The organism is Streptomyces sp. NPDC102259 (assembly GCF_044766465.1).
Lineage (GTDB): Bacteria > Actinomycetota > Actinomycetes > Streptomycetales > Streptomycetaceae > Streptomyces.
The window spans coordinates 56,155-111,041 of record NZ_JBIWMA010000015.1; the positions used below are offsets into that span (position 1 = coordinate 56,155).

Annotated in this window: 56 protein-coding genes and 2 pseudogenes (2 of these 58 only partly in view); 31 read left to right on the top strand and 27 right to left on the bottom strand. The window is 70.6% G+C overall.

The features are described from left to right. Nucleotides 1-220 carry the 3' end of an NADP-specific glutamate dehydrogenase gene (gdhA, locus tag ACIRPU_RS29475; protein ID WP_403872537.1) on the top strand. It extends 1,127 nt beyond the left edge of the window, so the window shows 220 of its 1,347 coding nt (coding positions 1,128-1,347); its start codon lies off the left edge, out of view; its stop codon occupies nucleotides 218-220. Nucleotides 221-951: 731 nt separating this feature from the next. Next, the gene (locus tag ACIRPU_RS29480) at nucleotides 952-1,149 is read left to right on the top strand and encodes a DUF397 domain-containing protein (protein WP_403872775.1); all 198 of its coding nucleotides are present in this window, start codon (nucleotides 952-954) and stop codon (nucleotides 1,147-1,149) included. 267 nt (nucleotides 1,150-1,416) lie between these two features. Here the strand turns inward: ACIRPU_RS29480 and ACIRPU_RS29485 are convergent, their stop codons facing one another. Both ACIRPU_RS29485 and ACIRPU_RS29490 read right to left on the bottom strand, forming a co-directional pair. Continuing rightward, nucleotides 1,417-1,932: a hypothetical protein gene (locus ACIRPU_RS29485; RefSeq protein ID WP_403872539.1), complete on the bottom strand. Its 516-nt coding sequence runs from the start codon at nucleotides 1,930-1,932 to the stop codon at nucleotides 1,417-1,419. Nucleotides 1,933-1,980: 48 nt separating this feature from the next. Continuing rightward, nucleotides 1,981-2,841, bottom strand: coding sequence for a helix-turn-helix domain-containing protein (locus tag ACIRPU_RS29490; RefSeq protein WP_403872541.1), 861 nt, complete (start codon nucleotides 2,839-2,841; stop codon nucleotides 1,981-1,983). Nucleotides 2,842-3,444: 603 nt separating this feature from the next. On the opposite strand from ACIRPU_RS29490, the gene ACIRPU_RS29495 reads away from it, so the two are divergent. Genes ACIRPU_RS29495 through ACIRPU_RS29515 form a run of 5 tightly spaced genes read left to right on the top strand, consistent with a single transcriptional unit; the run spans nucleotide 3,445 to nucleotide 7,637 of the window. Further along, on the top strand, nucleotides 3,445-4,005 hold the full coding sequence (locus tag ACIRPU_RS29495) for an RNA polymerase sigma factor (RefSeq protein ID WP_403872543.1): 561 nt from the start codon (nucleotides 3,445-3,447) through the stop codon (nucleotides 4,003-4,005). After that, on the top strand, nucleotides 4,002-4,820 hold the full coding sequence (locus tag ACIRPU_RS29500) for a zf-HC2 domain-containing protein (protein ID WP_403872544.1): 819 nt from the start codon (nucleotides 4,002-4,004) through the stop codon (nucleotides 4,818-4,820). Before ACIRPU_RS29495 ends, ACIRPU_RS29500 begins: the two co-directional genes overlap by 4 nt. Beyond that, complete coding sequence (locus tag ACIRPU_RS29505) at nucleotides 4,817-5,650, top strand: ABC transporter ATP-binding protein (RefSeq protein ID WP_403872546.1); 834 nt, start codon at nucleotides 4,817-4,819, stop codon at nucleotides 5,648-5,650. Before ACIRPU_RS29500 ends, ACIRPU_RS29505 begins: the two co-directional genes overlap by 4 nt. 5 nt (nucleotides 5,651-5,655) lie before the next feature. Then, on the top strand, nucleotides 5,656-7,053 hold the full coding sequence (locus tag ACIRPU_RS29510) for a hypothetical protein (RefSeq protein WP_403872777.1): 1,398 nt from the start codon (nucleotides 5,656-5,658) through the stop codon (nucleotides 7,051-7,053). Further along, on the top strand, nucleotides 7,050-7,637 hold the full coding sequence (locus ACIRPU_RS29515) for a hypothetical protein (RefSeq protein WP_403872779.1): 588 nt from the start codon (nucleotides 7,050-7,052) through the stop codon (nucleotides 7,635-7,637). Before ACIRPU_RS29510 ends, ACIRPU_RS29515 begins: the two co-directional genes overlap by 4 nt. Nucleotides 7,638-7,844: 207 nt before the next feature. On the opposite strand, the gene ACIRPU_RS29520 is transcribed toward ACIRPU_RS29515, so the two are convergent. Both ACIRPU_RS29520 and ACIRPU_RS29525 read right to left on the bottom strand, forming a co-directional pair. Continuing rightward, nucleotides 7,845-8,294: a spore-associated protein gene (locus ACIRPU_RS29520; RefSeq protein WP_403872548.1), complete on the bottom strand. Its 450-nt coding sequence runs from the start codon at nucleotides 8,292-8,294 to the stop codon at nucleotides 7,845-7,847. A 289-nt stretch (nucleotides 8,295-8,583) separates the two neighbouring features. Beyond that, nucleotides 8,584-8,694, bottom strand: a pseudogene (locus ACIRPU_RS29525) (AraC family transcriptional regulator); the annotation flags it as partial. On the opposite strand from ACIRPU_RS29525, the gene ACIRPU_RS29530 reads away from it, so the two are divergent. After that, the gene (locus ACIRPU_RS29530) at nucleotides 8,647-9,204 is read left to right on the top strand and encodes an MBL fold metallo-hydrolase (protein ID WP_403872781.1); all 558 of its coding nucleotides are present in this window, start codon (nucleotides 8,647-8,649) and stop codon (nucleotides 9,202-9,204) included. The pseudogene ACIRPU_RS29525 and the gene ACIRPU_RS29530 sit on opposite strands and share 48 nt — an antisense overlap. Nucleotides 9,205-9,446: 242 nt before the next feature. Here ACIRPU_RS29530 and cpt read toward each other — a convergent pair whose 3' ends face one another. Continuing rightward, entirely contained in the window at nucleotides 9,447-9,977 is a 531-nt protein-coding gene (gene cpt / locus ACIRPU_RS29535; RefSeq protein ID WP_403872550.1) for a chloramphenicol phosphotransferase CPT, read from the bottom strand. Between the two features lie 335 nt (nucleotides 9,978-10,312). On the opposite strand from cpt, the gene ACIRPU_RS29540 reads away from it, so the two are divergent. Next, on the top strand, nucleotides 10,313-12,022 hold the full coding sequence (locus ACIRPU_RS29540) for a carboxylesterase/lipase family protein (protein ID WP_403872552.1): 1,710 nt from the start codon (nucleotides 10,313-10,315) through the stop codon (nucleotides 12,020-12,022). Nucleotides 12,023-12,479: 457 nt separating this feature from the next. Next, entirely contained in the window at nucleotides 12,480-12,848 is a 369-nt protein-coding gene (locus ACIRPU_RS29545; RefSeq protein WP_355704218.1) for a hypothetical protein, read from the top strand. Nucleotides 12,849-12,869: 21 nt separating this feature from the next. On the opposite strand, the gene ACIRPU_RS29550 is transcribed toward ACIRPU_RS29545, so the two are convergent. After that, nucleotides 12,870-13,271, bottom strand: a complete 402-nt coding sequence (locus tag ACIRPU_RS29550) for a winged helix-turn-helix transcriptional regulator (RefSeq protein ID WP_403872554.1) — start codon at nucleotides 13,269-13,271, stop codon at nucleotides 12,870-12,872. Between the two features lie 139 nt (nucleotides 13,272-13,410). On the opposite strand from ACIRPU_RS29550, the gene ACIRPU_RS29555 reads away from it, so the two are divergent. Next, complete coding sequence (locus ACIRPU_RS29555; protein WP_355704216.1) at nucleotides 13,411-13,818, top strand: RidA family protein; 408 nt, start codon at nucleotides 13,411-13,413, stop codon at nucleotides 13,816-13,818. A 225-nt stretch (nucleotides 13,819-14,043) separates the two neighbouring features. On the opposite strand, the pseudogene ACIRPU_RS29560 reads toward ACIRPU_RS29555, so the two are convergent. The 3 genes and pseudogenes from ACIRPU_RS29560 to ACIRPU_RS29570 all read right to left on the bottom strand — a co-directional run. Then, nucleotides 14,044-14,292 (bottom strand): annotated as a pseudogene (locus ACIRPU_RS29560) (transposase); the annotation flags it as partial. Between the two features lie 126 nt (nucleotides 14,293-14,418). Then, entirely contained in the window at nucleotides 14,419-15,021 is a 603-nt protein-coding gene (locus ACIRPU_RS29565; RefSeq protein WP_403872557.1) for a DUF4328 domain-containing protein, read from the bottom strand. A 294-nt stretch (nucleotides 15,022-15,315) separates the two neighbouring features. After that, on the bottom strand, nucleotides 15,316-15,927 hold the full coding sequence (locus tag ACIRPU_RS29570) for a helix-turn-helix domain-containing protein (protein WP_403872559.1): 612 nt from the start codon (nucleotides 15,925-15,927) through the stop codon (nucleotides 15,316-15,318). Nucleotides 15,928-16,067: 140 nt separating this feature from the next. On the opposite strand from ACIRPU_RS29570, the gene ACIRPU_RS29575 reads away from it, so the two are divergent. Beyond that, nucleotides 16,068-17,054, top strand: coding sequence for an alpha/beta fold hydrolase (locus tag ACIRPU_RS29575; protein WP_403872561.1), 987 nt, complete (start codon nucleotides 16,068-16,070; stop codon nucleotides 17,052-17,054). A 122-nt stretch (nucleotides 17,055-17,176) separates the two neighbouring features. On the opposite strand, the gene ACIRPU_RS29580 is transcribed toward ACIRPU_RS29575, so the two are convergent. Both ACIRPU_RS29580 and ACIRPU_RS29585 read right to left on the bottom strand, forming a co-directional pair. After that, nucleotides 17,177-17,599, bottom strand: coding sequence for a hypothetical protein (locus tag ACIRPU_RS29580; protein ID WP_403872563.1), 423 nt, complete (start codon nucleotides 17,597-17,599; stop codon nucleotides 17,177-17,179). 712 nt (nucleotides 17,600-18,311) lie between these two features. Next, a complete protein-coding gene (locus tag ACIRPU_RS29585) occupies nucleotides 18,312-18,860 on the bottom strand; it encodes a hypothetical protein (RefSeq protein ID WP_403872565.1) in 549 nt (182 codons plus the stop codon). Nucleotides 18,861-19,353: 493 nt separating this feature from the next. Between ACIRPU_RS29585 and ACIRPU_RS29590 the strand changes: the two genes are divergently transcribed. Beyond that, entirely contained in the window at nucleotides 19,354-19,968 is a 615-nt protein-coding gene (locus ACIRPU_RS29590; protein ID WP_403872567.1) for an enoyl-CoA hydratase/isomerase family protein, read from the top strand. A 250-nt stretch (nucleotides 19,969-20,218) separates the two neighbouring features. Here ACIRPU_RS29590 and ACIRPU_RS29595 read toward each other — a convergent pair whose 3' ends face one another. From ACIRPU_RS29595 to ACIRPU_RS29605, 3 genes are all read right to left on the bottom strand, one after another. Then, complete coding sequence (locus ACIRPU_RS29595) at nucleotides 20,219-20,737, bottom strand: hypothetical protein (protein WP_403872569.1); 519 nt, start codon at nucleotides 20,735-20,737, stop codon at nucleotides 20,219-20,221. A 142-nt stretch (nucleotides 20,738-20,879) separates the two neighbouring features. Continuing rightward, complete coding sequence (locus tag ACIRPU_RS29600) at nucleotides 20,880-21,296, bottom strand: hypothetical protein (RefSeq protein ID WP_403872570.1); 417 nt, start codon at nucleotides 21,294-21,296, stop codon at nucleotides 20,880-20,882. 426 nt (nucleotides 21,297-21,722) lie between these two features. After that, a complete protein-coding gene (locus tag ACIRPU_RS29605) occupies nucleotides 21,723-22,121 on the bottom strand; it encodes a 4-oxalocrotonate tautomerase family protein (protein ID WP_403872572.1) in 399 nt (132 codons plus the stop codon). A 99-nt stretch (nucleotides 22,122-22,220) separates the two neighbouring features. Here ACIRPU_RS29605 and ACIRPU_RS29610 point away from each other — a divergent pair, with 99 nt between their 5' ends. Next, complete coding sequence (locus ACIRPU_RS29610) at nucleotides 22,221-22,712, top strand: MarR family winged helix-turn-helix transcriptional regulator (RefSeq protein WP_403872574.1); 492 nt, start codon at nucleotides 22,221-22,223, stop codon at nucleotides 22,710-22,712. Between the two features lie 709 nt (nucleotides 22,713-23,421). Here the strand turns inward: ACIRPU_RS29610 and ACIRPU_RS29615 are convergent. The 3 genes from ACIRPU_RS29615 to ACIRPU_RS29625 form a co-directional block, all read right to left on the bottom strand. Next, on the bottom strand, nucleotides 23,422-24,273 hold the full coding sequence (locus ACIRPU_RS29615) for an aldo/keto reductase (protein ID WP_403872576.1): 852 nt from the start codon (nucleotides 24,271-24,273) through the stop codon (nucleotides 23,422-23,424). A gap of 77 nt (nucleotides 24,274-24,350) precedes the next feature. Further along, on the bottom strand, nucleotides 24,351-25,328 hold the full coding sequence (locus tag ACIRPU_RS29620; protein WP_403872578.1) for an aldo/keto reductase: 978 nt from the start codon (nucleotides 25,326-25,328) through the stop codon (nucleotides 24,351-24,353). A gap of 791 nt (nucleotides 25,329-26,119) precedes the next feature. Further along, nucleotides 26,120-26,695 carry a TetR/AcrR family transcriptional regulator gene (locus tag ACIRPU_RS29625; protein WP_403872580.1) on the bottom strand — a complete coding sequence of 192 codons (576 nt, stop codon included), beginning with the start codon at nucleotides 26,693-26,695 and terminating at the stop codon, nucleotides 26,120-26,122. A 233-nt stretch (nucleotides 26,696-26,928) separates the two neighbouring features. On the opposite strand from ACIRPU_RS29625, the gene ACIRPU_RS29630 reads away from it, so the two are divergent. After that, nucleotides 26,929-27,453, top strand: coding sequence for a cysteine hydrolase family protein (locus ACIRPU_RS29630; protein WP_403872582.1), 525 nt, complete (start codon nucleotides 26,929-26,931; stop codon nucleotides 27,451-27,453). A gap of 248 nt (nucleotides 27,454-27,701) precedes the next feature. Here the strand turns inward: ACIRPU_RS29630 and ACIRPU_RS29635 are convergent, their stop codons facing one another. Then, complete coding sequence (locus ACIRPU_RS29635; RefSeq protein WP_142270167.1) at nucleotides 27,702-28,412, bottom strand: TetR/AcrR family transcriptional regulator; 711 nt, start codon at nucleotides 28,410-28,412, stop codon at nucleotides 27,702-27,704. A gap of 438 nt (nucleotides 28,413-28,850) precedes the next feature. Here ACIRPU_RS29635 and ACIRPU_RS29640 point away from each other — a divergent pair, with 438 nt between their 5' ends. After that, on the top strand, nucleotides 28,851-29,675 hold the full coding sequence (locus tag ACIRPU_RS29640; protein WP_403872584.1) for an SDR family oxidoreductase: 825 nt from the start codon (nucleotides 28,851-28,853) through the stop codon (nucleotides 29,673-29,675). Nucleotides 29,676-29,679: 4 nt separating this feature from the next. After that, a complete protein-coding gene (locus ACIRPU_RS29645; RefSeq protein WP_403872586.1) occupies nucleotides 29,680-31,068 on the top strand; it encodes a CoA transferase in 1,389 nt (462 codons plus the stop codon). Here ACIRPU_RS29645 and ACIRPU_RS29650 read toward each other — a convergent pair. Both ACIRPU_RS29650 and ACIRPU_RS29655 read right to left on the bottom strand, forming a co-directional pair. Continuing rightward, nucleotides 31,025-32,425, bottom strand: coding sequence for an amidohydrolase family protein (locus ACIRPU_RS29650; RefSeq protein WP_403872588.1), 1,401 nt, complete (start codon nucleotides 32,423-32,425; stop codon nucleotides 31,025-31,027). The genes ACIRPU_RS29645 and ACIRPU_RS29650 overlap by 44 nt on opposite strands. After that, nucleotides 32,415-33,395, bottom strand: a complete 981-nt coding sequence (locus tag ACIRPU_RS29655) for an enoyl-CoA hydratase/isomerase family protein (protein ID WP_403872590.1) — start codon at nucleotides 33,393-33,395, stop codon at nucleotides 32,415-32,417. Before ACIRPU_RS29655 ends, ACIRPU_RS29650 begins: the two co-directional genes overlap by 11 nt. Before the next feature lie 564 nt (nucleotides 33,396-33,959). Between ACIRPU_RS29655 and mftR the strand changes: the two genes are divergently transcribed. Next, the gene (mftR, locus tag ACIRPU_RS29660) at nucleotides 33,960-34,592 is read left to right on the top strand and encodes a mycofactocin system transcriptional regulator (protein ID WP_403872592.1); all 633 of its coding nucleotides are present in this window, start codon (nucleotides 33,960-33,962) and stop codon (nucleotides 34,590-34,592) included. A 45-nt stretch (nucleotides 34,593-34,637) separates the two neighbouring features. Here the strand turns inward: mftR and mftG are convergent, their stop codons facing one another. Beyond that, a complete protein-coding gene (gene mftG / locus ACIRPU_RS29665; RefSeq protein WP_403872594.1) occupies nucleotides 34,638-36,212 on the bottom strand; it encodes a mycofactocin system GMC family oxidoreductase MftG in 1,575 nt (524 codons plus the stop codon). Between the two features lie 229 nt (nucleotides 36,213-36,441). Between mftG and mftA the strand changes: the two genes are divergently transcribed. The 9 genes from mftA to ACIRPU_RS29710 all read left to right on the top strand — a co-directional run bounded on the left by mftA (nucleotide 36,442) and on the right by ACIRPU_RS29710 (nucleotide 44,124). Beyond that, nucleotides 36,442-36,600: a mycofactocin precursor MftA gene (gene mftA / locus ACIRPU_RS29670; RefSeq protein WP_403872596.1), complete on the top strand. Its 159-nt coding sequence runs from the start codon at nucleotides 36,442-36,444 to the stop codon at nucleotides 36,598-36,600. 10 nt (nucleotides 36,601-36,610) lie between these two features. Further along, nucleotides 36,611-36,886: a mycofactocin biosynthesis chaperone MftB gene (gene mftB, locus ACIRPU_RS29675; RefSeq protein ID WP_267024171.1), complete on the top strand. Its 276-nt coding sequence runs from the start codon at nucleotides 36,611-36,613 to the stop codon at nucleotides 36,884-36,886. Then, nucleotides 36,883-38,127 carry a mycofactocin radical SAM maturase gene (gene mftC / locus ACIRPU_RS29680; RefSeq protein ID WP_403872599.1) on the top strand — a complete coding sequence of 415 codons (1,245 nt, stop codon included), beginning with the start codon at nucleotides 36,883-36,885 and terminating at the stop codon, nucleotides 38,125-38,127. The genes mftB and mftC overlap by 4 nt, the downstream gene beginning before the upstream one ends. Continuing rightward, a complete protein-coding gene (mftD, locus tag ACIRPU_RS29685; RefSeq protein WP_403872601.1) occupies nucleotides 38,120-39,331 on the top strand; it encodes a pre-mycofactocin synthase MftD in 1,212 nt (403 codons plus the stop codon). The genes mftC and mftD overlap by 8 nt, the downstream gene beginning before the upstream one ends. Nucleotides 39,332-39,333: 2 nt before the next feature. Further along, nucleotides 39,334-40,089: a mycofactocin biosynthesis peptidyl-dipeptidase MftE gene (mftE, locus tag ACIRPU_RS29690; protein ID WP_403872603.1), complete on the top strand. Its 756-nt coding sequence runs from the start codon at nucleotides 39,334-39,336 to the stop codon at nucleotides 40,087-40,089. Beyond that, on the top strand, nucleotides 40,086-41,471 hold the full coding sequence (gene mftF, locus ACIRPU_RS29695) for a mycofactocin biosynthesis glycosyltransferase MftF (protein ID WP_403872605.1): 1,386 nt from the start codon (nucleotides 40,086-40,088) through the stop codon (nucleotides 41,469-41,471). Before mftE ends, mftF begins: the two co-directional genes overlap by 4 nt. Nucleotides 41,472-41,597: 126 nt before the next feature. Beyond that, complete coding sequence (locus ACIRPU_RS29700) at nucleotides 41,598-42,779, top strand: hydroxylase (RefSeq protein ID WP_403872607.1); 1,182 nt, start codon at nucleotides 41,598-41,600, stop codon at nucleotides 42,777-42,779. Then, nucleotides 42,776-43,348 carry a flavin reductase family protein gene (locus ACIRPU_RS29705; RefSeq protein WP_362532746.1) on the top strand — a complete coding sequence of 191 codons (573 nt, stop codon included), beginning with the start codon at nucleotides 42,776-42,778 and terminating at the stop codon, nucleotides 43,346-43,348. The genes ACIRPU_RS29700 and ACIRPU_RS29705 overlap by 4 nt, the downstream gene beginning before the upstream one ends. Nucleotides 43,349-43,377: 29 nt before the next feature. Continuing rightward, a complete protein-coding gene (locus ACIRPU_RS29710; RefSeq protein WP_403872609.1) occupies nucleotides 43,378-44,124 on the top strand; it encodes a hypothetical protein in 747 nt (248 codons plus the stop codon). A gap of 212 nt (nucleotides 44,125-44,336) precedes the next feature. Here the strand turns inward: ACIRPU_RS29710 and ACIRPU_RS29715 are convergent, their stop codons facing one another. From ACIRPU_RS29715 to ACIRPU_RS29725, 3 genes are read right to left on the bottom strand one after another with little or no spacing between them, the layout of a single operon-like run. Next, complete coding sequence (locus tag ACIRPU_RS29715) at nucleotides 44,337-45,107, bottom strand: SDR family NAD(P)-dependent oxidoreductase (RefSeq protein ID WP_403872611.1); 771 nt, start codon at nucleotides 45,105-45,107, stop codon at nucleotides 44,337-44,339. Between the two features lie 8 nt (nucleotides 45,108-45,115). Continuing rightward, nucleotides 45,116-45,880, bottom strand: a complete 765-nt coding sequence (locus ACIRPU_RS29720; RefSeq protein ID WP_403872613.1) for an SDR family NAD(P)-dependent oxidoreductase — start codon at nucleotides 45,878-45,880, stop codon at nucleotides 45,116-45,118. Nucleotides 45,881-45,911: 31 nt separating this feature from the next. Beyond that, nucleotides 45,912-47,054, bottom strand: coding sequence for an acyl-CoA dehydrogenase family protein (locus ACIRPU_RS29725; RefSeq protein WP_403872615.1), 1,143 nt, complete (start codon nucleotides 47,052-47,054; stop codon nucleotides 45,912-45,914). A gap of 98 nt (nucleotides 47,055-47,152) precedes the next feature. Between ACIRPU_RS29725 and ACIRPU_RS29730 the strand changes: the two genes are divergently transcribed. After that, nucleotides 47,153-48,325, top strand: a complete 1,173-nt coding sequence (locus tag ACIRPU_RS29730; protein ID WP_403872617.1) for a thiolase family protein — start codon at nucleotides 47,153-47,155, stop codon at nucleotides 48,323-48,325. 119 nt (nucleotides 48,326-48,444) lie between these two features. Here the strand turns inward: ACIRPU_RS29730 and ACIRPU_RS29735 are convergent, their stop codons facing one another. Then, entirely contained in the window at nucleotides 48,445-49,923 is a 1,479-nt protein-coding gene (locus ACIRPU_RS29735; RefSeq protein WP_403872619.1) for an aldehyde dehydrogenase family protein, read from the bottom strand. 254 nt (nucleotides 49,924-50,177) lie between these two features. On the opposite strand from ACIRPU_RS29735, the gene ACIRPU_RS29740 reads away from it, so the two are divergent. Beyond that, complete coding sequence (locus ACIRPU_RS29740; RefSeq protein WP_403872621.1) at nucleotides 50,178-51,437, top strand: amidohydrolase family protein; 1,260 nt, start codon at nucleotides 50,178-50,180, stop codon at nucleotides 51,435-51,437. A 149-nt stretch (nucleotides 51,438-51,586) separates the two neighbouring features. Here ACIRPU_RS29740 and ACIRPU_RS29745 read toward each other — a convergent pair whose 3' ends face one another. After that, the gene (locus ACIRPU_RS29745) at nucleotides 51,587-52,597 is read right to left on the bottom strand and encodes an LLM class flavin-dependent oxidoreductase (protein ID WP_403872623.1); all 1,011 of its coding nucleotides are present in this window, start codon (nucleotides 52,595-52,597) and stop codon (nucleotides 51,587-51,589) included. Nucleotides 52,598-52,648: 51 nt separating this feature from the next. After that, nucleotides 52,649-53,422, bottom strand: a complete 774-nt coding sequence (locus tag ACIRPU_RS29750) for an enoyl-CoA hydratase/isomerase family protein (protein WP_403872625.1) — start codon at nucleotides 53,420-53,422, stop codon at nucleotides 52,649-52,651. Between the two features lie 102 nt (nucleotides 53,423-53,524). On the opposite strand from ACIRPU_RS29750, the gene ACIRPU_RS29755 reads away from it, so the two are divergent. After that, nucleotides 53,525-53,836, top strand: a complete 312-nt coding sequence (locus tag ACIRPU_RS29755; protein ID WP_355704180.1) for a hypothetical protein — start codon at nucleotides 53,525-53,527, stop codon at nucleotides 53,834-53,836. A 16-nt stretch (nucleotides 53,837-53,852) separates the two neighbouring features. Next, on the top strand, nucleotides 53,853-54,887 hold the 5' portion of the coding sequence (locus tag ACIRPU_RS29760) for a class I adenylate-forming enzyme family protein (protein WP_403872627.1). It continues 495 nt past the right edge of the window; only the first 1,035 of its 1,530 coding nucleotides appear in the window; it begins with the start codon at nucleotides 53,853-53,855; the stop codon falls past the right edge of the window.

Below are 54,887 nucleotides of genomic sequence, written 5' to 3' on the forward strand. Positions count from 1 at the left end.
GGCCACCTCCGCGCTGGAGATGCAGCAGAACGCCTCCCGCGACGTGTGGACCTTCGAGCAGACCGAGACCCGTCTGGCAGCCGTCATGCGGGGTGTCCACGCCCAGTGCCGCACCACCGCCGAGATGTACGGAGGCACCCCCGACGACTACGTCCTGGGCGCCAACATCGCGGGCTTCCTGCGTGTGGCGGAAGCGATGACGGCCCAGGGCGTCGTATAGCGCGGGAGGCGCGCTGCTGCTCTTCGCCGTGGCGCACCGTGCCCTGACCAGCCGTCACAGCTGTGCACGCCCGGGCCCGACCACGTGTCGGGCCCGGGGTCTGCCGCCGGGCGGGCTCGCCGATCGCTGAGGACCCGACGCCGTGGGCTGCCCCGCCCCCGGCGTCGGCCTCGGCTGCTCGGCTCGACCAGCGTGCGGAGCGCCTCCCGAAGCATGAGTGGGCGGCACGTTCCTGGGCGAGCGCTCACGCGCGCATCGCTCGTACGACTTGCGCGCACACCGGCTGGAACTGACCAGACCGTCGGGCCACGCCGTCCGTCGAGCAGGTGCTCGCGATCTGCCACTTGACGGCAATCCGTCGTTCGCGTCTCCGGCAGCTCACGAGCCCGAGCAATGCCGTGGTCGGCTCCTTTCGCCTGAGATCCCTGGTCAGGCGGTGTCCCCCGTCGGGGGCGTGCGCTCCGGCAGTTCGACGTCCTGGAGCGCGCAAGGGGCAGACAGTCGCGTGTAGAGGCGCACACCCGGGGTAGGCGGTCTCGGCTTGTTCCCGTATAGCGGTCACTTTGCGGCGTCCGTATCCTTGGGCTCGGTGGCCGTGGGTAGTCTTTCGGGTGCCGCTTGTTGCGAACCGGCTGGGAACATCCGGCTGTTCTTCTGCGGCAGTGCACAACCGTCCACTAGAGTTACTGCGCACCATCTGGACGGACCGGGGGATCGGGAGGGCTGAGGTGGTGCATGGGGGGCAACCCTTGTGGCGAAGAAGCAGCAGGTGTGGCAACGAGAGCGAGTGCGTGGAGGTCGCGATGCAACGTGACCATGTCCTTGCCCGCGACTCCAAAACACCTGCTCAGCCTGCTTTGACGTTTACCGCTGGCGTCTGGTCCGAGTTCCTGGACGCAATGAGGGCAGAGGTGTTGCAGAGCCCGTGACGGTTTCAACCAGGCAGCCGCAAAGGGGAGGCGAGCGCATGGATGCCGGAGCGTCGGCTGTTCACCGTCCACAGAGCAAGGCCCGCAGCCGGTCGGCGGCGTTAGGCGGAGCGATCACCTTCACCCTCCTCGTCGGCGCGGTCGCGACGCTGGTCGCTGCCGCAGCATCAACCCTCGTCGACAGCGTCGCCGTCAAACGGATCCTCTGGGTCGCCGTCGCCCTGAGCGTTGCCATCAGTGCCGGTCTGTGGCGCGCGGGAGCTGCTCCTACGGTGTCGCCACAGGATCCTGATCGCCTTCCGCACGGTTTTCCGGCGGGCTCCCGGCACTAGTCCGTGCCGCACGCCTGCGGGAGTGGGCCCGTCGGCCCCACCAGGCCAGCCCAGCGGACAGAGCCGCGCCGATCACGCTCAGCGCACTCGTTCCGATCGGCGGGAACGACAGCTTGAGGTCACCAGCCTTGTTGATGACGTACAAGGCCGCCGCCAGGACCAACATCAGAGCGCCCAGTCCTATCGCCCCGCGGAGAGCCAGCATGCGGAACTGCCTCACCGCGCGGGCCTCCTCGAGGCGCAGGGTGTTCTCCGCGCGGGCGTTCTCCAGTTGCAGAGTGTTCGCCGCCCGGGCCTTCTCTATCGCTATGAGGCTGTCCGCCTGCACGGAATCCCCGATCGCCTGTGCGACGAGGCCCTCGTCCGTCAGTTCGCCCGCCGGCTCCGCACCGGTGAGCGGGTTCGTCTGCGCCCATTCCAGCAGGCGCTGCCATATCGGCCTGGAGACCACCTCGGGTCCTCCCCCTGGCTTCCGTCATCGACGACGGGTGCCCGGCTGTTAGCGGACGCCGAGGTCCTGCTGGACACGGCTGATGAGGTCGGCCGACTGCGGCTCGTCGAGCGCCAAATCTTTGATCACCTGGAAGCACTCCTGGTAGCGAGCCAGCAATTGCAGGTCCTCGCCGCCGGTCATGCTTCCGGCGGCATGCTCGAGGTAGAGGAGGTCGTCGTCATCGGGGAAACTCAGCAGGACGAAGCTGCCGAGCGTGCTGAAGTGGGCCCCCGCCTCGAACGGCAGCACCCGCACGGAGATCCCGGGACGGCCTCCGAGGTCGAGCAGATGGTCCAGCTGCTCCTTGAGTACCTGTTTGCCGCCGATCTGCCGTCGCACGGCTGACTCGTCCAGTACGAACTCGCAAGTCGGCTGGTGCGCCTCGCCGAACATGCGCTGTTTCCGCTCCATGCGCAGGTCCACGACCTTCTCGAACGTGTCCTCGTTCAAGTCGCGCGGGCCGAGGAGAGCTTCGGCGTAGGCGCGGGTCTGCAAGTGGCCCGGCACGACGATGGGGTGATACGTGTGCAGTGAGGACGCCGCGCCCTCGTACCCCAGGTACTGGGCGAACTGCGGGCTGAGGACCTCGTGATAGCGAGACCACCAGCTGGACCCCTTGCTGCCCCGCGCGGCCTGCTCCAGGCTCTGCACCTCTTCGGGATCACTCACCCCGTACAGCGCCAGCAGTGCCCGCAGGTCGACGACCGACACGCCCACCGTGCCGGTCTCGACCCGGATCAGCTTCGACTGCGACCACTCGATCCGCTCAGCGGCCTCACGTTGGCTCAGGGACGCACGCTCGCGTGCACGGCGCAGCGCCAGGCGCAACTTCCGCCGGTTCAGGCTGGGATCGATCTTCTGGGTCATGGCCACTCCTCTATCCGCGCACGTACCCGCAGCCTCTTCGGCCATGCACAGAAAGTTCCTAGCTTCTTGCTCAGGTCATTATGCTCCGAGTTTTCTGCACAGAGCTGAATGAACCTATCGGAAGCGAACGGAGTGTCACACTCACGCGCAGAGAGGCGCCTCGACCTGCGCGGTAGGGCCGTCTCTGCTTGCATAACGTCACAGCTCTCGCCTTGGATCCCGAACAACCCGCCTTTCTCGCGCAGTTGGCGTGCAGGGGCGCGCGGAGGGGGCGCGCGCTTTGATGTGAGCCCCTTCGTGTGCGCCGGCGCATCCGCTGCGCTCTCCGGCGATCGCCGTCCACCGCCTCCGCGGTGAACAGGCGGCACGGCTTGGAAGAAGAGGGGACCGGAGGCGGCGCCTGGGGGAGCGATACCCGGAGGAGCGATACCAGGAAGGGCGATGCCTCGATGCCTGCATCAGCGGTGCGGCCGATCCGCGGGCTCCGGTGTCCTGCTGCCCCGGCGCCCGGCAGGTAGCCCTTGCCGGACGGCATCCATCCCACATGTGGCGGGCATCACGCCGGGGGGAAAACCTGCGGCCCGGCCCGGGCGTCTAGCCGGTGTGAGATCAATCAGGAAGGCGCCGCGCGCGCCGGACGAGGAGCGTCTCGTCCGGCTGGTGGCCAGGGGCGACCGCGCGGCGTTCGAGGAGCTGTACCGGCGCACCGCGCCATGGATGGCGCTGCGGTTGCGCCGTCGCTGCGCCGACGAACAGATCGTCGCCGAGGTCATGCAGGAGACCTATCTGGCGGTGTGGCGCGCGGCGGGCGCGTTCGCGGGGTCCGCGGCGGGCGGGTCGGCCGCCGGATGGCTGTGGACGATCGCGGCACGCCGCCTCGTGGACGCCTTCCGGCGCAGGGCCCACCACGCCGAGCCGCCGGCGGCCGCCGCTCTCCCCGACACGGCGCCCGCCGCCGAGGAGGAGGCGCTCGCGACGACCGTCGGCGGTGACGTCGGCGACGCGCTGCGGCGCCTCGCGCCGGAACTCAGCCAGGTACTGCAGGCCCTGGTGCTCGACGGGCTGTCCGTCCGGGAGACCTCGGTGCTGCTCGGTTTACCCGAGGGCACGGTCAAGACCCGTGCCCGCCGGGCCCGGATCGCGATGCGGGAGGCGATGGAATGAGCGTGGAACACGCGTCGACGCGGATCATCGACGGTTACGCGCGCGGCGACACGGACATCGCCGCCGACGAGGTGTGGGCCCTGGAGGCCCATCTGGAGGCGTGCGGGGTGTGCCGTGACCGGCTGTCGGCCGCCGTCACCACCGTGGCGCCCGCCGTGGCGGTGCTGGTCGGCGCCGTGTGGTCCGACCTCGAACCCCAACTGACCGCCACCGCAGCGGTGCCACGCGGACGACGCTGGTCGGCGCGGCTGTCGAGGTGGATGACGCCCACGATGGCGCCGTGGCTGGCCATGGTCGTGAGCGTGACACTGCTCGCGCTCCTGCTCGACCTGGTCGACACCGGATTCGGCGAGGTGTCGCTGGTGCTGCTGTTCGCCCCGATCCTGCCCGTCCTCGGTGTCGCGGCGTCATGGTCGCGCGGCCTGGACCCGGCGTACGAACTGACCGCCTCCGCGCCGAGGGTGGGACTGTACCTGGTGCTGCGGCGCACCGCGTCCGTGCTCGCCGTGGTAGTCCCCGCGCTGCTGGTGGCCGGATGGGTGACCGGTGTGACGGCCGCGCAGTGGCTGCTGCCCTGTCTGGCCTTCACCTCGACGACCCTGGCGCTCGGCGGCGTCGTCGGCGTGACCCGCGCCGCCGTAGCGCTGGCGGCGGTCTGGGTCGCCGCGGTCGTGGCGCCGACCGTGGCCACCAGCCGTACGGCCGTGGCCCTGCAGGCGGGCAGCCTGCCCGTGTGGGGACTGGTCCTCGCGCTCGGCACGGCTGTCGTGATCGCACGCAGGGGCACGTACGCCGTCTTGGGAGTCCATCGATGACGATCGGAAAGGAACACGACACTATGCCCGCGGTAGACGCGGCCGACATCGCACCAACGACCTACGCCTGGCAGATCAAGGCCACCGGGCTGAAGGTGAGGGTCGGCAGGAACCGGATGGCCGTCGACGGGCTCGACCTGTCGCTGGGCACCGGCGTACACGGACTCCTCGGCCCCAACGGGGCGGGCAAGACCACCCTCATCCGGACTCTGGCCACGGTACTGCGCCCCACCGAGGGCAGCCTGGAGCTGCTCGGGGAGTCCGTGTGCGGCACGGGCGAGCACCGGGCGGTGCGCCGCCGGATCGGCTACCTGCCGCAGGAGTTCGGCTACTACAAGCGCTTCACGGTGCGCGAGTTCGTCGAGTACATGGCCTGGTTGAAGGAGGTGCCCAAGGCGGACATCCCCGCCGCTGTGCAGCGCGCCGTGGAGAGGGTGGGTCTGGCGGATCGTGCCGACGAGAAGATGAAGGCTCTGTCGGGCGGCATGGTGCGCAGGGTCGGCATCGCCCAGGCCATCGTCAACGACCCGACGATCCTGCTGCTGGACGAGCCGACGGTCGGCCTGGACCCGGCGCAGCGGCTGCGCTTCCGTGAGCTGCTGCAGGAGTTGGGCACAGACACCTGCGTGCTCGTCTCGACCCATCTGGTGGAGGACGTCGCCGTCGCCTGCACCAACGTGGTGCTCTTCGCCGAGGGGCGGCTGGTCTTCCAGGGCCCTCCCGACGAACTGGCCTCGGTGGGCGGCCCCGAACACGTGGGGGACAGCCCGCTGGAGCGCGGCTACTCGGCTCTGCTGCTCAACCCCGAGCAGGGGAGCGGCACATGGTGAACAGGGTGAACATGCGTGTCCTGCGTATCGAGTTGAAGCGTTCCGTCGCCCCGTGGGCCGGCGCCGCGGTGCTGGCGACGGCTCTGGCGTTCCTGTACCTGATCTCCGGATCGTGGTGGACCGGCACCAACGCGTGGACGGCCCAGTGGACGTCCATGGCCCTGTGGACCCGCTCGGTGTTGTTCTACCTGTGGCCGCTCGTCGTGGGGCTCGGTGCGCTTCAGGGCCTGCGCGACCACCGCTCGAAGATGTCCGAGCTGCTGACGAGCACGTCACGGCCCGCGCGGCACCGCGCGGCCACGCTGGCCGGCATGATGGCGATCACGCTGAGCGCGGCCTTCGCGCTCCTCGTCCTCGTGGGCGCGGTTCAGGTGGTCGCCAACACCGGGTACACGCACCTCAGGTGGCTGCCGATCTCGCTGGTCGGGGCACTCTCTCTCGTCGCGGGAGCCGTGCTGGGCATGGGGGCCGCGCGGGCCCTGCCGTCCGTGCTCGTCCCGCCCGCGCTGACCATGGGCGCCTTCGTGTTCACCGTCCTCATGCAGATGTCGTTGGGCCGGACGGAGACGACCACGGCGACGGGGCTCCCGAGCACGGAGCCGAACCGGGTCTCCCTGCTGTCACCGGCGGTGCAGGACGTGCGCGACGCACTCGTCACGCTCTCCGCCTCGGTACACGTCGGGCAGACGGTCTGGCTGCTCGCCATGACCGCGACCGGCTTCGCGCTGATGGTCGCCGCGACCCCGCGCGCCCGGCTGATCGCCCTGACGCCCGTCCTGGCGGGCGCGGTGATCGCCCTGCTCGTCCTTCCCTCCGATCCGCGCCGGATATACGTCCTGGACGAGGCCGCCGCGGAGCTGGTGTGCGACGGCCCGGTGTGCGTGACGAAGACGCAGCAGGCGCGACTCGCCGACCTCGCGGGTCCCGGCAAGGAGGCGCTGCGCCTGCTGCATGACGCCTTGGGCGGCCAGGCGCCGGTCTCGGTCCGGGAGAACGCCACCGTACTGCCGGAAGGCTCCACGCCGCGGTGGTCCCGCGAGACCCTGCTCTTCGACTTCGACGACGACCTCATCGCCGCCGAGAGGGGCGACGGGCTGACCCGGGCCCTGATCGCCAAAGGCATGGTGCCAGGGTGTTCCCCCGTCGGTTGGAGCAGCTTCGGGACGGACGAATTCGCGCAGACCGTCGCGGCGGCCTGGGTTCTCGGGGACCTCGAGTCGCTTCCCGCCACCTTGCCGGCAGGTCTGCGCCGCGAGGTCGACGCCGAGACCCGCCCGGTGTGGAAGGAACTCAAGGCGCGGCCTCGGGCCGAGCAGCTCTCGCGGATCGTCGCGATGCACGCCGCCGCGCTCTCCTGCAAGGGCGACGCGTTCGACGCACTGAAAGGCGGTGCGTCCCGCTGAGATGGCTGACGCTGTACGCGCGCTCGCGTCAGGTACCCGCGTCGCTCGCCGCGGTGGTGATCAGCGCGGTGGCGGTGTGGGCACTCGCCCGGGACGGCGGCGGGGGGCCCGGTGATCCGCGGCTGCCCGTGCTCGTCCTCGCTGCGGGGGCGATGGCGGCCTCGATCGGGCTCAGCGGGCAGGACCTCGCGCTGGACCGGACAGCTGCGATCCGCTGGGCGCCCCGCAGAGCGGCGCACGTGCTGCTCTGCGGAGCGGTCGTCGGCACGGTGCTGCTGACGGTGCAGACGATGGGCCAGGACATGGCCACCACCGCGTTCGTCGTCCGGGACACCGCGGGCCTGATGGGACTCGTCGCCCTGGGCGCGGCGCTCTGGGGCGGCCAGTACGCCTGGACGCCGCCGTTCGCCTGGCTCTCGTTCTCGTTCTTCGCCCCGCCCCCGACAGGAGCGCCGACGCGGGTGCCGATGCAGGTGGCGAGCTGGATGCTGCTGCGGCCCGGCACGGCGGCGGGCACCTGGACGGCCCTGGTCCTCGCGGTTGCCGGCACCGCGGCCTACGCCGTCGCGGGACCGAGACGGTGACGATCGCAGAGCACTCGCGCGCCAGGTGGAACCGCGTGGGTTCCCCCAGGCCGCGCCGGACCGGTACGGCCGCCCGCGTGTACGGCGGCGACAGTGCCCGTCCGGTCCATCTGGCCCGTCCGGCCCGTCCGGCGGCGGGCGTTGCCCGGCTGCCGAAGGACGGGAGCCGGGCAACGCCGGGTGTGATGGCCGGGCGGGAGGATCGGGTCAGCGGGTGTAGGTGGTCCGCTGTTCCTTGAGCGAGGCGCAGTTGGAGCCGATCACCGATACATAGGTGTTGGCGATGCCGCCGCCCCAGTCGACGCAGTGGCCCTTGCCGATGACGTAGGAGGGGCCTGCGTACGAGGTGTAGCGCCCGTAGTCGTCGTCCCCTTCGTTGGTGTCGGGGACGTAGATCCAGGCGGACATGTCCACGGCGTTGCCCGGGTTGTTGCGGATGGTGACGACGCAGTTGTTGCCGTTGGTGGAGTTGTACGCCAGGTAGACGGTGCCCAGCGAGCCGACGGCGGCGGAGTTCACGGTCTTGTAGCCGCTTCCGCAGACCTTCTGCGGGGTGGTGTTGGGTGCGGCCGAGGCCGGCGCAGCCAGGGCGGTCGTGGCCCCCAACGACAGAGCCGCCAGCGTGGCGGCGCCCACCATGGAGTGAATGAAACGCATATTTCCCCCTTGTGACTCTAGGAGTTGGTTGCTCCCGTCTTATGTGACGGATGGAGCATTCCGATGGTTGTGCCGTAGTTACCGGTGCTTTCAGCCATAACTAGCGGTGCAGTTGGCCGAGTTGGGACGCAACCCGGGACGCCGACGCGATGTGTGCCGGGTTGGGCCGCATGGGCGCACGGTCGGCCTGGCGGCGATCTCGTAGGGCCGCGCGGGTTCCCGAGCCCGCAGGGGTGGCGCGTGGGTCCTCCACGCGGTTGGCGGTTGCTCGGCCGGCTCGCGTTGTTCGTTACGGTGTGTTGGTGAAGGAGCGGCGGTAGGAGCGGGGCGGCACTCCCCGGCGGCGCACGAACTGTTCGCGCAGGACGGCCGCGCTGCCGTATCCGACGCGGCGGGCGATCCCACCGTCTCCTACATATCCGACGCCGGCCGCCATGTGATCTTCGACCCGGGCATGGTGGCGAGTCGCGACCATATCCTCGCTCCACTAGCGAAGTTGGGGCTCGGCCCCGAGGACATCACCGATGTCGTACTCAGCCATCACCACCCGGACAACACCATGAACGTGGGCCTGTTCGGACAGGCCCGGGTGCACGACCACAAGGTGGAGTACCTCGGCGACCAGTGGAGCAACCGGGACGCGGAGGGTTACGAACTCACCCCGTCGCTACGGCTGATCCGCACCCCGGGCCACAGCGCGGAGGACATCACACTGCTGGCGGGCACGGAGTCGGGCGTGGTCGCCTTCGCCGGTGATCTGTGGTGGCACGCGGACGGTCCGGCGGACGACCCGGTAGCCCCCGACCGTGAGGTGTTGCGTGCCTCCCGACTCCGGGTGCTGACGGCCGCGGACCTGATCGTGCCCGGCCACGGCGGCCCGTTCAAGGCCGACGCCAACACGCCACGCTAGTGCTCTGACCGGGAAGGTTCACCGGGTTGCCGTGCGCGGTGCGGGCCTGCGGGTGGTTGGAGGTGACGACATCCGATCCGGCGCGGGGAGACGCGGTGGCGTTCGTCGTCTTCGCGGCAGCCATCGCCCACGGCTCATGCGCTCGTTGGAGTTGGCGGTGCGAGCCCGTTTCGCGGCGCCCTCTTGCCAGTCCCGAGCACTCGAGCTCCGGGCAAGGCAGCGGCGGACAGCCGGGCCGCCGATCAGCTGACATCCGCGGCGATGATCCGGGCGCACTCCATCGACTCGGCATGCGCGGTGTCCACCTCCAGGTCGTAGACCATGCCCCGGTGGACCACATCCGCCTGGGACGCCGCCATCCCGATGACCCGATCGCCTCGTGCGACCTCACGGCCTGCGGCAACCGCACTGTCACACCGGACGCCGACCCACAGAACCCGCAGTTCGCCCAGAGCCTTCTGCCATCGCTTCTGCGAGTCCACTCCGCCGAGGAAGACCTCGTCGACGATGACCCGGGCACCCGCACGGGCCATCGCGGCGACCCCCGCGATCCACGCCGCTTCCAGCGTCCGGAACTCCGGCCCGACGATCACCTCGCCGTCCGGAGCGAACTCGATCGCGGCATCCGATGCCCGCATGGACGCGGGCAACGCCTCAACGAGCGTGTCCGTCCCAAGGGCCAGCCACGGATCCGGCAGGACCGCCTGCAGACACCGCGCGATCCCGGACTTCCCCGAGCTGGAACCACCGTTGAGAACGATCACCTGAGTCATCACCGCGCCACAGTAGAGGCACCACGGCAAGGCCCACACCGGATTTCCAGAGAATCAACTTTGTGAGCAGGCCAGTTGCCGCGGCAGCCGCCACAACAGGTCCCGCAGGTCAGCGACATCGTCCCGTATACAGCGCAGCGTCTCGGTCGCCACGGTGTCAACCCGTCAGATACGCAATCTCATTCTGCACAGTGGAAGCTGTGAGTCCATGCCGGACCGGTTGTTGCTCCTGCTCGTCCGACACAACATCAGGTGACTCATCCGCAGGCGGGCCGGACGCGGCCGCTTTGAGCGTGCGGTGTTCACCCCCTTTTCCTTTCCGGCAGGGAGACCCTGTGAGTTCGCAAGACGTCCCTCACCCGTCCCGTTCCTCCGCGTTCGGCCGTCGTGGCTTCCTCGGCCGTTCCGCCGGTGTCGCTGCGGGTGCCACCTTGCTGGGCGGCCTGGAGGCCGCTCCCGCGTCGGCCACGTCCCACAGCGATGCCGGGCGGCCGGTGAGAACGCGGTCCGGGCTGGTCACCGGCGTCCCGGCGGCCCTCGACGGTGTCACCGTCTACAAAGGCATCCCCTACGCCGCCTCCACGGCCGGCGAGAACCGCTGGCGCGCGCCGCAGCCGGCGCCGTCCTGGCAGGGCGTCCGCAAGGCGGACGTCTGGGGCGCGGCCTGCCCGCAACCCGTCACGGGCATCGCGGCCGACAAGGTCCCGCCGCTGAGCGAGGACTGCTTGAACCTCAACATCTGGACCGGAGCAGCCGGTTCGGGTGAACGCCGTCCCGTCTTCCTCTGGATCTACGGCGGTCGCAACAGCGCCATGTGGGCCTCGCAGCCCGTCTACGACGGGGCCAACCTGGCGGACAAGGGCGTGGTCGTCGTCACCTTCAACCACCGGGTCGGCGCCTTCGGCAACCTCGCCCATCCCGAGCTGAGCGCGGAGTCCGGGCACGGTGCCTCCGGCAACTACGGTGTCATGGACACCGTCGCGGCGCTGCAGTGGATACGGCGCAACATCGCCGCGTTCGGCGGTGATCCGGACCGGGTGACCATCGGCGGCTGGTCGCACGGCTCGTCGTTCGTCAACATCCTGATGATCTCGAAGCTGGCCCGGGGTCTGTACCACCGGGCGCTGCTGTCGGCCGGCGTGCAGTACACGAAGGACCCCGCCCTGGGTCGGGTGGCGGGCGGCTACGACACACTGGCGACCGCCGAGGCGAACGGCACCGCCTTCGCCGCGTACATGGAAGCCTCCACTCTGGCCGACCTGCGGGCGCTGACCGCGGACGAGATCGTGACCAGGGTCTACGCGCCCGGCGCCCCAGCGGTCGGAACCGACTTCGGCAACGTTCTGGACGGATACGTGCTGCCCACGACGTACACCGGTGCCATGGAGTCCGGCAGCGAGGCCGATGTGCCGGTGCTCACCGGCAACAACAAGGACGAGAACGGCGCGTCGCCGACGCTGTCCATGACGGTCGCCCAGTTCACGGCATACGCCGAGACGACGTTCGGCGACGAAGCGGCTGATTTCCTCGCCCTCTATCCGGCGGCCACCGACGCGGAGGCGGCGGCGCAGTACAACAACTACGCCCGCGACGAGGAGCGCGTCTCCACCTTCCTGTGGGGCACGCAGTTCAAGGACACCGCCCAGAACCGCAGCCCGGTCTACAACTACTGGTTCACGCGGGTGCCCCCGGGACAGGACACCACCAACCCGATCGAACCCACGGCCGGCGCCGGCGCCTACCACGGTGCCGAGAAGTACTACCTCTTCGGCAACCTGTACGGCACCGACCGACCCTGGACGGCGCAGGATCACGAGATCGCCGACACCTTCTCCTCCTTCGTGGCCAACTTCACGGCGACCGGCAACCCCAACAGCCACGTCGCCCATGGCAGCCGTGCCCTGCCGTCCTGGCCGGCGCTCCGCACCGGGAAGCCGCTGGCGATGGAGATCGGCGACCATGTCGCGACCCTCCCGGCCGCGGACAGCGAGGCCAAGTACACCTTCCTGAAGAGCTACCTGAAGTCGCAGGCGACCGCGTACTGACCCCGCGCGCCGCCACCGTGTGTCGCCTGTTCCGGACAGCGGCACACGGCGGCGGGTCAGCGATGGCGGATGGCGACGCAGTCGGGTTGGGGCACGGGCACGGAGGTGCCGGTGTACGTCACATGAACACGCTTGTGTCAGATGCTCGCTCCTCCGGCCTGATCCAGCCCGACGGCCACGGCTGATCGACATCCGCGACAACCTGATCGCCCGGATCGCCGAGGCGGAGCGGGAAGATGGCTGGGCGAAGTCGAGGGCCTCCAGGTCAGCCTCGACGGCGCGCAGGACCAGCTTGACCGGCTCGATGCCGAAGCAGCCCGCCGATCCCTCGCAGCCGATCTCGGCATGCCTGTCTCCGCCGGCATCGCCAACCGCACCAGCAGTACATCGACGGTCGAGCACCACCGCTGAAATCCATGGTCGTCGCCATGAAGCCGAACTGTCTACGCTCCAATCCATGCGAACCGTCTTCGTGTTTCCCGCAGGTGAGCGAGCTGAGATCGTCGCCTCGCTCGATCGGCATCTGCCCGAGCAGCGCAAGCCGTGGACTCTGGACGGCAACCTCTACATCGACATCGACGATGAGCAGACCGGCCACCTCTTCTCCGACTGGGATCCCGAGGATGTGGCGATCCTCGAAGCGGCCATCGGACATCACCCCACTTGGGCGGTGCAGATCGACATCTCCGGGCGGATCGACGGCACCACAGAGGTTCAGCAAATGATCGGGCTGCTGCTTGAGCATGGAGGCGTGGCAATCAACCCTCTACACTCACCCAAACCGCCCCTGAACAGGGAAAACGTCAAAGTGCTGCTGGAGTACTAGTACTCCAGCTGTACATCGTGATCAGGCGTCAGGCGTCAACCGCCAGGCGTCGAAGCGGTGGCGGGCGGCCTCGATGTGGCCGAAGTACCGGTGGGTCCAGTCACACATTCCGTCGACGGTTGCGCGTAGGCCTTGGCCCGGCTCTGTGAGGGTGTATTCGACACGCGGCGGGACGGTGGGGTGCACGTTGCGCTCGACCAGGCCGTTGCGCTCGAGCATGCGCAGGTTCTGAGTGAGCATCTTGTGGCTGATGCCCTCGATCTGGTTCCGCAGCTCGCTGAATCGCAGGGTGCGCTCACCGAGAGTCTCGATGATCAGGAACGCCCACTTGTTGGCGACGTCGGAGAAGATCTCTCGCGCCAATGAGTCCGCGCGCCTGAGGTCCGCTTCCTCGGATCGGCCCTTGACCTGTTTGGTCACCATCAGGTTCCCCAGTCACTGAAAAGTGCGTTCTTCCATGTCAGCGACCACTCTCTTACGGTTCCTGAGTAACCACAAGAGACCACGAGGGTCTGGAGTGACGAGCACGGGCCCACGATGCCCGGACAAGGAGGCGGACGGCATGGCCATCACCCTGGTGAACCCCAGCGGATTGCCCGAGATCGGTGTCTACCGGCAGGTCTCGATCGCAACTGGGTCAAAGCTGGTCTTCATCGCCGGGCAGGTCGCCTGGGACGCCGAGGGGAACACGGTCGGCGAAGGCGACCTCGCCGCGCAGGTCGAGCAGTGCTATCTCAACATTGGCACCGCCCTGGCCGAGGCCGGCGGCTCCTTCGACGACGTGGCAAAACTGATCTTCTACGTTGTCGACTGGACTCCCGACAAGATGCCCCCGCTCCTGGAGGGGATCTCCCGGGCGGCCGCAAAGCTGGGAACCACCCCGGTCCCGCCGGCCACGCTGCTGGGCGTTGCGGCACTGGACGTTCCCGACCATCTGGTCGAGATCGAAGCCACCGCGGTCCTCGCCTGAACAGATGCCGCCGGTGGTAGGCCGACTCGGGACCGGGCCTGATGACGTCGCCGCCAGTCGGACCAGCCGAGCCAGTGGGCGGCGTCGTGCACGGGTCGGACGACGAGGGCGACGAACAGGCGCTGGATCTCGTTGCAGGTGAGCGGGATCAGCTCCTCCGGGGCGGGGTGCCGGGCGTGTTCGTCGGCGCGGACGGCAGCGAGGAAGGCGTGGGCGAGCATGCTAGACCGCGACCTGGGAGTTCTCGATTCTTCCGGCGGTGCCGGTGTATTGGCGCTGAACGCCGACAGTATGGACGCCCTCCTTCACGTCCCCGGTCTCGTCGACCACCAGCACGGCCTGCTCGTCATTGAGATGGTCCACGACGAAGTCGCGGACATCGTCGCGTACGCCGTCGGCATCCCAGGCGGCCCGGCACAGCAGATGCTGCATCCCGTGTGGGGACTTCTCCCCGGCCCACTCGGCGATCGTCCAGCACGGCTCGATTTTGTCAGGGTCGGTGATGTCGTCCAGGACAACCAGCCACTTGCCGATACGCGCGCAGCAAGTCACGTTGCTCAAGTCACGTTGTTGTGGGGGAGTGCATCGGGGGGAACTGCCTTACACCTGGGCGAGAGGTGCGACCGGGACGGTGGCGCCGAGCGCGGCGCTCTGCAACGCCGTGATGCGTTCGATGACGAGCCCCAACAGCACGGCCGCCGCGATCATGAGCGTCTCGGCCACCACGAGGAAGGCCATCGATCCCGGCGCCACCCGACTCCCCACCACGAGCACCACCGCGTGCGCGATCCACGCGATCCACCACAGGTTCACCAGTGTCGTGTCTCGCTTCTGCTCCCACGACGCGGAGCTCGCGCGCCCGATGTCGAGGACGAACTGGCGCGGGACAAAGAAGTTGACCACCGGTATGAACCACGCGCCAATCGTCCAGCCCCGACTGGGAACCGAGGCCCCGGGGGACAGCTTCTCGGCGTTGCTCCGGGACCGGACGAGCCACACCAGGAACAGCGCGATCGCAAGAGTCATCAGGTCGACAAAGACCATGGAGATGAAGCCCGACTTGTGCAGGGACGCATCCGTGTGGCGCAGGTAGTGATCCCGGACGGCCGCCGCGCGGAACGCGTCCGCCACGGCGGCCACCGCTATCGCCGCCTGCGCGGAGCGGGCAGTGATCCAGGGAGCTTTGCGGGCGGTGCTCGTCATCGACTTCGGCCTGTCTCGGAAGGCGTGTGTGGCCGCAGCGGACGCGCTGGGGCGGAGCGATCATAGGGTCTATACGCTGAACGTGTGTACGGCTTTCGGGGTCGTCGGTTGCGGGGGTGCATGTCCCCGACGGCAGATGGCTGGACGCGCACGCGGATTGGCTGCGGGAACCGGCCTGCACTACGCCGATAACCGCAAGGCAGGTCGGTGGTGGCGCCTGGCTCGCCCAGTGGTCTGCCGCCGCTGCCCGATGCTGAGCGGCACCGGGTCTGGAACGGGCACGGGGGCCGCGGGCTACCCGGTCCTGCGACCAGAAGCCGACGGAGTCCGCGGCCGCAGGCGTTCGCCCTGCGGCCCGAACAAGATCAGGTACTCGACCGGTCCGCCGGCGCCGGCGTTCGCCACCCCGTGCGGGGTGCGGGTGTCGAACTCGGCGACGTCCCCAGCGGCCAGGACAAGATCCTGATTGCCGAGCGCGAGCCACAGTCGCCCGTACAGGACACACAGCCACTCGTAGCCCTCGTGGGAGACCTGCCGGGGCCGCGCGGGCGGATCCGCGACGGCGGGCAGCACATGCTTGTGGGCGTGCAAGCCGCCGACGTACCGGGTGAGCGGCACCACCGCCTTGTCGTCGCCGAAGCTCAGCGGAGCCGAGGCGCGCGGCTCGGCCGCCGGGGCGGGTGCGGTGCCGGCCAGCTCGTCCAGGGAGACGCCGTACTCCTTCGCCAACCGCAGCACCACCTCCAGGGTGGGCTTGCGTCGGCCGGTCTCGATCCGCGACAGCGTGCTCGGCGAGATGCCCGTCGCACAGCTGACCCCGGCGAGCGTCGCGCCATGCCGCTCGCGCGCGGCCCGCAGCCGGGGCCCCATCGCAGTCAGCGTGCCGTCCACGTCGTCGACTGCCACCTCTCCCGCTCCTTCCCGCCGTGCCGCTCCACCGCCCTGTCCTGCAAGTTTGCCAGAACGGCAAGGCTGATCGCGTCGGACAGGTGCCGCGCCGCATGATCGATGGGTAGCCGCGTCCGCCGCGAACCGAGGAGAAGCCCATGCAGCCCGAGCCGACCGCCGAGCTCCGCCATCGCACCGTCGAGACCCCGGCCGGGCGCCTGCATGTCGTCGAGCAGGGCACCGGCCCGCTGGTCCTGCTCGTGCACGGCTTCCCCGAGTCCTGGTACTCCTGGCGCCGCCAACTCCCGGCTCTCGCCGTGGCCGGCTACCGGGCGGTGGCGATCGACGTGCGCGGCTACGGCCGCTCCTCCAAGCCCGCAACGACCGAGGCCTACCGAATGCTCGACCTGGTGCAGGACAACGTCGCCGTAGTGCGCGCCCTCGGCGAGGAGAGCGCGGTGGTCATCGGCCACGACTGGGGATCCAACATCGCCGCCTCCTCCGCCCTGCTCCGCCCCGAGGTCTTCCGCGCCGTCGGCCTGCTGAGCGTCCCCTACGCGCCGCCGGGCGGCCCGCGCCCCACCGACGTCTTCGGCCAGATCGGCGGCCCTGAGCAGGAGTTCTACGTCTCCTACTTTCAGGAGCCCGGCCGTGCGGAGGAGGAGATCGAGTCCGACGTCCGGGGCTGGCTCGCCGGCTTCTACGCTGCGCTGTCCGCCGACACCATGCCCGCCCAGGACGAGCCCGACCCGCACTTCGTCGCCCACGGCGGCCGACTGCGCGACCGCTTCCCCGCCGGCCCGCTCCCGGCCTGGCTGAGCGAGGAGGACCTCGACGTCTACGCCGCGGAGTTCGAGCGCACCGGCCTGACAGGTGCACTCAACCGCTACCGCAACATGGACCGTGACTGGGAGGACCTGGCCCCGCACCGTGGCACCCCGATCAAGCAACCGTCCCTGTTCATCGGCGGCACCCTGGACGCCTCCACCACCTGGATGGCCGACGCCATCGACGCCTACCCCTCCACCCTCCCTGCCCTGTCGGCCTCCCACCTGCTGGAAGGCTGCGGCCACTGGATCCAGCAGGAACGCCCCGACGAGGTCAACCGCCTTCTGACGGACTGGCTCACCGCCCTTCAGGTCTGAACACCTGGCGTGCCTCCAGCCAGCCCGGTCACTGCGTCGGCTCGGGGCGGCGACGCCTGCCTTGCTCGGTTTCCACGGCACCTGCGTCTTTTGCTGACGCAGATTGTGCATGAGCGGCGCGACTACGTGGTGTGCAGGGGTTCCTTGAAGGACTTACGGAACACCGGCCCGGCGAAGGGAATGATCGAGGACATCATCTTTGACTTGAACGAGGTGGGGTGCCGTTCCAGTCTGACGTCGACGCGGGTGCCGTTGTCCGTGGGAGTCAGCTGGAACTGCCAGCCCCCCGAGCCGAAGGGCACCGAGTCACGAGTGGTGACGGTGACCCTGTTCGTCGGGGGGTCCCATTCGTAGCGTGCACGCTCCCACGACTTGTCGTTTCCCTCGGTCACCTCCGCCCAGGTATCGCCCCGCTCGTGGACCTGGAAGTGCTCGGCATCGATGGAGGGCCACTCCTCGACACGTGACGGATTGAAGTTCGTCAGCACGTCCATCACCTCGTCCGGGCTCATCGAGGAGTTCACGTGGAAGTGTAGGGATGGCATGACCGACTCCCTGGTTCGAGATGACTGTTGTCTGTCAGTGGCCTTGGTACGCGGTCTCCCGGGATGCCTGGCTCGTTTCGCCGACGCCGGTTCGCACACCCGTCCCCGCGAAGGCGCGGTGCCTTGGCCTCGTAGGGCCTACTGCCTACTGAGCAGGCTCAGTGACGTAACCGCTCCACCTTTCAGAGTGCGCCTCTGCCCAGCACTGCGCACCAGCAGGTCCTGGCCCGCACCCGTGTGATCGTGTCCGGGACGGAGGTGTTCTCGCGGACTGAAGAAGGGCGCGCATCGCCGCAAGCGACCGGATTTCCGCGACCGGCCGCGAAGCCCGGTCGGAACCGTGGAATACGGCAGCTCTACCGACGCAGAACACACCGGGCACGCCGGTTTCAAAGGGCAGCGGCGTGCGATGGCCCGCCGGGAGGGCGACGTCCCGTCCGGTCAGCAGGAAGCCGTCGGAGCCGCCGGCTGACGGAGAGGGCCGACGGCCAGGATGGTTTGCGCGGCGATTCGGGCCACGCGCTCGGCAGGCTGGCCTGGCCGAACACCTCTGGGGCTCCGCGCCGACAGGCGTGTTCGTGGGCTCACGATGCTTGGACGATGGTCCAGAAGCAACGCCCCCATCAGCATGGAGCCGTGGCGAGCATGGGCGTAGGCCGTGGCTGGCTGGCTGGCAGGTGGCTGTGGCCGTGGCTACGGCTGCGGCTGCGGCTTACGGTCTCTGGCCGACGGCGCCGGTGCCGAGTCGGGTGAGCAGCCAGAAGGTGATGGCGGTGCCGGTGCCGTAGGCGACGTGCGCGCCGAAATCCCAGGCCACGATCTTGGTGTCGTACTGCCAGATCGGCTTGTAGAGCCCTGCGACCGGCAAGGCGACGTAGTCACCGGCGAACACCGCGGCACCGAAAGGCACGCCGTACACGGGGGAGGGCCTGGGCAGCGATCCGGCCACGATGCCGTAGACCGCGCCCGCCACTGATCCGTAGGCCCAGTGAGCGGCGGTGCTCGTGAGCCAGGCGGAACCATCAGGGAGCCGGCGCTGGGTGAAGCCCTCGATCAGCCGCTTCGCCACCTGTCCTGGATCAGGGGCCTTCTCCCAGCTCTCGACCGGCGCGAATTCCCAGGCGAGCGGGCTGTCCGTCCCGCCTGCGCGACAGTACTTCAGGTAATGGACGGCATCCAGGCACACCGTTCCCGCCGCCCCGGCCAACAGGCCGGCCGTAACCGCCGCGAGTGGGGTCAGCGGGTTCCTTCGGGAGCGCATGACGCAATCTCCTCATCGGTCAGGGCCGGGAAGGCTGATGTTCTTCAGCGCCTGGACTGCGGTTGGCGGCATTGGGCCCGCATCGAGTATCCGGCGGTTGGAACATGCGCGCACGAGGAGAACGTCCCCGGGTGCAGGCGGTGAGGGACCTGCGGCGGGCGGTCCTGAGCGGTACTGCGGAAGCACCTCACCGAAGGAGGCCCATCTGCCGAACCGCGTATCCACCGAGACGACCTGAATGGGCGAGCCCATTCGCTCATCTGCTTCGCCGTGCATGCACGTTCGGCGCGCGCTGGACAGGCTGACGTGCGTCCCGCCCGTCCTTCAAAGGAGAAGCGGCTATGACGTTGTCCCCTGCGGCGCCGCCTCGACGGCGCCCAACACGCACCGCCGTCGCCGACGAGGGGCCCGCGGCCCCGGGCAGCGACCATCACTCTGCCGTCGTGATGATCTCCCACCCCGACCCCATCGCTGACCCCATTCGCGCGTCCCTGTGATCACCATCGCCAAGGTGCGCGGCCGTGCCCGCGGCGGCGGCAACGAACTCGCGCTGGCCTGTGACATGACTTTCGCTTCGCGTGAGAACGCGGTCTTCGGCCAGTTCGAGTGCGGGACCGGCGCCCTGCCCGGCGCGGGCGGCATCCAGCACTTGACCCGTCGGCTCGGCCGTACCCGCGCCATCGAAGCCCTCGCCGGAGCGGACGATTTCGACGCCGACCTCGCCGAACGCTATGGCTGGATCAACCGCGCCCTGCCCGACGTCGAACTGGACGGCTTCGTCGAGCGGATCGCCAAACGCATCGCCGGCTTCCCACCCAAGGGGATCCAAGCCGCCAAGCGCGCGATCAACGACCTCACGCTGGCGAAGCCCGCGGATATCCGCTCCGACGCCGCCACGTTTCAGGGCCTGATCACCCTGCCCGAAACCCGCGAGCGCCTTGACTACCTGGCTGACCGGGGTCTCCAGCGTATGGGGAGATCGAACGGGATCTGGGCAAGGCCGTGTCGGAGTACCGCCGTGGACATGGCATCCCGGCCAGCAGGCTGCCCATACATGGCCGACGTGCCGGAAGTGCCCGTGCTGCCCGTTGCGGCCGCTGACGAGTGAGCAAGCGGCTCGCGCAGTCTCCGCACGTACACCCTGAGCGCCCTCATGGGCGGGCATCTCGCAGGCCATCTGCGGCCGGGGTCCGTTCCCGGCCGTGGATGGCGCGGGATTGCGGGTTACGGCGTCCGTGCCGCTGCACGGCAGTGAACTGCCCGGCATGGTCGACCAAGAGCTCGCCGAAGGTGAAGGAAGGGAAAGGAGAAGGCCCTCACGCTCCAGGGGGTGAGGGCCTCCTCCGCGTCGTGGCAGGTCAGCTGTGTGCGCCCCACCAGACCCACGCCGTGCGGTCGATGCCGCCTTCGCCGATGTAATTGGTGGTGTAGACGGCGTTACCGTTGTCCGAGGTGCGAAGAAACACCCCGGTTCCGTTGATGAAGTCGCATTCGAGGTAGTTGCCGTCGCCGCTCCACCACTGCCCGGGGGCGTTCCCGCAACCGCTCATCCAGACAGCGTTGGTCGCGGTCTTGCTGTCCGTGGTGAGGCACATGCCGTTGGCCTTGCTCACCAGTCGGCGGAACACCGTGCCGTCGTAGTTACGGGTGTAGGAATCCACACCCCAGCGCCAATTCCGGGTGGAGAGCGAGTCGTCGCAGGTGTCCGACCAGACCTTGTCGCTCACGGTCGACGAGACGAGGCAGTTGCCCTCGTGGTCGTTCGAGTACGTCCAGTACGTCGTCGCCGACGCGGTGGACATCGAGCCTGCCACGGCGAGCATGAGGGCGGCGAGTCCCATGGGCGCGGTCAGTCTCAGGGTCCTCAGAGATTTCATGATCGCGAGGATGGAGGGCGGAGGAGGTGTCCACGTAAATCAAGCGTGAACATGCCATGGCATGTTGATCGTGTCCGCGTCAAAACTGGAGGGCGACCGTTCCGCTTGGCGACCGTTCCGCTTTACCGCATAGGGCGCGGCCTCATGGCTCACGCTCGTCCAGTACACGATCGCGGTATGCACGCCAGGAATCCAAGGCGGACCTGGCGGAGTCTGCGGTGAGGAAGTCTCCCGACCCTGTCTCGAAGGCCCGCGCCTTCAAGGTGTCCGCGAGCGCGAGGGCCGCCTGAGCCGCTGCCTCGCTGTCGCCATGGATGAACAGGCTTACCCCGGTCACCGGCGCGTCGTCAGCTTCGTTCACCGGAGTGCCGAGGGAGAAGCCGGGCCCTTCGAAATCGCCCCAACCGCTCGGTGAGTACTCGATGCCGGGCAACACCGTCGCAAGGGCACCGCGAACCTCCCGGCCCGTGCCCAGGCTCGGCGGGTCCCAGTCGTCGGGGATCTCGTCGATGGCCCCGGCCTCGGGTGGAAAGCGCATGATGAAGACGTCCCAGCTCACCCGCCCAAGGTACGCGCCGGCACTGACACTCGACCTGTCGCTTCGCTGAACCGGCTCCTGGTCAAGAAACAAGCAGACGAAGCCCCCGGCTGCACGCGCATCTCTCGAGGGCGGCTCGCAGCCCCGGTTGTCCAGGACACACCGCGCTACGGCCCCGATCCGGTCCCTGGCGGCCTTGACGCCAACGACAGTGCACGCCCCTTCGAGACCTTGCGCGCCACTGCCTCCGAACCACTGAGGAGCTCCTTGACGAGCTGCTCGGTCTCCGTCTCCCGAGAACAGTCCAACGGCCCATTCGCCAGCGGCTCGACACGTGAGGTTCGCCGCGGGGGTCGCGCTCCAGGGGTCGGCGCAGGCCCCGCATCGCCGAATGCCTCGCGGCTCGGGCCGTGGCCGAGCGGTGACATGCGGACACATGACTGGTGCTCAGTTGGCTGGGGGCGGATCGACCTCGCCGCCGACGCCGGAACGTCCGGCGGGAACGCCGACGACGTACACAGTCACATGGGGTCGGACGGATTCGCCGAACACCTCGACCAGGGCATCGGTGACAGACGTGATCAACTGCGTGGAGGCGTTGCTGATCCCCGGCAGGCTCAACGCTGCTTCACGCAGGTTGAGTGAGACGATCGGTGCGTTCACCGCGGCGGGCGCGCCGCCGATTCCCCAGCGGTGGCGTGGGATGCCGAACAGCTCGACGACCGCCATGGGGCGTGCTCGCTCCCCGTATACCCTGACCAGCGCATCGGTCAGGGCAAGGATGAGTTTCGGCTCGACTTCTCCGTCGAGCTCCTCTTCGTGGATCCGTACCTCGAAGTGCGGCATCACAGCTCCGTCCGGATGGTTCGCTACCATGAGGGCAATTTTGCTTTGCAAGCTAAATAAATTTGTAGTCAAAGCTAAATGGACGGATGATCGATGTCAATGGAGAGCCAGGGTCGCCGCAAGACGAAGCCGAACGGGCCCGGGCCGGAAGTCGACGAGGCGATCAGGGCGCTACTGCTGCTCATGCCACGCATGGTGGGGCGAGCGAAGCGGATCCGGGTGCCTGAGGAGCTCCAGTCGCTTGCGCTCGCGCCGCGGCACCTGTCGCTGCTGTCCTATCTGCTGTTCGACGGCCCGCTGACCGTGAACGATCTTGCCGCCCGTCTGGAGGTCGCCCCGACCACCGTCAGCCTCATGGTCGGCGAGCTGAGCCGGAAGGGCGTCCTGGAGCGGCGCGAGGACGAATCGGACCGGCGTCGGCGCATCGTCAGCATCACCGACGGCAAGCGGCCGTCCATCGACAGTTGGCTGGCACGGGGAGCGGATGCGTGGCGTCAGGCACTGAATCCGCTGGCCCCCGAACAGCGTCAGATGTTCGTCCAGACTCTGCGGGCCTACGAGGCGGCCATGGCCGACGGCGAAGACGACTGATGAATTTTCAGACGTGAACCACTACGCGGCCGACCGCGGACGCGGTAAGCGGCGCGGCCGCGTCCTGGCGTACCTCGGCGGCGAGCGCGACCGCCGTGGCGTGCTGTTCAACGGGGGCGTGTCGCGAACGGTACGCGGGCCGCACCCAGGGGACGGCGCTCATTCCTCGGCATCCTGCTCTGCGGGCCGTCACCGGTCGGCGGTGGCCCGTGGATGCTGGCCGGAGTTGGCGCAACCGCCCCCGCCGCTGTGCTGGCTGCCGCTCCCGTGACCATGGCCCGACGAGAACCCGGTCAGGGCCAGCACGACCATCGCCGACACCGCTGTGAATCTGAGTCTGCGCCCCCGCGTGTACATGCCGTAACCCTACTCACGGCCGTCGCACCCGCCCCGGCGAGGCGCGTCGGCTCGCCGAAGGCGTCCGCGTCTCAGCTGCGTGCCGCACCAGCCGATCATGGTCGTTCGTACGTCCGCCGTTGAAGCAGCTCTCGCCCGGGCCAAGGCGGTGATTCCTGTCGCTAGCGCTTCACGGAGCAGGGCACGCAGGCTTGGTTCAGCAGTGTGGTGCGGTGTCAGTATCACGGTGGACGGCTTTCGTCCGTGCCGAGAGGGACGCAGACGGACAGGGGCGCCCGCGGGCGTCCGGGGGCCCCTGTCCGGCTGAGGCGACGTGCCCGTGTGGCCGCGGATGGTCGCGTGCCGTGCGGGGTCAGCTGTCGAGGCGTCGCTTGCTGAGCAAGGCGACCATCTCGGGGTTGCGGTGGTCGAAGAACAGCGTCTCGCCGGTGTCCAGGGCGGCGATCTGGGCCATCTGGTCGTCGGTGAGCTGGAAGTCGAAGACGTCGAGGTTCTGCGCCATCCGCTCGGGGCGCACGCTTTTGGGGATGGTGACGATGTCGCGCTGGATGAGCCAGCGCAGCACGACCTGGGCGGCGGACTTGTCGTACGCCGTGCCGATCTCGGTGAGGACGGGGTGGGTGAACAGGTCGTTCTTGCCTTCGGCGAAGCCGCCCCAGGACTGGTGCCGGACGCCGTGCTCGCGCATGAGGGCGTGCTCGGCGGTGCGCTGGAAGAAGGGGTGGGTCTCGACCTGGTTGACCGCCGGGGTGATCTCGTTGTTGAGGATCAGGTCCAGGAGCCGGTCGGGGTAGAAGTTGGCGACGCCGATCGCCTTCACCAGGCCCGCGCGGTTGGCGGCTTCCATGGCGCGCCACTGGCCGTAGACGTCGCCGTAGGGCTGGTGCATCAGGTACAGGTCGACGTGGTCCAGGCCCAGCTTGGCCAGCGAGGTCTCCAGAGCCTGCCGGGTGTTCTCTTCCGCCGGGGCGTTCTGGACCCACAGCTTGGTGGTGACGAACAGATCCTCGCGGGGGATGCCACTGGCCTTGATCGCGGCGCCGACGGCTTCCTCGTTGCCGTACGCGGCGGCGGTGTCCAGCAGCCGATAGCCGGCGGTGAGGGCGTCGGCGACGGCCTGCTGGGTCTGCTCCGGCGGGATCTGGTAGACGCCGAAGCCGAGGATCGGCATCTCGACGCCGTTGTTCAGGGTGACGTGCTGCACGAGTTCTCCTGGGAGGCGGGTGGGAGGTCGCGGACCATGACAGCCCGTTGCGTGGGGCCGGTCCGGTGAGGGTCGGGTCAGCGCTCCATCATTCGCATGCCGGCCTCGTTGTGGGTGTCTCCGACGGCCGGGGGCAGGCTGGTGAGTTCGGCGAGCTGGTCATCGCTGAGCCGGACGGCGTCGGCGGCGGCGTTCTCCTCCACCCGCGCCACGCGCTTGGTGCCGGGGATGGGCGCGATGTCGTCGCCCTGGGCCAGCAGCCACGCCAGCGCGACCTGGGCCGGGGTGGCGCCGACCTGTGCGGCGACCGCGGCGACCTGGTCGGCCAGGCGCAGGTTGTGCGCGAAGTTCTCCTCGGCGAACCGGGGGTTGTCGGCGCGGAAGTCGGTGGGGTCGAACTGGTCGGTGGACCGGATCGCGCCGGTCAAGAAGCCGCGTCCGAGAGGGGAGAAGGGCACGAAGCCGATGTTCAGCTCGCGCAGGACCGGCAGCACGCGTGCCTCGGGGTCGCGGGTGAACAGCGAGTACTCGGACTGCACCGCGGTGATCGGGTGGACGGCGTGGGCCCGGCGGATGGTGTCCGGCCCTGCCTCGGACAGCCCGATGTGGCGGACCTTGCCCTGGGCGACCAGCTCCGCCAGTGCGCCGACGGTCTCCTCGATGGGAGTGCCCGGGTCCACACGATGCTGGTAGTAGAGGTCGATGTGGTCGGTGCCGAGTCGCTTGAGGGAGCCCTCGACGGCGGTGCGGATGTTGTCCGGGCTGCTGTCCGCGTTTCCGGGCCCGTCGCCGGCGTGGGAGACGAGGCCGAACTTCGTGGCGAGGACGACCTGGTCCCGGCGGCCCTTCAGGGCGCGGCCCACGAGTTCCTCGTTGACGTAGGGACCGTAGATCTCGGCGGTGTCGATGAAGGTGACGCCCAGTTCCAGGGCCCGGTGGATGGTGCGCACGGATTCCGCGTCGTCGGTCCCGGCGCCGGTGTAGCCCTGGGACATGCCCATCGCCCCGAGCCCGATCCGGGAGACGTCCAGGTCACGCAATGCGATGTGTTTCATACTCACTCACTCCATCCGTTCAGTGCAGGTTTGTCATTGTGTGTGCGCTACGCGATGTCCGTGCCGTGCCGTGCGTTCGTCTCGGCCGCGTGCCGCGTGCCGGGTTCCCCGGTTGCGGCCGCGTTCGTCCCGGAAGTGGTGACCATCTGCGGGGGCGCAGATGTCCGCTTGCTCAACCGTCCCCCCATTCGTCGGCCCCCTGGTGGGGCGGACTGTTCCGGGGAGCGGCAGAGGGGGTGTGGCAGTGCGCCCCTGAACGCGGGCGCCCGCGTTCCACCCGGGACACGCTGGTAGCCAGGGCGGCCCAGCGGCCGGCCCAGCGGCACACCAGCCCAGCGGCACAACGAGAGCGGCGGTACGGAGCTGGGCCGGTTCCTGCGCGCCCGGCGCACCCTGGACACCGGCGAGTTGGATCACCTGCGGGATCCGGTGATCCGCGCCGCCCGCCACGCCCCCGAGCCGCCGCCCGTCACCAGCCGGACCGTGCGGATCGCAGGCACGGTCGTGGGCGTCCCGTATGCGATCGAGAGACTCGACTCGCCCGAAGCGTCCCCGATCCTGTCCGAGATCGTCCTCGACGTCCTCGGCGACCGTGACATCCCGGTCCTGGGCAACATCGAGCTCCTGCAAGGGCGTGCGGGGTTGGGCGTGGGTGGGTCCCAGGAATCCGGTGACCTGCCCCGGTGGGGCGGTGAAACTCAGGCCGTCCACCGCCGTCCTGTCCCCGTACCGCTTGGTCAGTCCACGACTTCGATCACGGCGCCACGCCCCGATTCCGGCCCGGCCCGGTGTCACGCGGGCGCCCCCGTGCGTAGGCCGTCGTACAGGATGGCCACGACGTGTTCGCGCGTAGCGCCGGCACCGAGGTGACGGAGGGCGTACAGGACTCCGCCGAGGACGGTCATCAGGTCGGCGATGCCGATGTCACCGCGGACCGCACCGCTGTCCTGGGCGCGGATCAAGAGATGGCCGATCTCTGCGTGGAGGCGGTTGACGTCCGTCGCGAGCGCCGTCCGGATCTCGACGCCGGCGCCGGCCAGCGTGTCGACGAGATCCGCCTTCGCGGCCGCGTCCTCGATCACCTGGTCCAGCAGGGCGAAGAGGGCTGCTGCGGGGTCTTCGTCATGCCGCAGTGCCTGAGCATGATCGACCAGGCGTCGGACTCGCTCCCGCACGACGGCTTCGAGGAGTGACTCCTTCGTGGGGAAGTGGCGGTACAGAGTTCCTGGCCCCACGCCCGCGCGGCGCGCGATCTCGTCCAGGGGGACGGACACTCCCTCGGCGGCGAACGCCCCACGGGCCACCTCCAGAAGCCGGTCCCGGTTGCGGCGGGCGTCAGCCCGAAGCGGCCGCGGCTCGTTTCCCACGACATCTCCCTTGCTCGGCGGAACCATAAGCGGGGCGTACTCTCCGATTCGATGTTAGCTTAGCGGGGCGCACTCTCCGGATCCTGTGAAGGCGCCGTTGAACGCCGGGTCGGCGAGCGCAGACAGAGCCTGATCTGCGCCGCGCTCCGCCGCCGTGCGCCGCCCTGCGCACACAGAGGCCACCGGGCCTCCGATCACCACTGGTCTCACCCATGAAGGAAGTCCGAGATCCCATGACCATGGCCAACGCAGCCGACCGCACGCAAACCGCCTTCCTTGCGCTCGACTACGCCACCCGCATCGTCGAGAACTACAGCCACGACCCGGGCGTCGCCGACCGGGCGGCGTACGCCCTCGCCTCCGCCCGGAAGGCGGGCGCGCCTGTTTTCCACGTCATCCACGAGGCCATGCAAGACCAGTTCCACCCCCTGCTCGCCCCCCTCGGCGACGAGCCGGTGCTGGGCAAACGGACCCTGGGGGCCTTCGCCACCACCGACCTGCGCGAGCGCCTGGAGACGGCCGGCATCCGTCGGCTCATCCTCGGCGGCGTCGCGACGTCCGGCACGGTGCTGTCCACCACGCGGTGGGCCTACGACATCGGGTACGAGGTCCTGGTCTGCGCGGATGCCTGCGCCGACCCCGATCCCCAGGTACACGCGGCCCTGGTGGACGAGTCGGTCTTCCCCGACAGTTGGCTCGGCCTCTGGCGTATCGCCCGCATGGTGGATTCGGACGCCGTCACGAGCCTCCTGTCCTGACGAGCGACGGACTCCCGCCTGGAGGGAGAGCCTGGGGGGAGAGCCCGGGGGGGAGAGACGGCGGTGGCCCCCGGCCGCACTGCCGAACGCGTCGGCGGCTGCTGCTGTGGTGCCTTGGACGCCCGGGATCAGGCTCGGGGCCATGTCCCGTGAGGGGCCGCCGGCGCTGATCGCAGTCCGGGCGGCCCCTGCTCGCGTTGCGTGACGAACGGCCCGCGGTGGGCCGCTACGGGACGCGGGCCCTTACGTCACCCGGCGGTGGAGAGGGGCTCCCACTCGGCCTCGGGGTCGAGGGGCAGTTCCGGGCGGTCGCGTTTGAACGCCTCGGCCTGTTCCTCGAGCTTCGGCAGGGCGTGGTCGGGCGCGCCGAAGCCGCGGAACAGGGTCGTGCAGTACTCACGGGACAGGAACGCCGCGTCCCACTGCCCGTCCGTGCGCACCCATTGATACGTGTGATTGTGCAGATTGAGGAACTGGAGGGTGGCCAGCCGCGGCGGCATCGCACGGAACGTGCCCTGTCCGACGGCCTCCGCGAGCAGCCCCGAGATCACCTCTTCGAAGTCGGAACGCTGGCCCAGCAACGTCTTCAGCTCGGCGCCGCTCAGACTGCGGTAGTCGTGCTCGTAGACCCAGATGTGGTCGAGCCTGCGGAAGATGATGGTGAGCAGCGATTCGGACAGCAGGCGCAGCCGCAACAGGGGTTCCGTGTCGTCGAGGTCCGCGATCTGGCGGGCGCGGGAGAGCAGCGGCCCCATCACCCGCGCCTGGATCTCGACGAGCAGGTTCTCCTTGGAGCCGATGTAGTAGTACAGGGCTCCCTTGGCCAGGCCGACTGCCCGGCCCAGGTCGTTGATGGAGGTCGCCGCGTATCCCTGCTGGGCGAACAGCGACGCAGCGATGTCGATGATCTTCTGGCGTCTGACTTCGAAGCCCGGTCCGTGGCCCGGCGGTCGTGGCATGGGTCTCTCCCCGCTTGACGTGACGACATATCGATCCAAGCCGACTCCCAGGCCGCTCGGACTGGTTCCTCATGTCCGGGGGAAGCGGACTCCGGGACCGCGTTTGGTTCGCTGGACCAAACGGTACATTGAAAGGCGAAGCCCAGACGGCGCATGGGCGCCCTGTCCACGCATCGCGGCCGCGGCGGGTCGGTGCGCATCGCGGATCCCGGCCTCGGACCTGCGGCGCCAACGGGATCGTCGGTGCCGGAAACCGCCGGACTGGTCGGCGCACACCGGCTACCGTTCCGTCGAGAGTCCGCAGCCGACCCGGCCACAGCCCATCCGGCGCCTCGCCTTCTCGACGGGGCCTAGGCCGCGGGACACCCGGGCAGGTCCGGACACCGACAACCGCGAGACACTCGTCCCGTCACGAGTGTCTCCAGTGAGGAGTGGCGCATGACCACGGTAGGTATTGCCACCGGTGCCGGTCGCGGGACGGGGGAGGCCTGCGCGAGGCGTCTCGCCGACATGGTGGACGTGCTGTTGCTCGCCGACCCGAACGAGGCGGCCGTGGCTGCGGTCGCGAAGGAACTGTCCGGCTCCGGCAAGAGGGCCGTCGCCGAGCCGTTCGGAGTGGATGTCACCGATCCGCAGGACCTCACCCGACTGGCCGAACGGGTCGGGGAGCTCGGCACGCTGCGGGCGGTCGCGCATGCCGAGAGCGTGGCGCCGGAGGAGGGCGACTGGCGCAGGATCATCGAGGTCGACTTCGTCGGAACCGTGCTGCTCGGCGAGGCGCTCCGCCCGCTGGCCACCGCCGGGACGGCTTTCGTGTACTGCGCCTCGGTGTCCCCGTTGATCGCTCACATCGACCCCGACCCGGCGGTGGCGTCCGTGCTTGACGACCCGGCGAGCGAGATGTTCCTCGACCGGATCCGCGACGCGATCGGCCCGGCTGTCGAGGATCCCGCGTGGGCGTACCCGTGGGCCACGTACGGCGTGCACCGCTTCGCCCGTGCCGAGGCGGTGCGGCTCGGGCCGGTGGGCGCTCGCGTGTGCTCGCTGTCGCCCGGCGCTGTCGACACCCCGCAGATCCGGATGGAGGCGGCGCGGCACGAGTCGGTGCGGCAACTCATCGAGCGCACGCCGCTCGGCCGTACCGGTCGGTACGACGAGGTCGCCGCCGTTGCCGCGTTCCTGTTGTCGGACGAGGCGAGCTTCGTGAACGGTGTCGACATCGTCGTCGACGGTGGCCTGTGCGCCGCTGTGCGGGACGACTGACACCGTGCGGCGGCCCATCGGTGCGGTGGGGGCGGTGACGGGCGATCCGGCCGAGACCGTACGGCGGTGGCTGCGCACCCTGGGGGACATCACGCCTCCGCCCGCCCCCGCGCGCGTCGCCGGCTGCCCGTTCCTGGACTGGGCGGCCTCCGGCGCCATGGAGCTGACCGGCGAGGCGGACGGCCCGCCCGTCCTGTCGCCCGCCCCGATGACGGCCCTGCTACGGGAGTCGGTGGCCGCACTGGCGCACATGGCCGGGCCCTTCCCCGTCGACCCCGTCCTCGTTCTCGGCGGTAGGGCCGGCGCCATGAACCTCACCCGGCGCGGGCGGACCTCGGTGGGCGGCGCGACCCGCCTGCTTCGGGCTTCGGACGGCTGGTGCGCGGTGACCCTGAGCCGTCCCGACGATCTGGAACTCGTGCCGGCGATGCTGGGCCGGGCCGACCTGACAGACCCTTGGCAGGAGCTGACCAGGGCCGTACGAGGCGCGAAGGCGAACGAATTCGCCGACCACATCCGGATGTTCGGCGTTCCCGCCGCGGCCCTGCCGCCCGAACCGCCCTCCGTGGACGTGCCGTGGCGGGTGTCCACGATCGCCGCACCCGACGGGGACGCGCGGCGGCTGGACGGTGTCCTCGTGGTCGATCTCTCCTCGCTCTGGGCCGGCCCCCTGTGCGCCCGCCTCCTCGGCCTGGCCGGTGCCAGAGTGGTCAAGGTGGAGAGCACCCGGCGTCCCGACGGCGCCCGCACGGGGAACCGGCGTTTCTACGACTGGCTGCATGCCGGGCACGAGAGCGTCGCCGTCGACTTCACCCTGCCCGAAGGGCGGAGCGCGCTCGCCGATCTGGTCAGGGCCGCCGACGTGGTGATCGAGGCGTCCCGGCCGCGTGCGCTCGCCCAGTTGGGGCTGACTCCGGAACGGCTCGACCACCGTGCGGGCAAGGTGTGGGTGAGCATCACCGGGTACGGCCGCGGTCATCCCGACCGGGTCGCCTTCGGCGACGACGCGGCGGTCGCCGGCGGGCTGGTCGGCCGTTCCGCGGACGGCGAGCCGGTGTTCTGCGCCGACGCGGTCGCCGATCCGCTGACGGGGGTCGTCGCCGCGCTGGGCGCGCTGGGCGCCCTGGCCTGCGGCGGAGGACAGCTGATCGACGTCTCCATGCGGAACGTGGCGGCGGCGTTCGCCACGGCTCCCCGTGTCGATCACGGGCCGCACCCGGTACGGAGAGCACCGGGCGGCTCGGTGGTGGAGTGCCCTGCGCTCGGCCGGATGCAGGAGGTCCTCCCGCCGCGCGCGCCGGTAGCGGAAAGGGCGGCGCCCGCGATGGGCGCCGACACGGCCCGGATCCTCAGCCGAGTTGCTGAGCTCCGTGGGCGATCCGCCCCTCGATGAAGGTGGCGCGCACGTTGCCGGCGTCCGGAGCCCGCACCGCCTCCCTCCACGGCCGGTCCAGCAGGACGAGGTCAGCCGGCCCTCCCACCGCGATCCGCCGCGCCGGGCCGCCGGGGTCGTCCAGGGGCGAGAGCATGCTCCGCAGGGCCACCTCCACCGGAACCCGCTCGTCGGCGCCGAGTACCCGCCCGGACGGCGTCAGCCGTTCGGACGCGGCCCGTAGGCCGGCCCAAGGGTCGGGATCGCCGTAGGGCGCGTCGCTGCTCGCGGCCACCCGGACCCCGGCGCGCAGTAGCCCGGCATATCGCCACAGGTCCGGCAGGTCGGCGGGATCGACGCGCTCCCAGTAGTCGTCGCCCCGCAGGGCGACCAGCGTCGGTTGTGTGACCACCCGGATCCCTCGGGCGGCCAGCTCCGCGGCAGCGGCACGGTCGGCGACGGCGCAGTGCTCCACCCGGTCCCCGTCCAGTCCACCCGCTCGGTCGAGCGCGGCCAGGGTCAGCGCGAGGGCCGTGCGGGTCACGCAGTGCACGGCGACGGGGCGTCCGTCCGTATGTGCCTGCCGCATCCGCCCGGCGAGGTCGTCGACGTCCGGGAGGGTGTGGTCCGCGACCACGAACTTCAGTGGGCCGATGCTCAGCCGCGGATGGGGCGGGAGACCGGCGTCGGCGGCCATGGTCATGACGTGCTGCGGGAGTTCCTCCCTGCGTACCGCCTCCGATACGAGGCGGCCCGCGCCCTGGTCCGGTGTCGCGTCGGCGACATGGGTGACACCGAGGGCGGCCAGCCGTGCGCCCACCGCTCGCAGCGACGGAGGCCGTCCGCCCAGCACCTCGCGCAGCCAGGCGTCGGCACGCCACAGCCGCCCGGTCGGTCGGCCCGTCCCCTCACGTTCGATGCCGGCGTGGGCGGCGGCCGGGGCGCCGAGCCGTTCCAGACCAGGGGAGTTGACGACCCACAGCGCGCCGGACCGGTGCTGGACCCGGACCGGCAGCGCGCGGTTCCAACCGTCGAGGACGGTCCGGTCCAGATCGCCGTGGACCACGTCGTCGTACCCGACCGCTCGCACCCACCCGTCCTCACCCGCCACGGCTTGGGCGACGGAGGACGCGAGACCGTGCCGGGAGAGGGCGGACACGTCGAGCGAGGCACGCTGTGCGGCCATGGCCGCCAGGTGCAGATGGTGATCGGCGAGGCCGGGCAGCAGCGCACCGCCGTCGCCTCGTACGACGAACTCGTCCGGCCGGGGGCGCAGTCGACGGCCGATCTCAACGACGGCACCGCCGCGGATCCGGCAGTCGACCGGATCCTGGCGTGGAGGAAGCTCCACACCGCGCAGGAGCACCTCACCGCTCATGGTCGTGGTCGATCTCGTCCACCAACCCCCACTCCAGGGCGGTGCCGGCCCCGACCCGGGCCCCGCTCAGCATCATCCACGCCGCGCGCCACCGGCCGATCCGCCGCGGCACGCTCACCGTGCCGCCGGCGCCGGGCACCAGACCCATCGCGACCTCGGGCAGTTGGAAGAACGCCCCGGGTGAGGACACCAGACGTCCCGCGAAGGCGGCCATCTCCACACCCGCGCCCACCGCCGCGCCCCGCACCCGCACGGTGACCCGGTCCCGCATCCGGTCGATCAGCCGCCAGGGCGCCCGGTCCAGCCGTACCAGGTATGCCGCGACGAGGTCCGCGGCCGTCCCGAACTCGGACAGGTCGCCGCCACTGCAGAACACCGGCCCGACGCCGTCCAGTTCGACCCGGTCGATCGTGCCGTCGACGAAGGCGAGTTCCAGGGCCTCGAACAGCTCCTCCCGCATCCGGAAGCTCAACGCGTTCCGCCGTTGTGGGCGGTCGAGTTGGATGGACAGCTGATCGTTCTCCCGCCGGACGTGGACCAGCGGGCCCTCCTCCGGGGCAGCCCGGAGCGTGCCCCGGTCGGCGAGCCAGGAAGCGAACTCCGTCCCGCCGAGAAGCATGGAGTACGCCGCCGCCTCGGCCGCCAGGCCCCGCAGGGTGTCGAGTCGCGGCGTCTGCCGCAGCAACTGCCCCAGAGCCAGGCTTGTCCGCGGCCGACAGGCGACGAGCCGGGCCAGCTCGTCGAACGCGACCAGCGGATCGGGGACGGGTACCAACTCCCGTGTCCGGGCGCTGACACGGGGTGCCGCCAGGGTCAGCGTCACCGCCTCCAGCAGCGGTCGGAGCCGGTCCGGCGGCTGCCGGGTCGCGATGCCGAACGTCAGGGGCAAGGAGCCGGCCGACCGGGCGGCCTCGGCCTCCACCCGGCTCGCCTCGGCGTCGTGCCAGTCGTCGAGAACCAGGCGCCGCACGGGGGTTCCCACCCGCCCGTCGGACCGGAGCATCAATCCTTCGTCGCTGTACACCGGGGTCACCGATCCAGTCTGAGGGACCGTGACCGCCGTGGCCACGGGCTACCGCACGGTCAGCCCCTGCGGGTGTTGATCTCCAGGACATGCTAGGACAAGGGCAGTTCCGCGAGGACCTCGCAGCCTCCTTGCGAGCGGGTCCCCGTTCGGACACGGCCCCCCGACGGAACGGGCCCGCTCGCGCCTGGAGCCGGCTGCACGCCGTTCCGGCGCCTGGTCCTGGATACCGGATCCGCACTTCGGCCTCGCGGTCCGGCCCGACGGGCGCCTCGACGCCGACGCCGACGTGCCGGTACGGACACGGGCACGGCGCCGTTCGCGCGGGTTACCGGGCCCCTTCCCGCGGTGATGCGCATGCCGTGTGCCCGACGAGGCTCCGGTTGGGTACCTCGCGTACAGGCGCCCGTCGGATTGTGCATCATGTGCGAAGCGGAATGACGGCCGAAGGCGTACGGGCCCCCGGGGTTCGCCGGAGGCGGCGCCGGTGCCCGAAGGGAGAGACCGCGGATGGCACCGCTTCGGGACACAGGGGATGCGGGCACGGGATCCGCCCGAACGGGCCGACCGCGCGCGACGTCACGGGCGGCGCTCGAACGGCTGGGCTTCGAGCTGTTCGCACGGCAGGGGTTCGACGGCACGACGGTCGACGACATCGCCGACGCGGCGGGAATCGGCCGCCGCACCTTCTTCCGCTACTTCGCCTCCAAGAACGATCTCGTGTGGGGCGACTTCGAAGACCAGCTGGCCAGGCTCGACGCCTTGCTGGCGGCGGCCGACCCGGACATGCCCATGATGGACGCGCTGTGCGAGGCGGTCGTCGAGTTCAACCGGTTCGACCCGGCGATGGTGCCCTGGCACCGGCAGCGCATGGCCCTCATCCTGCGGGTGCCGACGCTTCAGGCGGACTCGGCCGTGCGCTACGCGTCGTGGCGGGCCCTCGTCACGGAGTTCGCCGCGCGACGCCTGGACAGGCCCGCGTCCGGCATGCTGCCCCGGCTGATCGGCAGTACCGTCCTGGCCGCATGTGTCGCCGGCTACGAGCAGTGGCTGACCGACGAGGACGCCGACCTGAGCGACCTGCTGGAGCTGGCCGTCCGGCAGCTCGCGGCCGGATTCGGGGACCCGGCCCTTCGCCCGTAGTGCTTCCGCCGCGGCGCGGGCCCCTCTGCGAGCCCTCGGACCGGTTCACGTCAGACCGCGCCGCACGGCGTCGGCGACGAGTTCGCCGATGAGGACGGCGGTGGCCGCCGGGCCCCGTGACGGCGGCGTCGGCAGGATCGACGTGTCCGCGACACGCAGACCGTCGACGCCGTGCACCCTGCCGTAGGGGTCGACGGCGGCCCGAGGATCGTCGGCGTGGCCCAGCGGAACCGTGCCACAGGTGTGGTGGGACGTGCCGAGATGCCCGTGGACCCACTCGTCGAGCAGGCAGTCGTCGTCCAGCACCTTGGCCACCGGTTCCGTGAGCCCGACCGAGACCTCCGCGAAGTCACCGGTGCCGACCAGCTCGGCGGTGACGCGGACCGCTTCGCGCATGCGCTGCCGGTCCGCCGCGGTCGACAGGTAGCCGTAGTCGATGCGCGGAGGAGTCGTGGGATCGGCGGAACGGGTGCGCATCCGTCCGGTGAGCCGTGGCGTCTGGACGGAGACGAGGAACGCGAGGGGCGCGCCGGGAACGGACACCCGGCCGCCCGTCAGCCCGGCCATGGGGATGAGGGACTGAAGGATCTCCAGGTCTCCCGAGTGGCCCCCGTCCGACGAGGACAGGTGCAGGACCCCGCCGAGCCATGAGCCGGCGGGCTCGGGCATGGGCCGCCGGGGCATCCACTCCAGGACCACCTGGGGGTGGTCCCCGAACCGGGCTCCGACCGCGGGAGCGTCCCTGACGACGGGGACACCGAGGACCTCCAGTTCATGGCGCGGCCCGACTCCCGACAGACGCAGCAGATGAGGGGAGCCGAACGCCCCCGCGCAGAGCACGACCTCCCCGCCGCGCACCACCGTGCGGCGCCCGTACCGCTCGACCACCACGCCGGTCGCGCGGCCACGCTCGACGACGACCCTGAGGACCGTGCTGTCCCCTTCCACGCGGAGGTTGGGGCGGCCGGAAGTGCCCAGGAGGTAGCTGATGCCGGTGTTGACGCGCTCTCCGTCCACGGCGTTGGACGGCACCGGACCGAATCCCGGCGCGTCCTGGGCGTTCTTGTCCCCTTCCTCGGGGAAGCCCAGCCGGCGCGCGGCCGACCGGAACGCGACGGCGGCGGGGTGGCGAAGCTCCGTGCGGCGGATGCGTACCGGCCCGCGGTCGCCGTGCAGCGCGTCGGCACCGTGGTCGAGGTCGCTCTCCAGAGCGCGGAGAAGCGGGAGCACCCGGTCGTACGACCAGGCCGCGCCCCCCACGGCCGACCAGCGGTCGAAGTCGGCGCGCCGGGCACGGACGAAGTACCCGCCGTTGACGGTGGTCGAGCCGCCGAGGCACCGCCCCCGGACGACCGTGTACGGACGTGTCGGAGTGAGGTGCACGGCGTACGGATGGACGGCGCCGTGTCCGGGCTGTGCGCCCGGGACGAGGCGGGCGTCCAGCAACTCGGGTGCGAAAGCCGACGGTTGACGCGGTACCGGGCCCGCCTCCAGCACCAGCACGGTGCGGCCGGGATCCTCGCTGAGCCGCGCCGCGAGGACGGCGCCGCTGCCCCCGGCGCCCACCACGATGACGTCCGGGCGGCGTACCCGGCCGCGTCCGTGCTCGGTCTGCCCCATGGGCAAGTGATTCAAAACGCGGTGAGCGTCCCGCGCAACGGTCCGTTCCAGTGGCCGGGACAAGCCCAGGTACCCGGCAAATCGGTGAACTACCGTCAGCCGGGCCCGGTGAGTCGGCAGTGCGCGTCCCTTCACTTTTGGCACCTGGTGCCATTACTCTCCGAGGCATCCGAAGGGAGCGGTCCGCGGCGCACGACCGCGGCGCCGCGGGAAGCCTAGGGAGAGTCGCATGACCGAGCTCCGCTCCGCCCCGTTCGAAGAGACCGCCACCGACGCCGAGGCCGACCAAGCCGCCGAGGCCGACCAGGCCACCGCGCCGCCGGCGCTGATCGAAGCCGAGGATCTCCTGGAGGAGATCTCCATCGACGGCATGTGCGGCGTCTACTAGGCGTCGCCGGATGACCGGGATGGACCTCGACCGTGCCTGGGACCTGCATCCGCAGGTCTCGGTACGGCCGGAACCCTTCGGCGCGCTGCTCTACCACTTCGGGACCCGCACGCTCACGTTCCTCAAGGACCGTCGGCTCCTGGCCGTCGTCCAGGCTCTCGCACAGGCCCCCACCGCCCGCGCCGCCTGTCTGGCCGCGGGCCTCGGCGAGGACGAACTGCCGCGCTACGGCCGGGCGCTGGCCGTCCTCGCCCGCTCGTCGATGGTCGTCGGAAGGACCCCATGACCCAGCCCATGACCGCCCCCGTGACCACCGGGTCGCGGCTGGTCGACCTCTTCGAGCCGGGCCTCGACGCCCCGATCTGCCTCACCTGGGAACTGACCTACGCCTGCAACCTCTCCTGCACCCACTGCCTGTCCAGCTCCGGCCGCCGCGACCCCCGCGAGCTGAGCACCGGGGAGGCCAAGGCCGTCATCGACGAGCTGGAGGCCATGCAGGTCTTCTACGTCAACATCGGCGGTGGCGAGCCCACCGTCCGCGCCGACTTCTGGGAACTCCTGGACTACGCCACGGCACACCACGTGGGGGTGAAGTTCTCCACCAACGGCGTCCGGATCACTCCCGAAGCCGCCCGGCGTCTCGCCCGCAACGACTACGTGGACGTCCAGATCTCGCTCGACGGCGCGAGTGCCGACGTCAACGACGCGGTGCGCGGGCCCGGTTCGCATGCGACCGCGCTGCGCGCGCTGGAGAATCTCGCCGCCGCCGGGATGAAGAACTTCAAGATCTCCGTCGTCTGCACCCGGCACAACATCCCGCAGCTGGACGCCTTCAAGGCCCTCGCGGACCGTTTCGGCGCACAGCTCCGCCTGACCCGGCTGCGCCCGTCCGGGCGCGGCGCCGATGTCTGGGACGACCTGCATCCGACAGTCACGCAACAACGCGAGCTGTACGACTGGCTGTTGGCTCATGGCGAGAACGTGCTGACCGGAGACTCCTTCTTCCACCTCTCCGCGTACGGCCAGGCACTGCCCGGTCTCAACCTCTGCGGCGCCGGGCGCGTCGTCTGCCTGATCGACCCGGTCGGCGACGTCTACGCCTGCCCGTTCGCCCTCCACGAGGAGTTCCTCGCCGGCAACGTACGCGAACCCGGCGGCTTCGGCGGAGTGTGGCGCGACTCCGCGTTGTTCCGGCGGCTGCGCACGCCGCAGCACGGCGGGGCCTGCGCGTCCTGCGCGTTCTACGACACCTGCAAGGGCGGGTGCATGGCCGCGAAGTTCTTCACCGGGCTGCCCCTGGACGGCCCCGACCCCGAGTGCGTGCGGGGATACGGCGAGGAACGGCTCGCCCTGCGCCCAGGCGGGACCGCACACCTGCCCAAGCCGGCCGGGGACCACTCCCACCGGACCTCTCCCCGCCCGGTGGATCTCGTCCTCACCCGCCGCCCGCCGGTGAGCGACTGCGCCGAGGACCCGCTGGCAGGGCTGGGTCCGACACTCCTGGGAAAGGGCGGGACACATGCGTAGGAACCCCTGGTTCGAGACGGTCGCCGAGGCCCGTCGCAGGGCCCGGAGCCGACTGCCGAGCCCGGTCTACGGTGCGCTCGTCGCGGGCTCCGAGCGTGGCCGCACCCTCGACGACAACACCGCGGCCTTCGCCGAACTGGGCTTCGCCCCCCGGGTCGTGGGCCACCACGCGGAGCGCGACCTGTCCACCACCGTCCTGGGCGTGTCCACCGCACTTCCCGTGCTCATCTCGCCGACCGGGGTGCAGGCGGTCGACCCGGACGGCGAAGTGGCCGTGGCCAGGGCCGCCGCGAGCAGGGGCGTCATCATGGGCCTCAGCTCGTTCGCGAGCAAGCCCGTGGAGGAGGTGGCCCACGCTCAGCCGGACCTCTTCTTCCAGCTGTACTGGAGCGGCACCCGCGAGGCCATGGCGCAGCGCATGGACCGGGCCAGGGCCGCCGGCGCCAAGGCGCTCATCGTCACCCTCGACTGGTCCTTCTCCCACGGCCGCGACTGGGGCAGCCCCGCCATCCCGGACAAGCTCGACCTCAAGGCCATGCTGCGGTTCGCCCCCGACGTGCTGCCCCGGCCCGGCTGGTTGTGGCGGTACGCCAGGTCGGGCCGCGTCCCCGACCTCACCGTTCCCAACCTGCGGGCTCCCGGCGGCGAGCCGCCGACCTTCTTCGGCGCCTACGGCGAGTGGATGCAGACCCCGCCGCCCACCTGGGAGGACGTCACATGGCTGCGTGAGGAGTGGGGCGGCCCCTTCCTCCTCAAGGGCGTGACCCGGGTGGACGACGCCAAGCGGGCGGTCGACGCGGGTGTGTCGGCCCTGTCCGTGTCCAACCACGGAGGCAACAACCTGGACACCACCCCGGCCACCATCCGGGTGCTCCCCTCCGTCGTGGAGGCGGTCGGCGACCAGATCGAAGTCCTGCTGGACGGCGGTGTCCGCCGCGGCAGCGACGTGGCGAAGGCGCTCGCCCTCGGCGCCCGTGCCGTCCTCATCGGCCGCGCCTACCTCTGGGGCCTCGCGGCGAACGGACAGGCGGGCGTGGAGAACGTGCTGGACATCCTGCGCGGCGGCCTCGACTCGGCCGTGCTGGGCCTCGGGCACTCCTCCGTCCACGAGCTGGGACCCGAGGACCTGGTCGTACCGCCCGGCTTCCCGTTGACCCTGGGAGGCGGGGACGTCGCGGCGCTCCGCTCCGCCCCGGCGGCCTGAACATGGCGGTGTCGCGGGCCCTGTCCGACTCCGTCTGGCCGGCCGTCCCGACCGGTGGGCTCGTCCTGGTTCCGGTCGGGTCCACCGAGCAGCACGGACCACACCTGCCGCTCGACACCGACACCGTGATCGCCCACGCCGTCGCGCGGCGGTGCGCCGACGCCCTGCCCACGGGGGCGTCCGGCCCGCTGTCGGTGGCACCGCCGCTGGCGTACGGCGCCAGCGGCGAACACGCGCACTTCCCCGGAACCGTCTCGATCGGGCACGAGGCGCTGCGCGCGGTGATCGTGGAACTGGTGCGCTCGTTGTCCCTGTGGGCGGGCCGCGTCGTGTTCGTCAACGGCCACGGCGGCAACACCGCCACCCTCGACGGAGCCCTCGGACAGCTGCGCGCGGAGGGCCATGACGTCGCATGGACCGGCTGCGAGGTACCGGGCGGCGACGCGCACGCCGGCCGTACCGAGACCTCCCTGATGCTGCATCTGACGCCGGAGCGGGTACGGCCCGACGACGCGGTCGCCGGCGACACCCGACCGCTCGCCGTCCTCCTGCCGGAACTGATGGCCCGAGGTGTGCGCGCGGTCTCGCCCTCCGGCGTGATCGGCGATCCCGCCGGGGCCTCGGCCGAGGAAGGACACCGGGCGATGGACGCGATGGTCTCCGCGGCGGTCCGGCGGATCGCCGCGTGGACCGTCGACGGCCGGGGCCGCCTGGCCGACCGGGCGCGGACACCACGGCCGGGGGCCGTACGGCGATGAACCTCCCCCTCGGATTCGTCGTCGAGCTCGACCGGCACACCCGGGTGGTCGACGGCGGCCGGGCCCTCCTCGGCGGATTCCCGACCCGGCTGCTGCGGCTGACCCCGAGGGCCCGGCGGCTTCTCGTCGGCAGGAGGCTCCCGGTGCGGGACGCGGCGGGCGCCCTCCTCGCGGACCGGTTGCTCGACACCGGTATGGCGCATCCCGTCGTCGACTCGCTCCCGGCGCCCCCCGACCCCCGGTACACGGTCGTGGTTCCGGTCCGTGACCGCCCGCGTCAACTCGACCGGCTGCTGCGGAGCGTCGGGACGGACATTCCCGTGATCGTGGTCGACGACGCCTCGCGGCACCCGGCGGCCGTGGCGGCGGTCGCCGCCCGGCACGGGGCCCGGCTCGTCGCCCTCAACGCCAACGTCGGCCCCGCCGGCGCCCGCAACGCCGGGCTGCGTCTGGTCACCACCCCGTACGTGGTCTTCGCCGACTCCGACATCGTCCTGGATCCCGACACGGTCCCGACCCTGCTGAGGCACTTCGCCGATCCCCGCGTCGCCATGGCCGTACCCCGTATCACCGGCCTGTCCAGCGCCACCACCACCTGGATCGAACGGTACGAGAACGCCCGTTCCTCACTCGATCTCGGCGCCCACCCGGCCTCGGTGCGTCCCGGCACTCCCGTCTCCTGGGCGTCCTCGGCCTGCGTCCTGGCGAAGGCGGACGCGCTGGCCGAGGGCTTCGACGAAGGCATGCGGGTCGGAGAGGACGTCGACCTGTGCTGGCGGCTGATCGCAGCGGGCCGACGCGTGCGCTACGAGCCCGCCGTCCGGGCCGCCCACGAGCATCGCGTGCGCGTGGGGGACTGGCTTCTGCGCAAGGCCGTGTACGGCACCGGGGCCCAGCCCCTCGCCCGACGGCACCCCGAGTACATCGCACCCGCCGTGTTCGCCCCGTGGAGTGCGGCGTTCGCCGCCGCGCTGCTCGTCCAGCGGCGTTGGTCGGTGCCGGCCGCGGGGGCCGTCCTCGGCGTCGTCACCGTGCGCATCGCCCACAAGCTGCACGGCACCCGGCACCCGTACCGGCTGGCCGCGCGGCTCACCGTCAACGGCGCGCTCGGCACCCTGGCGCAGACCTCCGCGCTGCTGACCCGCCACTGGTGGCCGCTCACGGCCGTCGGGTGCACGGCCTCCCGCCGGCTGCGCCGGGCCACGGCGGTCGCCGCTCTCGCCGACATCGCCCTCGAATACCGACGCGATCAAGCCACTCTCGACCCCGTCCGCTACGGCGTCGCCCGCCGCCTCGACGACCTCGCCTACGGGGTCGGCGTGTGGCTCTCCGCCATCGAGGGCCGCTCCACCGCCGCGCTGCGGCCCCGCGTCGTCCGCTGAGGCGGCCCAGTCCCGGTCAGCGGAAAGCGCCCAGCGGGGCCCGGTCCCGGCCCCCGAAACTGAGGCCATCACGCCGCCGACGACGTGCGGCGCATGCGAGGGATCAGTCACCAGGAGGTGTGCGGAGTGACGCATGAAGTGGTCGGCCGTGTCGAGGAGCTGGGCGCCGAACTGGCCGCGCTCGCCGACGAGAACGAGTCACTCGGCAAGCTGAGCGACCGGACCGTCGAGCTGCTCCGATCCGCAGGGGTCATCCGCCTTCTGCAGCCCAAGGAGTTCGGCGGATTCGGCGCCCATCCGCGGGACTTCGCGGAAGCGGTGATGGAGGTCGCCCGGCACGACGGCGCCGCGGGCTGGGTGTGCGGCGTGGTCGGGGTGCACCCCTGGGAGCTGGCCCAGATGGACCCCCGGCTCGCCCACGAGGTGTGGGACGACAACCCGGACACCTGGATCGCCTCGCCCTACATGCCCAACGGCATCGCCGAGCCGGTCGACGGCGGCTATGTCCTCAGCGGACGCTGGCCGTTCTCCTCGGGAAGCGACCACTGCGGCTGGGACTTCCTCGGCGCACTCCTCGGGGACGGCAAGGGGAAGCCCGCCGGGCCCATCACCGTGCTGCACGTCGTGCTGCCCCGCTCGGACTACGAGATCATCGACGGCACCTGGGACGTGGTCGGGCTGTCGGGCACCGGCAGCAAGGACGTCGTCGTGGACAAGGCGTTCATTCCCGAACACCGCGTCATCAGGCAGGAGGCGGTCCAGGACGGCGCCGCCGCGGCGGCCGTCGGGCTCACCGACACCCTGTACAAGCTGCCCTTCAGCTCCATGTTCCCGCTCGGCATCACCTCGGCGGTCATCGGCATCTGCGAGGGCGCGCTCGCCCTTCACCTGTCCCAGCAGCATGACCGGGTCGCCGTGACCGGCGTCCAGGTGCGCGACGACCCGTACGTCCTCTACGCCGCCGGCGAGGCCGCGGCGGAGATCGCCGCCTCCCGGGTCCAACTGATCGACGGCATCAGCCGGTTGTACGACCAGGTCGAGGCCGGCAAGCCCATCAGCATCGAGGACCGGGCGGACGTACGACGCAATCAGGTCCGCTGCGCCTGGCGGGCCGTCTCCGCCCTGGACGAGATCTTCGCGCGGTCCGGCGGGAACTCGATGCGGCGCAGCAACCCGATGCAGCGGTTCTGGCGCGACGCGCACGCGGGACTGGGGCACATGATCCACGTCCCCGGCTCGGCGTATCACGCGAACGCCCTGGCCCAGATGGGACTTGAGCTGCCCGAGTCGATGCGCATCCTGATATGAGCGACGGCGTGACGCACTGCCGGACGGCGGACGCGGGCGCCGTCGACGGGCGGCGCTTCCGCGACGTACTGGGCAACTTCCCCACGAGCGTGGTCGCGATCACCACCACGGATCCCGAGGAGCGGCCGCACGGGATGATCGTCGGCACCTTCACCTCGGTGTCGCTGGACCCGCCCCTGGTGTCCTTCCTGGCGGACCGCTCCTCCACGACCCTGCGGACGATCAGGACCGCGGGCCGCTTCTGCGCCAACGCGCTCGCGGGCAACCAGGAACGGCTGTCCCGGCGGCTGGCGACCGGCCCGGCGCAGGAGCGTTTCGCGGACACGAGCTGGCAGGCGTCACCGCTCGGCAACCCGGTGCTGGACGGCATCGTCGCGTGGGTCGACTGCGCGGTGGAGCAGGTCGTCGAGATCGGAGATCACCTGTTGGTCGTCGGGCGGGTCCGCGACCTGCGCGTCGAGTCGTTGAAGACCCCGCTGCTGTTCTTCCGGGGTGGGTACGGCGACTACCTGTCGAACGCGGCGCTGCTGCTGGACAGGCTCGTCGGCTGGGACGAGATCGGTCGGTAGACACCGGTCGGCACACAAGGGAGCCGCAGATGAAGAAAGACCTCTACATAAGACTGCAACGCGTGTCGGCGTGGTGTGGCGTCATCCTTTTCGTGGGATTCTTCGCCGCATTCGCCGTGGGCCATCTCACCCCGCCGATGAGCCCGACGGAGAGCCCCGAGGACATCGCCGCCTTCCTCAAGGACCACCGCACGGGGATCCTCACCTGTGTCGCCCTGATGGTTCTGCTCATCCCGTTCGAGTACCCGTACGTCATCGTGACGAGCATGCAACTGCGCCGGGTCGAGGGCGGCTGGGGGATGCTGTCCATGATCCAGCTCACCACGGGCATCATGGCCCCGGCCGGGTTCTTCTTCCCGCTCGCGATCCTCGCCGCCGCGGCCTACCGACCGGAGAGCCACTCGCCGGACGTCCTGTCCGCGATGACCGACATCTTCTGGCTCATGTTCGTGGGCAACGCCTGCGTCTTCGTCCTTCAGGTCTGGTCGATCGGATACGCCGCGTTCGTCGACCACACCCGGGAGAAGCCGGTCTTCCCGCGCTGGTACGGCTGGCTCAGCCTCGTGCTGGGAGTGCTGCTGATCCCGGGCGCCTTCATCTTCCTCAACCGGACCGGACCGCTCGCCTGGGACGGACTGCTCGCGTATCTGATCCCCTCGATCGCGTACGTCTTCTGGAAGATCGCCACGCCGTACGTGCTGCTGAAGGCGATCACGAGGGAGGAGAAGGAACTGGCCGAGACCGCCGCCGTGGCGGCCGAGCCGGTGACCGCTTAGGACCCTTGCGGCGGCGGCGTGACAACTGCCGAATCTCCCCCTTGTCACGAGCGCGCGAGCACACGGGAGCCTGCGGTGGCCGTCTGCCGGACGATCTCCGAGCCGGCCGACGCGCCGACGGCGGTCCACGGACGGAGCGGCAGAAGCTGCGCAAGCGCTTCTGCCGCTTCGACGCATCCGGAACCTCCGGAGCGGGCCGCGTGTTCCGGAGGCTAGACCGAGAGCGCGAACCCGCCCGTCACACGGAGGGTTTCGCCGGTGACGAAGGACGCCCTCGACGAGACCAGATGGAGCAGCGCCTCGACGACGTCCCGCTCCTCGCCCTCCCGTCGCAGGATCTGTTCCCCGAGGACGCGGTCCGCCTCGGCGGCCGACAGTTCGGCCCGGACCGCGTCGGTGAAGATCAGTCCCGGCGCGATGGCGTTGACCCTGATGCCGTCGGCGGCGAACTCGCGGGCGAAGGAGACCGTCAGGCCCCGCACGGCGAGCTTGGACACGCCGTAGATGCTCCGGTTCGCGTAGGCGGCCGACGAGGAGATGTTGACGACGGAGGCGCCGGCGCGGCCTTTCATCGCCTCGCGGGCCGCGAGTGAGCAGATGATGACGCCCATGACGTTGACGTCGAGCACGCGCCGCACCTTGGCGAGGCCCAGTTCGGTGAACGGCCTGTTGTAGGCGGCGTGCAGACCGGCGTTGTTGACCAGGATGTCGAGTCCGCCGTGGCGTTCGGCCACACCGTGCACCACCGCGCCGACTTCCGCCTCGTCGGCGACGTCACAGGTGACCGCGGTCGCGCTCGCGCCCCGTGCGGTGAGTTCCGCCGCCGCCTCGGCCGCGGCGGCGCCGTCGATGTCGGCGAGCACGACATGTGCGCCGCGGGCCGACAGCGCCTCGCCGAAGGCCTTGCCGAAGCCCCGGCCACCGCCGGTGACGAGGGCCACCTTGCCCTCGTGTTCGCCTCTCGGGCGTGTGTGATCCGGCATCAGAGACCTCACTTCGGTCCGAACCGCTGACCCGCGTCCAGACGCAGGCACTGGCCGTTCAGCATGGGGTTGTCGACGATCGCCAGGGCGAGCTTGGCGTACTCCTCCGGGCGGCCCAGGCGCCGGGGGAACGCGGCGTCCTTCACCAGCGCGGCCCGCACCTCGGCGGGGATCTTCTCGGTGGCGCCCGTCTCGAACAGGCTGGGCGCGATGGCGACGACACGGATACCGAGCGATCCGAGATCGCGAGCCATGGTGAGGCTCATCCCGGCGATCGCCGCCTTGGCGGCCGAGTAGGCGACCTGCCCCACCTGCCCCTCGAAGGCGGCGATCGACGACGTGTTGACGATGACGCCCCGTTCGCCGTCGGGCTCCTCGCGCTCGTTACGGCTCATGTGCGCGGCGGCCAGACGGCTGACGTTGAACGTGGCGACGGCGTTGAGGTCGAGCACCCGACAGAAGGTCTCCAGGTCGTGCGGACCGTCCTTGCCGAGGGTGCGCCGCACGCTGCCGCCGCCCGCGGTGGTGACCGAGACATGCAGCCCGCCGAGGGCCTCCACGGCGGCGTCCAACGCGCTCTCGGTCCCCTCGAAGTCGGTCACGTCGACGGGATGGAAGCTCCCGCCGAGCGTGGCGGCGACCTCCTCGCCCGCCGATGCCGGACGGTCGAGCACGGCGACGTCGGCGCCGCGGGCCGCGAGCAGCTCGGCGGTGGCCCGGCCCATGCCGGAGGCGCCGCCGAACACCACGGCCTTCTTGCCCTTGATCTCCATGGAAACCTTTCAGGTCGTTCGTTTCGTCCGCTCAGGCGGGCGTGGACGCGGGCGTGGACGCGGGCGTTCGGCGCAGGAGGGTGCACAACCGGTCGCGGTGCACGGCGGCGTCGCCGTACAGCACGCTGTCGGCCCGGGCCCGCCGCAGGTGGAGGTGGAGGTCGTGCTCCCAGGTGAAGCCGATGCCGCCGTGCAGCTGGAGAGCCCGGGCCGCGACCTCGCCGGTCCCGGCCGCGACGTACGAGGCGGCGGCGCAGGCAGCCCGGGAGGCCTCGTCGGCACCCGCGTCGGCGGCCATCGCCGCGTAGGCGGTGGCGGCGCGGGCGCCGTGGACCAGCAGCGCCATGTCGGCGCACGCGTGCTTGACGGCCTGGAACGCTCCGATCGGCTGCCCGAACTGCACGCGGGACTTCGTGTGGGCGACCGTGAGTTCCAGCATGCGCTCCATCACCCCGAGTGCGTCGGCGCACCGCAGCACCGAAGCCTCGTCGAGCAGCCGCTGGATCTCTTCGGGCCCGCCGGCGAGGCGGCGTTCCGGTGGCACCCGGACACCCTCGAGGCGGACCTCGTAGAACGAACGGGTGGGATCCAGGACCTGCTGCCGTCGGACGGTGACACCACAGGCGGCCCGGTCGACCAGGAACGACGCCGGGACCCCGCCGTGGCGCACGGTGACGAGCAGCCAGCGGGCGCCGCCCGCATCCTGCACCGCCGTCTTGACCCCGTCGAGGACGATCGCGTCCTCGACGGTCCTGGCGGTGGCGCGGACGCCGTCGAGGGACCAGGGGGCGTGCGGCTCGGCGAAGGCCCAGGTGGCCCAGCCCGCTCCGGCGGCGAGCGCGGGCAGCACCTCGGCCCGCAGGTCCGGCAACGCCGTGGCGGCGAGCGCCCGGCCGACGAGCGCGGTGGGCGTGAACGGGCCCCGCCCGAGCGCGCGCCCGATCTCCTCGGCGACGAGCGCGAGTTCCACCAGGCCCTGGCCGGCGCCGCCGTACGCCTCGGGCAGGCAGAGACCGGGCCAGCCGAGGTCGGCCGTCAGCCTCCACACCTCGGGATCCACGTCTTCGTCGCGATCCGCCCACGCCCGTACGTGCTCGATCGGGGCCCGATCCGACAGCAGGTCGCGCGAGGCCTCGCGCAGCATGTCCTGCTCCTCGCTGAGCTCGAAGTTCACCAGAGCAAGGTATCCTCTATTGGCGATACGGTCGAGATGTCGGGGCGATATGGCGGTAACTCTGTCAGCGACTCCTCGATTTAAGTACTCTTAATTCCATGGTTGATGCCGTTCTTCTCTCCGCGTGCCGCACCGCGATCGGAACCGCCCGCCGGGGAACCCTGAGGGACACCGGCGCCTTCGAACTCGCCGCGGTGGTCGTCCGCGAGGCCGCGCGGCGCAGCGGACTGCCCCCCGAGACGATCGACGACGTCGTCCTCGGCGAATCCCTGGCCGGAGGCGGGGACATCGCCCGGTACGCGGCGCTCCAGGCGGGGCTGACGCACGTCCCGGGCCTGGCGCACAACCGGCACTGCGCCTCCGGCCTCGCGAGCGTGGCGACCGCCGCCGCGAGCGTGCGGGCCGGGATGGACCGCGTGGTGATCGCGGGCGGGACGCATTCGTCGTCGACGGCGCCGGTGGCCCGGCGACGCATACCGGGCACCGAGGACTGGCAGGACCCCTGGATGTCGCCGACCCATGTCCCGACGCCCGACGCCCCCAACGACGACATGGGGGTCCTCGTCGGCTGGAACACGGCCCGGCTGGCAGGCCTCACCCGCGCGGAGATGGACGCCTGGGCGCTGCGTTCCCACGAACGGGCCGTGCGGGCCGTCGACGAAGGCCGGTTCCGCGACGAGATCGTGCCGGTGAAGGTCACCGGCCGGGACGGAGCGACCTCGGTCTTCGACGCCGACGAGCATCCGCGACGCGACACCAGCGCGGAGAGGCTCGCCGCGCTGAAGGTGCTGCACCCCGAGATCGACGGGTTCTCCATCACGGCCGGCAACTCCAGTGGCGTCAACGACGGCTCGGCCGCGGTCGTCGTCGCCGGTTCGGACGTGGCCGCCGCCCATGGCCTCGCCCCGCTCGCCACCGTGCGGGCCTGGGCGAGCGTGGGAGTCGACCCCGTCGAGACGGGGCTCGCGCCGATCGCCGCGATCCGCAAGGCCCTCGACCGCGCCGGACTCGGCATCGACGACGTCGACCTGTTCGAGGTCAACGAGGCCTTCGCCGCGGTGGCCGTCGCCACCACCCGGGAACTGCGCCTCGACCCCGAGCGGGTCAACCCGTTCGGCAGCGGGTGCAGCCTCGGCCACCCGATCGCCACCACCGGCACGCGGATGGTCGTGACGTTGGCGCACGAACTGCGGCGCCGGGGCGGCGGGACCGCGGTCGCGGCCATGTGCGCGGGCGGCGGCATGGGCTCGGCCATGGTCCTGACGGTGTGAATCCGGCGGGGGCGCCGGCCTGCGGTGAACAGATACCCGGAGTGAAGGTCACTCTCAAGTAGCGGTGGGACAGTCGGCCGGGCGGCGCACGCGGGTCGGTGTGCCGCCCGGCCGGCCGCTCAGCGCGCGGCCCAGCTGACCGTCTTGGTCTGCAGGTACTCCTCCAGCCCGAACTCGCCCCACTCCCGGCCGAGTCCGCTCTGCTTGTACCCCCCGAAGGCGGCCCGGGGGTTCACTCCCGCGCTGCCGCCGTTGAGCGTGACAGCGCCGGTCCGCAGGCGGGAGGCGATGTCGTACGCGGCCACGGTGTCGGCGCTCCAGACGGCGCCGGCGAGGCCGTACGGACTGTCGTTCGCGATCCGTACCGCCTCCTCGTCGGTGGTGAAGGGGATGACGACGCCGACCGGGCCGAAGAACTCCGTGCGCGCGATGGTCATCTCGTTGTCGACGTCGGCGAAGAGGGTGGGTTCCACGAAATAGCCCCGGTCGAGGTGGGCGGGACGCCCGCCGCCGCGGACGAGACGCGCTCCCTCCTCCTCGCCGACCCGGATCAGCTTCTCGACCTTGTCCCGCTGTGCCTCGCTGATCAGCGGGCCCATGGTGGTGGACGGGTCGGCCGGGTCGCCGACCCTGACCTCGGCGAGGGCCGCGCTCAGCTTGGCGACCAGTTCGTCGTGGACGGACTCGTGGACCAGGGTGCGCGTCAGCAGGGAGCAGCCCTGCCCGGCGTGGGTGGTGATCCCCGTCAGCGCGGAGCGGACGGCGCCGTCGAGGTCGGCGTCGGCGCGGACGATGTTGGCCGACTTGCCGCCGAGTTCGAGGACGACCTTCTTCAGGGAGGCCGCGGCCTGGGCGTAGACCGTGCGTCCGACCGCGTCCGACCCGGTGAAGCTGACGAGGTCCACCATGGGGTGGGTGGTCAGCTCGCGGCCGGCCTCGAGGCCACCGGTCACGATATTGAGCACCCCCGGCGGCAGTCCGGCGGCGTCGGCGAAGTCGCCGATCAGCAGGGACTCCAGGGGAGTGGCGGGCGCCGGTTTCAGTACGGCGGTGCACCCGGCGGCGAGAGCGGGGATCACCTTCATCATGCTCAGGAAGAACGGGAAGTTGTAGGCGGAGATCAGCGCGCACACCCCGAACGCCTCGCGGCGCAACACTCCTTGGGAGACACCGATGCCCGGTGTGACCGTGGGGTCCATCGGGCGTTCCCAGGAGAAGGCCGGGATCACGCGCTCGGCCATGTCGCGCAGATGCGCCACCGGGACCCGGGTCTGCAGCGTCTCGGCCAGCGTGCGGACCGAGCCCGCCTCGGCCATGTTGACGGCCACGAGTTCGGGCAGTCTGCGCTCCATCTCCTCGGCCATGCGCAGCAGGACGGCGGCCCGTTCGGTGGGCCTCATCCGTGGCCAGGGGCCCTCGTCGAAGGCGCGCCTGGCCGCCTCGACGGCAAGCCGTACGTCCGCGGGGGAGGAGCCCGAGACCACCGCGACCGTCTCCTCCGTCGCGGGATTGCGGACGGCCACCGGGGTGTCCGACCGGCCGTCGGTCCGGCGCCCGTCGATGTAGAGCCGCGAAGAGAACGAGTACGTCGTCGTCATGTGCCGTCTCCTGATCGCCCGCCAGACCTGTCTAGTTGAGTGTACTGAATTCACCCAACCGGAGAAGAGGGATGCGCTGTGGGCTTCGTGTCAGCGATCTCTCGGCTTTCGGTGCGTGATCGGTCGCTTATTCCGTATGCGGAATCATTGACTAGACCGTTCGGTACAGCTAACTTCGGCGTCATCCGCGGGGTGGGTTCTGGCGCGAACGACGAGGTTCGAAAGAGGTACCGCCTGTGTTCAAGGAATTTGTCGTGTCCGGCGATTCGCACATCATCGAGCCGGTCGATCTCTTCAAGGCCCGACTTCCCGAGCGACTGCGCGACCGCGCGCTGTGGGAAGAGGAGTTCACCCTCGACGAGCCGATCGTCGAGGGCGGACACACCGAGTTCAAGAAGCTGCACACGATCGGCTTCGACGGCTGGACCATCTCGAAGTACCGCCAGCTCGGCGGGGAGACCCCGGACGGCGATCCGGACCACATCATCCGGGACATGAACCTCGACGGCGTCGACGCCTCGGTGATGTTCCCGAACCTGTCGTTGTTCGTCCTGTTCACCGACGACCACGAGCTGTCCATGGCGCACGCGCGCGTGTGGAACGACTACCTCGTCGAGCGCTACCTCCCGTACAAGGACCGGCTGCGTCCGACGGCGGCGATCCCGCTCACGGACGTCCCCGAGGCCGTGGCGGAGATCGAGCGGTGCGCGCGGCTGGGGCTCGGCGCGATCCTCCTCCCGGAGATCCCGCCCCTGCCGTACTACGCGCGGGAGTACGACCCGGTCTGGGCGGCCGCCCAGGCGCACGGGATGCCGGTGTTCATCCACGTGGCCACCGGCGGGGTGAAGGTCAAGGAGAGCGTGTCGGAGACGGCGATGACCGTCCGGGGACTGATGAACGCCATGAACATGGGCAAGGGCAACCTGACCGACGACATGGTGGCCGGTCGGACCATGGGCAGCGCCGTCGGATCGGCCGTGGCCGGTCCGCAGGGCATCATCGCCAGCCTGGTGGGCGGCGGCGTGTGCGAGCGCTTCCCCGACCTGCACTTCAACCTGATCGAGTACACCGCCGGATGGCTGGTCTCCTTCATGGGCTACATGGACAAGTCCTGGAAGACGGGTACCGGCCAGGACCCCGACTGGTGGCTCGGCTTCTGGGACGACAGCCGCTCACCCAAGGAGCAGTCCGCCATGGGACGGCTGTTCGCCGTCAACGACAAGTGGCCCTACCCGCTCAAGCCCACCGAGTACGTCCGGCGGCAGATCCACGTGCAGTTCGCCGACGACCCGACGGCCGTCAAGGCCCGCCACATCACCGGTCTTTCGACGGTCATGTGGGGCAACGACTACCCGCATGCGGAGGGCACCTTCCGCAGCAGCGCCGAGTGCATCGCCGAGAACTTCGAGGGAGTCGGCGACGAGGACCGCGCGGCGATCCTGGGCGGCACGCTGGCCGATGTCGTGCACTTCGACAAGAGCAAGAAGCTGGCGCCGGCCCCGCAGGAAGTCTGAGCCACGACCGGACGGCCACCGGCCCGGGCGACCGGCCCTGGACCGCCACCGGCCCTGGACCGCCACCGGCCCTGGACCGCCACCGGCCCCGGACCGCGACCGGCCCCGGAGCGATCTCGCTCCGGGGCCGGTCGCCCTCCGCGCACCCGTCAGGCCTCCGCCGGGACCTGGCCGATCAGCGCCAGGCATGCCCGGGCGTAGGCGGCCCGGCGCCGGTGGCTCACCATGAAGCTCGGCGGCGCGAAGTAGCCGACGTCGCGGGGGAGCGAGCCGGCGCGGCGCGCGAGGGCGTCCTTCGCCTCGGCCGTCGTTCCGCAGACGGCGATCTCGGTGAGCATGTCGTCGGTGACGGCCCGCGCCATGCCGTCGGTGTCGCCGGCCCGGAACGCCGCACGCAGCTGTGCGACGGGCTCCTGCCAGCCGTGGTGGGCCACGAACGGGTCGTACGTCTTGACGGTGAGGTAGAAGGCGATCATCCGCCGGGCATCGGCGACGGCGCGTTCGGGTGCGGCGTCGTCGACCGCCGTGATGATCCAGCCGTGTTCGAGCGGGCGGGCGCCGGACCGAGCGCCGCCGGTCGTGCCGCGCTCGACGGAGGGTCGTACGACGTCGTTCCACCAGGAGCCGGTGAACAGCCCGTGCCCGATGACGCCGTCGGCGTCCCGGCCCGCGGTGGCGGCCATGCGGGTGTTGAAGGCGGCGAGCAGGACCGGGATGTCCAGCCGGCCCAGCACCGGGGCACGGACGTCGGCGTCGAGGGCGTAGAACTCGCCGGAGTAGTGGACCCCTTCGCCGTTCTCCGCGTGCAACCAGGCCCGCACGGCACCGACGGTCTCGGCGATCCGGTCCACGGGGCGTTCGGCGGGCACGCCCAGCCAGTCGCGGTTGATCCGGAACGCCGCGCTGCCCAGGCCGAGGAACAGCCGGCCCGGCGCCTGGGCGTGCAGGTGGCGCAGGGCCGTGGCGTGCGCGTAGGGGGTGCGGGCGAACGCGTAGGCGATGGCGGGGCCCGCCAGGGCGTGTTCGGTGTTCGCCACGATATCGGCCACGGTGAGGTAGGCGTCGTGGTCGGCGAACTCCCCGGCGCAGAAGGCGCCGACACCGGCCTCCTCGGCCTCCCGCGCGACGTCCCGGCCGGGCCAGGGCATGCCGAACCGCATAAGAGCCTCCCCTACAAAAAGTACACTTATTTAGGGGAGGGTAGGGGAGGGTCAGCGCAGTGTCCATCGCCCCCGGGGCACCGCGGAGCGGTCGATCCCGGCCTTTCCGACCGGGTTCCCGAGCTGGGTGTACGACAGTCCGGTGCGCAGCGCCTGGGTGCGCGTCGAGTCGAGCGACTCCCAGACCGCCCGGACGGTGCCCTGGACGGCGGCGGGCGGTTTGGCGGCGATGATGCGCGCGATCTCGTCGGCCCGGCCCCACAGGTGCTCGCGCTCGACCACCTCGCTGACCAGGCCGATCTGCACGGCGCGCGTCGCCGACACACGCTCGTCCAGGCCGAGCAGCGCGATGCGCAGAGCCTCGCCGAGCGGGATGCGCCGGGCGAGGCCGATCGGTTCCAGGGCGGCGGTGAGTCCGTAGCTGACGTGGGGGTCGAAGAACGTGGCGTCCTGCGAACAGATCACGATGTCGGCCTCGTTGAGCCAGTAGAAGGCGCCGCCGGCGGCCATGCCGTGCACCGCGCACACCAGGGGTTTCCACACCTGGTTCAGCTTCGGCGAGAGGTACTCGCCGGGATCGGTCTGCGACCAGACGTTGGGGTGGCGGTCGATGCCCTCCTTCACGTCCATGCCCGTGCAGAACGCCCGCTCACCCGCACCGCGCAGCACGATGACGTGCACGTCGTCGTCGGCCTTGACGGTGTGCCAGAGAGACGAGAACTCCTCCAGCATCTCTTGGTTGAAACCGTTCATCACCTCGGGTCGGTTGAGGGTGATCGTGGCGACGTGGTCGGTCACCTCGAACAGCACGGTCTTGAGTTCCACTCGGCAGCTCCGTTCTCGACGCGATCGAGGTAAGTAGTATACTTTTCTCTGGTTACTCGGTACCAGTCACCCGGTACCACGAGAGCCGCGGAGGACACTGCGATGAGGCCACGCGTGGGGCAGATGCTCGCCAGTACGGTCGACACCACGGCGGTGATCGTCGTGCGGTGCCCGGACGAGGAGCTGGAGATCACGTGCGGCGGGGCCGCCATGGCCGAGGGGGCCGGGCCGGGGGCCGACGCCCTCGGCACGCCCGACCCCGGTCTGATGGGCGGTGCGTTGCTCGGCAAGCGGTACGCCGACGAGGGCCTGGGTCTCGAACTGCTCTGCACGAAGTCCGGGCCGGGCAGCCTGGCGGCGAACGGCCTTCCGCTGCCGGTGAAGAGCCCCAAGCCGCTCCCGGCCTCGGACTGAGGGGACGGGGCGGCTCATGAACATATCGATGCTGTCGGACATGGCCGCCGAGGGATTCGCCGACCGGGTCGTCGTCGGGCGCACGGACGACGGGCTGACCGCCGGGCGGTTGCGCGAGCTGTCGGTCGGCGGAGCGCACCAGGTGCGCTCCGCCGACGCCGACGCGGTCGTGTACCTCGCGGTGAACGGACCGGCCCTCCCGGTCGCCCTGTTCGCGGCGGCCCGCGCCGGAGTGCCCCTGGTGCCGGTCAACTACCGCCTGGGCGAAGCCCAACTCGACGCGCTGCTGGCGAACCACCCGCGCGCACTGGGAATCGCCGACCCGGAGCACGGCGAGGCCCTGCGCCGCGCGGGGCTGCCGGTGCGGAGCCCGGCCGAATGGCTCGCACAGGCCGCGGAGCACGTCGGCCATCCCGCCGACGAAGCCGGAGGTGATCCGGCGCTCCCGGACGCCCCGGCCGTCCTCATCTACACCAGCGGGACGACCTCCGCGCCGAAGGGCGTGGTCCTGCGCCACCGCAACCTGGTGTCGTACGTGCTCGGTACGGTGGAGTTCGCCGGAGCCGGCCCCGACGAGGCGGCCCTGGTGAGTGTTCCGCCCTACCACATCGCCGCCGTGTCCAACGTGCTGACGAACCTGTACGCGGGGCGCCGGGCCCTGACCCTGGAGCAGTTCACGCCGGACGGCTGGCTCGGCCTCGCACGGGAGCAGCGGATCACGCACGCGATGGTGGTGCCGACGATGCTCGCCCGCATCATGGACACGGACGGTCTCGACCGGTCCGTGCCCTCGCTGCGCGCGCTCGCGTACGGCGGAGCCCGGATGCCGGTACGGGTCATCGAGACCGCGCTGCGCACCTGGCCGCGGGTGGACTTCGTGAACGCCTACGGGCTCACGGAGACCTCGTCCACCATCACCGTCCTGGGCCCGCGGGAGCACCGGACCGCCGTGGCGAGCGACGACCCCGTGGTGCGCGCCCGGCTCGGCTCCGCCGGACTGCCGGTGCCCGGCGTCGAGCTGGAGGTGCGCGACGCGTCCGGCGCGGTCGCG

Bases quoted from the DNA above. Each gene is read 5' to 3' on its own strand.
- ACIRPU_RS29490 (WP_403872541.1), bottom strand. From the start codon at position 2,841: ATGACCCAGAAGATCGATCCCAGCCTGAACCGGCGGAAGTTGCGCCTG.
- ACIRPU_RS29500 (WP_403872544.1), top strand. From the start codon at position 4,002: ATGAGCGTGGAACACGCGTCGACGCGGATCATCGACGGTTACGCGCGC.
- ACIRPU_RS29505 (WP_403872546.1), top strand. From the start codon at position 4,817: ATGACGATCGGAAAGGAACACGACACTATGCCCGCGGTAGACGCGGCC.
- ACIRPU_RS29520 (WP_403872548.1), bottom strand. From the start codon at position 8,294: ATGCGTTTCATTCACTCCATGGTGGGCGCCGCCACGCTGGCGGCTCTG.
- cpt (WP_403872550.1), bottom strand. From the start codon at position 9,977: ATGACTCAGGTGATCGTTCTCAACGGTGGTTCCAGCTCGGGGAAGTCC.
- ACIRPU_RS29545 (WP_355704218.1), top strand. From the start codon at position 12,480: ATGCGAACCGTCTTCGTGTTTCCCGCAGGTGAGCGAGCTGAGATCGTC.
- ACIRPU_RS29550 (WP_403872554.1), bottom strand. From the start codon at position 13,271: ATGGTGACCAAACAGGTCAAGGGCCGATCCGAGGAAGCGGACCTCAGG.
- ACIRPU_RS29555 (WP_355704216.1), top strand. From the start codon at position 13,411: ATGGCCATCACCCTGGTGAACCCCAGCGGATTGCCCGAGATCGGTGTC.
- ACIRPU_RS29565 (WP_403872557.1), bottom strand. From the start codon at position 15,021: ATGACGAGCACCGCCCGCAAAGCTCCCTGGATCACTGCCCGCTCCGCG.
- ACIRPU_RS29575 (WP_403872561.1), top strand. From the start codon at position 16,068: ATGCAGCCCGAGCCGACCGCCGAGCTCCGCCATCGCACCGTCGAGACC.
- ACIRPU_RS29580 (WP_403872563.1), bottom strand. From the start codon at position 17,599: ATGCCATCCCTACACTTCCACGTGAACTCCTCGATGAGCCCGGACGAG.
- ACIRPU_RS29585 (WP_403872565.1), bottom strand. From the start codon at position 18,860: ATGCGCTCCCGAAGGAACCCGCTGACCCCACTCGCGGCGGTTACGGCC.
- ACIRPU_RS29595 (WP_403872569.1), bottom strand. From the start codon at position 20,737: ATGAAATCTCTGAGGACCCTGAGACTGACCGCGCCCATGGGACTCGCC.
- ACIRPU_RS29605 (WP_403872572.1), bottom strand. From the start codon at position 22,121: ATGCCGCACTTCGAGGTACGGATCCACGAAGAGGAGCTCGACGGAGAA.
- ACIRPU_RS29610 (WP_403872574.1), top strand. From the start codon at position 22,221: ATGGAGAGCCAGGGTCGCCGCAAGACGAAGCCGAACGGGCCCGGGCCG.
- ACIRPU_RS29620 (WP_403872578.1), bottom strand. From the start codon at position 25,328: ATGAAACACATCGCATTGCGTGACCTGGACGTCTCCCGGATCGGGCTC.
- ACIRPU_RS29630 (WP_403872582.1), top strand. From the start codon at position 26,929: ATGACCATGGCCAACGCAGCCGACCGCACGCAAACCGCCTTCCTTGCG.
- ACIRPU_RS29635 (WP_142270167.1), bottom strand. From the start codon at position 28,412: ATGCCACGACCGCCGGGCCACGGACCGGGCTTCGAAGTCAGACGCCAG.
- ACIRPU_RS29640 (WP_403872584.1), top strand. From the start codon at position 28,851: ATGACCACGGTAGGTATTGCCACCGGTGCCGGTCGCGGGACGGGGGAG.
- ACIRPU_RS29650 (WP_403872588.1), bottom strand. From the start codon at position 32,425: ATGAGCGGTGAGGTGCTCCTGCGCGGTGTGGAGCTTCCTCCACGCCAG.
- mftR (WP_403872592.1), top strand. From the start codon at position 33,960: ATGGCACCGCTTCGGGACACAGGGGATGCGGGCACGGGATCCGCCCGA.
- mftG (WP_403872594.1), bottom strand. From the start codon at position 36,212: ATGGGGCAGACCGAGCACGGACGCGGCCGGGTACGCCGCCCGGACGTC.
- mftA (WP_403872596.1), top strand. From the start codon at position 36,442: ATGACCGAGCTCCGCTCCGCCCCGTTCGAAGAGACCGCCACCGACGCC.
- mftB (WP_267024171.1), top strand. From the start codon at position 36,611: ATGACCGGGATGGACCTCGACCGTGCCTGGGACCTGCATCCGCAGGTC.
- mftC (WP_403872599.1), top strand. From the start codon at position 36,883: ATGACCCAGCCCATGACCGCCCCCGTGACCACCGGGTCGCGGCTGGTC.
- mftD (WP_403872601.1), top strand. From the start codon at position 38,120: ATGCGTAGGAACCCCTGGTTCGAGACGGTCGCCGAGGCCCGTCGCAGG.
- mftE (WP_403872603.1), top strand. From the start codon at position 39,334: ATGGCGGTGTCGCGGGCCCTGTCCGACTCCGTCTGGCCGGCCGTCCCG.
- mftF (WP_403872605.1), top strand. From the start codon at position 40,086: ATGAACCTCCCCCTCGGATTCGTCGTCGAGCTCGACCGGCACACCCGG.
- ACIRPU_RS29705 (WP_362532746.1), top strand. From the start codon at position 42,776: ATGAGCGACGGCGTGACGCACTGCCGGACGGCGGACGCGGGCGCCGTC.
- ACIRPU_RS29710 (WP_403872609.1), top strand. From the start codon at position 43,378: ATGAAGAAAGACCTCTACATAAGACTGCAACGCGTGTCGGCGTGGTGT.
- ACIRPU_RS29715 (WP_403872611.1), bottom strand. From the start codon at position 45,107: ATGCCGGATCACACACGCCCGAGAGGCGAACACGAGGGCAAGGTGGCC.
- ACIRPU_RS29720 (WP_403872613.1), bottom strand. From the start codon at position 45,880: ATGGAGATCAAGGGCAAGAAGGCCGTGGTGTTCGGCGGCGCCTCCGGC.
- ACIRPU_RS29730 (WP_403872617.1), top strand. From the start codon at position 47,153: ATGGTTGATGCCGTTCTTCTCTCCGCGTGCCGCACCGCGATCGGAACC.
- ACIRPU_RS29735 (WP_403872619.1), bottom strand. From the start codon at position 49,923: ATGACGACGACGTACTCGTTCTCTTCGCGGCTCTACATCGACGGGCGC.
- ACIRPU_RS29745 (WP_403872623.1), bottom strand. From the start codon at position 52,597: ATGCGGTTCGGCATGCCCTGGCCCGGCCGGGACGTCGCGCGGGAGGCC.
- ACIRPU_RS29755 (WP_355704180.1), top strand. From the start codon at position 53,525: ATGAGGCCACGCGTGGGGCAGATGCTCGCCAGTACGGTCGACACCACG.